The following is a 53,916-nucleotide window of genomic DNA, read 5'->3' as shown; positions in this document are numbered from 1 at the left end:
GCCGCCGCGCTGCTGCACGCCATCGCCACGAACCACCCGTTCGTCGACGGCAACAAGCGGACCGCGTGGCTCGCCGCCGCCACGTTCCTCGCCCTCAACGGGGTCGACCTCGCCGATGTCGACCAGGACCGTGCGTACGACCTGGTCGTCGCCGTCGCGAGCGGTGGGGCGGACAGGACCGCCGGGACCGCCGGGATCGGCGGGATCGCCGGGAACGGCGGGATCGCCGGGAACGGGGCCGCCGGGGACGCGGACGGCGGGACCGACGGGATCGCCGGGAACGGGACCGTCGGGGACGCGAACGGCGGGATCGGCGCGGACGGGGACGCCCTGCGCTCCCTGTGACGCTTGCCGCACCTGCGGGCGTCACGGCCTCGTTCGGCCGGGTTCGGCGCCGGGCCACCGATAGGGTGGCCCGGTTGTCGTACGACCGCCCCGCCGCGTAGAGCCCTGAACCGGAGACCGTGACTACTACCGCCTCCCACCACCTCTCACCCGCCTTCCCCGGCCGCGCCCCCTGGGGCACGGCCGGAAAGCTGCGTGCCTGGCAGCAGCGCGCGATGGACAAGTACATCCAGGAGCAGCCCCGCGACTTCCTCGCGGTGGCGACCCCCGGTGCCGGTAAGACCACCTTCGCGCTGACCCTCGCGTCCTGGCTGCTGCACCACCACGTCGTGCAGCAGATCACCGTCGTCGCGCCGACCGAGCACCTGAAGAAGCAGTGGGCGGCCGCGGCCGCACGGATAGGGATCAAGCTCGACCCGGAGTACAGCGCCGGGCCGCTGAGCAAGGAGTACGACGGCGTCGCCGTGACGTACGCCGGCGTCGGCGTGCGCCCGATGCTGCACCGCAACCGCAGCGAGCAGCGCAAGACCCTCGTCATCCTCGACGAGATCCACCACGCCGGTGACTCCAAGTCGTGGGGCGAGGCGTGTCTCGAGGCGTTCGAGCCGGCGACACGGCGGCTCGCGCTCACCGGTACGCCCTTCCGGTCGGACACGAATCCCATCCCCTTCGTCACGTACGAGGAAGGCAACGACGGGATCCGGCGCTCGGCCGCCGACTACACCTACGGCTACGGCAACGCGCTCGCCGACAACGTCGTCCGGCCGGTCATCTTCATGAGCTACAGCGGCAACATGCGCTGGCGCACCAAGGCCGGCGACGAGATCGCCGCGCGGCTCGGCGAGCCGATGACCAAGGACGCCATCTCGCAGGCCTGGCGCACGGCCCTGGACCCGCGCGGTGAGTGGATGCCGAACGTCCTGCGCGCCGCCGACCAGCGGCTGACCGAGGTGCGGAAGTCGATCCCGGACGCGGGCGGCCTCGTCATCGCGTCGGACCAGGACTCGGCGCGCGCGTACGCCAAGCTCATCCGCGAGATCACCGGCACGAAGGCGACCGTCGTGCTCTCCGACGACGCGGGCGCGTCGAAGCGGATCGACGAGTTCAGCGACGGCCACGACCGGTGGATGGTCGCCGTCCGGATGGTGTCCGAAGGCGTCGACGTGCCCCGGCTCGCGGTGGGGGTGTACGCGACGACGATCTCGACGCCCCTCTTCTTCGCGCAGGCCGTCGGCCGTTTCGTACGGTCCCGGCGGCGCGGTGAGACCGCGTCCGTCTTCCTGCCCACCATCCCCATGCTGCTCGGCTTCGCCAACGAGATGGAGGTCGAACGCGACCACGTGCTCGACCGGCCGAAGAAGGACGGGGAGGAGGACCCGTACGCCGAGTCCGAGAAGGAGATGGACGAGGCCAACAAGGAGCAGGACGAGGACACCGGCGAGCAGGACATGCTGCCCTTCGAGGCGCTGGAGTCCGACGCGGTCTTCGACCGGGTGATGTACAACGGCGCCGAGTTCGGCATGCAGGCCCACCCGGGGAGCGAGGAGGAGCAGGACTACCTCGGCATCCCTGGTCTCCTCGAGCCGGACCAGGTGCAGCTGCTGCTCCAGAAGCGGCAGGCACGGCAGATCGCGCACAGCCGGAAGAAGCCGGACACGGAGGCGGATCTGCTGGAGCTGCCGGCGGAGCGGCGACCGGTGGTTTCCCACAAGGAGCTGCTGGAGCTGCGGAAGCAGCTGAACACGATGGTCGGCGCGTACGTCCACCAGAGCGGCAAGCCGCACGGGGTCATCCACACCGAGCTGCGGCGGGTGTGCGGGGGGCCGCCGAGCGCGGAGGCGACGGCGGGTCAGATCCGGGAGCGGATCAAGAAGGTGCAGGAGTGGGCGACGCGGATGCGCTGAGGTCCGCGGTCCGCTGCTCAGGTCGCGCGGTCTGCTGAGACCCGGGAGACCCGGCGTGTGTGTGTCCGTTTTTCTCCGTGCCTGAAATGCCCGAAGCCCCGCGGCCTCGGAGCCGCTGTCGGGCGAACGCCCGGGTCATCCGCATCTGGGTCGCCCCGGGGGTGCCAACGCGGCCTCGGCGCCCGGATTCTGGACGAGGTCTTCCGCTGAGCGGAGCCGATCGCTACATTCCCCGCATTGACAACGCCCCGTGGCAGCGCCGCCGCGGAGCGCAGCCGGTGTGCCAGGGCCTCCGGCGGCCTCTTCGTGCGTGCCGTCGCTCCCATGGGGCCGGTGCCGCCGGCAAGCACGTGAGAGCGCCGCCGTTGCTGACTCCGAAGGAGAGGGCGTCGTGACCGCGGAAACCTCCCAGACGCTCGACCGAGGACTGCGCGTCCTCAAGCTGCTCGCCGACACCGACCACGGCCTGACCGTCACCGAGCTGTCCCACCGGCTCGGCGTCAACAGGACCGTCGTCTACCGGTTGCTCGCCACCCTTGAACAGCACGCCCTGGTACGCCGCGACCTCGGCGGCCGCGCCCGCGTGGGACTCGGCGTGCTGCGTCTGGGCCGTCAGGTGCACCCGCTGGTACGGGAGGCGGCGCTGCCCGCGCTGCGCTCGCTCGCCGAGGACATCGGAGCCACCGCCCATCTGACCCTGGTCGACGGGGCGGAGGCGCTCGCGGTCGCGGTCGTCGAGCCGACCTGGACGGACTACCACGTGGCGTACCGGGCCGGCTTCCGGCACCCCCTGGACCGCGGCGCCGCCGGCAAGGCCATCCTCGCCGCGCGCCAGGGCGGCCTCACCGAGCCCACGTACACGCTCACCCACGGCGAACTCGAAGCAGGCGCGAGCGGCGCCGCCGCACCGCTGATCGGTGTGACGGGCATAGAGGGCAGCGTGGGAGTCGTCATGCTCGCCGACTCCGTACCCGAACGGGTCGGCCCTCGTGTGGTGGACGCCGCCCGCGAGGTGGCGGACGCGCTGCGCTGAGCCGCGCGGCGGCGCGCGAGACGGGCGGCGGTGTGCAAGCCGGGCGGCGCTGGGCTGGGCCGGAAGCGCTTGGCGGGGCCGGGCGGCGCTGCGGCGAGGCGGGCCCATCGCCGGGTGCCCTCGGCGGCAAGGCGCGCCGGGCGGGCCGCTAGATTGACGTCGTGCTTCTCTCTCGCCTCTCGCGCCCCCGGGCTCTCCTCGTGTGTGCCCTCCCCGTCGTCGCACTGCTCGCGGTCGCCGGGCTCGCGCCGCTGCCGTTCGCCCTGGCACAGCCGGGGCAGACCACGAACGTGCTGGGGGTGGACCAGGGGAAGCCGGTGATCACGATCTCCGGGGCGCCCACGCGGAAGACGGACGGCGCGCTGCGGATGACGACGATCCTGGCGACCGGGCCGACCGTGGACGTCGGGCTGGGCGATGTGGTCGACGCCTGGTTCCGTACGGACCGTGCCGTGCTGCCGCACGACGCGGTCTATCCGTCCGGGCAGTCCGACGAGCAGATCGAGAAGCACAACGTCGCCGAGATGAAGAAGTCCCAGGACAGCGCCGTGGACGCGGCCCTCGACTACCTCGACGAGGACCCCGCGAAGGTGAAGGTCACCCTGCACCTCGCCGACGTCGGCGGCCCCAGCGCCGGCCTGCTCTTCTCGCTCGGCATCATCGACAAGCTCGAGGGAAACGGCTCGGGCGGCGATCTCACCGGCGGCCGGGACATCGCAGGTACGGGAACGATCACCGCAGACGGCAAGGTGGGCGCGGTCGGCGGGGTGTCCCTCAAGACGCAGGCAGCTGCCCGCGACGGGGCGACCGTCTTCCTCGTGCCCAAGGCCGAGTGCACGGACGCCCAGGCCGAACTCCCCGAAGAGATGCGGCTGATCCCGATTTCCACGCTGAAGGAGGCGGTGGACGCGCTCCGTCTCCTGGACCGCGACGAGAGCAAGGTCCCGACCTGCTGAGGTGGTCCTCGCCCACTTCAGGCCGCGGTAGCCGTACGCGCCGGATGCGCGGCCACCAGGCGCAGGCCCACTTCGACCAGTGTCCAGCCCAGTTGGGCACGCAGGGCCGGGCGCGGTAGGCGTCGCGGTACGTCCGGTCGGTACGCGGCGGTGGCCGCTTCCCGGTGCAGTTCCGCGGCGCGCAGTTCGTGCAGGCACAGATGTATGTCGGCGTGCATGACCTGGTCGGTCCCTTCAGTCGGTTTGCTGGGGGAACGCGTGCAGATGGATCCGGACCCTCTCCGAGCCCTCTCCGGGCTCCACCTCTCGGTAGCTCTCGATGAGCGCGTGGGTCTTGTCGTTCAGCTCTCGCAGCTGAGCGGGGGAGAGGCGAAGGGTGAAGTCGCTCATGTCCGCGCTCTTCGGCCACGCGTCGGGCCAGCCGCGCATGGTGCCCAGCCAGGTGGAGAGCTCCTGGGCGTGCATCGTGGCGACCTCGTGCATGAAGACGTTCACGGCCCCCCGCGTCTGCGGATCGGGGTCGCCGTACAGCGACTCGTCGAAGAGGAGGCTCTGCTGGGCGGCCTTCCACCAGCGCTCCCGGCCCTTGCCGCGCTCCGGGTCGTCCTCCACGAAGCCGTACGAGGCGAGCTGGCGCAGGTGGTAACTGGTGGCGCCGCTCGACTCGCCGAGCCGGTCGGCCAGCTGGGAGGCGGTGGCCGGGCCGTGGTGGCGCAGGGCGGTCAGCAGCCGCATCCGCAGGGGATGGGCGAGCCCGCGCAGGGAGCGCGGGTCGAGCGTGCGGGACGGGAACGCCGACGGGGACGAGGGCGCCGGCGGGGACTTCTCGTGCTCGGGCATGGCTCAAGCCTAGACTTGCAAAGAAGCCGTTGCAAGCACTTCTTTGCAAGAATCTCTTTGCATCGGACTCTTTGCATGTACTGCGTCGCGCCGCGCCGAAGCGGGGGTGGGGCGTCAGCCCCCGCGGATCCGGTTCGCGTCCTCCGCCGCCTGCTCCACCAGCGGGATGATCCGCAGCGGCACGGGGTTCTCCATCACGATCGCCGTCGACGCCCGCACGATCCCCTCGAACCCGACGACCCGGTCGATCACGCGCTGAAGGTCGGCGTTCGAGCGGGCGACGAGCCGGCAGAGCATGTCGCCGTGTCCGGTCGTCGTGTGCAGCTCCAGCACCTCGGGCACCGTCGCCAGATGGGCCCGTACGTCCGCGCCCTGGCCCTGCTTGATCTCCAGCGTGGCGAACGCCGTCACCGGGTACCCGAGCGCCGCCGGGTCGACGTCCGGCCCGAACCCCCGGATGACCCCGGCCGACTGCAGCCGGTCGAGCCGCGCCTGGACCGTGCCGCGTGCCACGCCGAGTCGGCGCGACGCCTCCAGTACGCCGATCCGCGGCTCGCGCGCGAGGAGCACGATGAGCCTGCCGTCCAGATGATCGATCGTCACGAGAGGGCCTCCCGGTGGTCATCCTGCACAGATCGCCCGCACAAATCGGGCAGTGACTGGGCAGGTTGCCCAGGCAATACACAAACTATTGCGCAGCTTGTGGATCGGAGGGAGTCTGCCGCCATGACTGAGACCCTGGATCACACCCCTCACACCGCCCGGCAGGCCGACCCCTTCCCGGTGAAGGGAATGGACGCGGTCGTCTTCGCCGTGGGCAACGCCAAGCAGGCCGCGCACTACTACTCCACGGCCTTCGGCATGAAGCTCGTCGCGTACTCCGGACCGGAGACCGGCAGCCGCGAGACCGCGTCGTACGTCCTCACGAACGGCGCCGCCCGCTTCGTGTTCACCTCCGTCATCAAGCCGGCCACGGACTGGGGCCGCTTCCTCGCCGACCATGTCGCCGAGCACGGCGACGGCGTCATCGACCTCGCGATCGAGGTGCCGGACGCGCGGGCGGCGTACGCGTACGCCGTCGAGCACGGCGCACGCGGCATCGAGGAGCCGTACGAGATCAAGGACGAGCACGGCACGGTCGTCCTCGCCGCCATCGCCACGTACGGCAGCACCCGCCACACCCTCGTCGACCGGTCCGGCTACGACGGTCCGTACCTGCCCGGCTTCGCGGCCGCCGACCCGATCGTCGAGCCCCCGGCGAAGCGCACCTTCCAGGCCATCGACCACTGCGTCGGCAACGTCGAGCTCGGCAAGATGAACGAGTGGGTGGCCTTCTACAACAAGGTCATGGGCTTCACGAACATGAAGGAGTTCGTGGGCGACGACATCGCCACCGAGTACTCGGCGCTGATGTCGAAGGTGGTCGCCGACGGCACGCTCAAGGTGAAGTTCCCGATCAACGAGCCCGCGATCGCGAAGAAGAAGTCGCAGATCGACGAGTACCTGGAGTTCTACGGCGGGGCGGGCGTGCAGCACATCGCGCTCGCGACGAACGACATCGTGGAGACGGTCCGCACGATGCGCGCGGCCGGTGTCCAGTTCCTCAGCACCCCCGACTCGTACTACGACACCCTAGGCGAGTGGGTGGGCGACACCCGTGTGCCGATCGAGACCCTGCGTGAGCTGAAGATCCTCGCCGACCGCGACGAGGACGGCTACCTTCTGCAGATCTTCACCAAGCCGGTCCAGGACCGTCCGACCGTCTTCTTCGAACTCATCGAGCGCCACGGCTCGATGGGCTTCGGCAAGGGCAACTTCAAGGCCCTGTTCGAGGCGATCGAGCGCGAGCAGGCCAAGCGCGGCAACCTGTAGCCCGCTCGGCACCGGGCGGGGACGGGCAGCGAGCCCGCCCCCGCCCGCTGCTCATTCGCCGGACGGGCCCTGATCCGACGGGCGCGGTACGGACGGGCTCGGCTCCGACCGGCCGGAATCCGACGGGCTCGAGTCCGAGCCCGAACCCGGCAGGCCTGACCCCGGGCGATCCGATTCCGACCCGCTCGACCTCGAGCGGTTCGATTCCGACGTGGCGGATTCCGACGGACCCGTCGTCGGCTGCTCGTCCTCGCCGGTCCTGCCTCCACTGCCCGAGCCCGAGCCCGAGCCCGAGCCCGATTCCGCGTTCGACTCCGAGCCCGATTCCGCGTCCGACTCCGGCTCCGCGTCCGACTCCGGTTCCACGCGCGTCAGTTCCAGGGGCTCGGCCTCGCCCCACACGTCCTCCGGCCCGCCCGCCGCGGGCTCACCCAGTTTCTCGAGCGCGGCCCGGGCACGCGGAACCAGGAGCGGGGAGAAGTACGGGTTGATCCGCAGCGCCTCGGCCAGGTGGCGGCGGGCCGGGCCGTCCAGGCCCCGTGCGCGCTCGATCTCTCCGCGGTGGTACGAGAACAGCGGGTTGCGCATGTTCGGTTCCGTCGCCCGCTTCGCGTACGTCAGCCCCTCACCGGCCCGCCCCGCCCGGTGCAGCGCCCACCCGAGCGCGTCCGCCACCTCCAGGCTCCGGTGGCCGCGCTCCCACTCCTTGGTCAGCCGGCGCACCGCGGAGTGTGCGTCCCCGTGGTCCGCCTCGTACCGGCCGAGGACCAGCTCGACGTTCACGCCTTGCCCCTGAGCCTTCGCCGCCCTGGTACGCACCACCTGGTACTGGGTACGCGCGTCCCCGTCCAGTCCCAGCGACTCGTACAGCTCGCCGGCCTCCAGCGCGTACTCCGGCAGCGGCCGCTTCTCCAGCGCGGCCGTGTAGTCCCGCATCGCCTCGTCCTTGCGCCCCAGCGCCGCCAGCGCCCGCGCCCGCCCCGCCAGCGTCGGATGGTGCCCGGCATCGATCCGCAGCGCCATGTCGTAGTGTCCGACGGCCTCCGCCGGCTCGCCCCGGCCCCAGGCCAGCTCGCCAAGCCGGAACCGGGCCGCAGCCCTCTCGGCCGAGGTCCTCGCGCGCGTCATCGCCTCGTAGGCCGTCGCCGCCGCGTCCTCGGGCCGCCCGTGGCCGGCGTACATCTGCGCCGCCCGGGCGAGGGTCGGTGCGGCGCCCGGATGCAGGGCCTGGAGCCTCGCGGCGGCCTTGCCGGCCGCCTTGTAGTCGCCGAGCCCGTTGTACGCGTCGATCAGCACCGGGTACGCGGTCCATCGCTTCGGCGTCCGGGCCCGCACCTTCTCGCCCCACCGCTTGGCCGTCGCGTAGTCCCGGCGTGCGTTCGCCAGCGCCGCCATCCCGAGCTGCGCGTCCGCATTGCCCTTCGCGGCAGGGAGCTCCGCGAGTGAACGTTTCAGCGCCGCCTCCGCCCTCGGGTAGTACGACCACTCGCCGACCAGCGTCCCGAGCTCCACGTACGCCGAGCCGAGCACCGCCCACGACGCCTCGTCGGCCGGGCGCGCCCGCAGCCACCTCTCGCGGTCCACCACCAGTGCCGACAGGTCGTTCAGCGACGCCGGCGCACCGGCACCCACCGCGAGCATCGCCCGGGCCGCGGGCCCCGAGGCCGGCGGCGGCCCGCCCGCGCCTGGGCCGAAGACCAGGAAGCCGGCGACCAGGCCGCCGGCGACCAGCGTGCCGACCACAGCATTCCTGACGTTCGGTGCGTATCGCGTCTTCATGGCGAACACTGTGCGGCACCGGACACCTGATACGAAGAGCACACCCGGTGCAGCGAACGGGAACGCAGACGGGTTCACACCGATGGCCCCCGGTGCCAGGCTGGGATCATGGACGATCTTCTCTCCCGGCTCGTTTCGGAGCTGCGTGCGGGCCTTCCGGACGAGGCCCTCATCATCGACCCGGACATCACGGCCTCGTACGCGAACGACATGGCGAGCTTCTGCGACGCGGGCACCCCCGCCGTCGTCGTGCTGCCCCGCACCGTCGAGCAGGTCCAGCACGTCATGCGCACCGCGACAGCGCTGCGCGTCCCGGTCGTCCCGCAGGGCGCCCGCACGGGGCTCTCCGGCGGCGCCAACGCCTCCGACGGATGCATCGTCCTCTCGCTCGTCACGATGGACCGCATCCTGGAGATCAGCCCCGTCGACCGGATCGCCGTCGTCGAGCCCGGCGTCATCAACGCCGCGCTCGGCCGTGCGGTCGGCGAGCACGGGCTGTACTACCCGCCGGACCCCTCCAGCTGGGAGATGTGCACCATCGGCGGCAACATCGGCACCGCGTCGGGCGGGCTGTGCTGCGTCAAGTACGGGGTCACCGCCGAGTACGTCCTGGGCCTCGACGTCGTCCTCGCCGACGGCCGGCTCCTCAGCACCGGCCGCCGTACCGCCAAGGGTGTAGCCGGATACGACCTGACGCGCCTCTTCGTCGGCTCCGAAGGCAGCCTGGGCATCGTTGTCAAGGCAGTGCTCGCGCTCAAGCCCCAGCCGCCCCAGCAGCTCGTCCTCGCCGCGGAATTCCCCTCGGCTGCCGCCGCCTGCGACGCCGTCTGCGCGATCATGGAGGGCGGCCACACCCCGTCGCTCCTCGAGCTCATGGACCGTACGACCATCCACGCCGTCAACAAGATGGCCCAGATGGGCCTCCCCGACACCACCGAGGCGCTGCTGCTCGCCGCCTTCGACACCCCCGACCCGGCGCCCGATCTTGCCGCCGTCGGTGAGCTGTGCGCCGCCGCAGGAGCGACCCAGGTCGTGCCCGCCGAGGACGCAGCCGAGTCCGAGATGCTGCTCCAGGCGCGCAGGCTGTCACTCACCGCGCTGGAGACCGTCAAGTCCGCGACGATGATCGACGACGTGTGCGTGCCGCGTTCCCGGCTCGCCGCGATGCTCGACGGCACGGCGGCCATCGCGGAGAAGTACGACCTCACCATCGGCGTCTGCGCCCACGCGGGCGACGGCAACACCCACCCCGTCGTCTGCTTCGACCACACCGACCCCGACGAGTCCCGGCGTGCCCGGGAGTCGTTCGACGAGATCATGGCCCTCGGGCTCCGGCTGGGCGGCACGATCACGGGTGAACACGGCGTGGGCGTACTGAAGAAGGAGTGGCTCGCCCGCGAACTCGGCCCGGTCGGCGTCGAGTTGCAGCGCGGCATCAAGCAGACCTTCGACCCGCTGGGCATCCTCAACCCGGGCAAGCTCTTCTGACCCGTACGTGCGACCGTCCCGCGGCCTGCCGGGACCACAGTCCTACGCCCCATGCCCGATGGCCCAGGACACGGCTCCGTGTCTAGCGTGGAAGTCGTGGAAGTCGTGGAAGTACCGACTTCCGGTGACGAAGGAGGAGCCGTGCCCGCACGCCTTGACCACACCATCGTCCACTGCCGTGACCGGTTCGCCGCAGCCCGCTTCCTCACCGAGCTGATCGACGCACCCGAGGCGAAACCCTTCGGCCCCTTCGCCAGCGTCCCGCTCGCCAACGGCGTCACCCTCGACTACCTCGACGAGCGGCCGGAGTCCGAGATCGTCTCGCAGCATCTGGCGTTCCTCGTCTCCGACGAGGAGTTCGACGAGATCCTCGGCCGGATCAAGGGGCGGGAGCTGTCCTACTGGGCCGACCCCATGCATGCCGAGCCGCAGCGGATCAACCACCTCTTCGGTGGCCGCGGGGTGTACGTGGACGACCCCGACGGCCATTCCATAGAGTTCATCACCCATACCTACGTGTGATCCCCGGGCCACGGCCCTACGCCTCACCGTCCTTCGCCTCGTCCGAAGGCCATGGATCGCGCAGATACAGATCGTCCGCCGGGGTCGGCGCCAGCAGCTCCGCCAGCGCGTCGTCGATACCGAGCTGCTCCGACTCGGCTCCCGGCGGCACCGCGCGCAGCGTCCGCTCCAGCCATGCGGAGATCTGCGCGGCGGGCGCCTCCAGCAGGGCGTCCCCGTCCGGCGAGCTCAGGGCGACGAGGACGACGCTCCGTCCCTCGACCTTGGTCGGCCAGATACGGACGTCCCCGTGCCCGCACGGCCGGAAGATCCCCTCGACGAGCAGCTCTCGGGCGAAGGTCCAGTTCACGGGGTGCTCGGAGCCGACGTGAAAGGTGATGTGCACGGCGTACGGATCGGCCGTGCGGTAGGCCAGCCTGGCCGGTACGGGGATGCTGCGCTCCGGCGACAGCACCAGCTTGAGCTCCAGCTCGCGTTCGACCACGGTGTGCATGAGAGTGCGACTTCCTTTCCTGGTACGAGGCCCGGGAGCGGGCCACGCAGGGAGAGAGCGCCTTCCCCGCCGACTATTACGCGACTTCCGACAACAACTTCTCAGTCACTCGGGGAACGGTTGCGGTGATGGGGCGCAGAGTTACCGGAAAGTGGGCCTTACGGCAGGACCGGCCCAGGACGGAGCGGCTGTCTGATAGATGTGGACCCTTGAATCGATGCCCTCCATGCCTTCCAGGAGATACGGGACCACGGTGATGAGCGCCCCCACCCCGGCAACCGGCGACGGCAGCCCCGCGGCCGGCTTCTATCCAGATCCGTCCATCCCCGGATATGTCCGGTACTGGAACGGCGCGGCGTGGGTGCCGGGTACGAGCAGGCCGGCCCCCCGGGACGGCGAGTCGCTGCCGGCGCCCCCGTCCGCAGCGGCCGCCGCGTCGGCGGCGCCGGCCGCGCCCCCGGCTCCGTCCGTCCCCCCGGTGGAGGAGACCGGCCCCGTCTTCCTCGACGAGGAGCCGGAGGCCTCGGACGCGGGCCGTCCCGAGCCTGCCTCGGCCTGGCACGCGGACACCTCCCATCAGTCGGGCTTCGGCGGCGACCGCGACAACCGTGTCTCCTGGGGCGCGCCCCAGGACCCGCGCACCGGTGACGCGCTCCCGGGCGGGCGTCAGGACCCGCGCATCGCGTCGGGCACCGCGCCGCGTTCGGGCGGCTCCTCCGGCGTCCGGTTCGACCGTGCGTCGGACCCGTCGGCCGAGGAGCCTCGCGCCGCGTCCGGCGGTACCGCGGCCCCGGTGGACCCCACCGGCGGAGCGCTGCCCGGAGTGCGGAGTGTGGGCGCCGACACCCCGCCCGCCGAGGGCACGATGACGATCCGTTCGTTCACGCCCGAGCAGCAGCCCCGGCAGCCTCAGCATCCCCAGCAGCCGTCGCAGTCCCAGCAGCAGCCTGCGCAGGCTCAGGCACAGCCCCAGGTGCCCGCGCAGCAGCAGGCTCCCGTCCAGCAGCAGGCACCGGTGAGCGCCGGGTCAGGCGGCGGCGCCGCGTCATGGGCGCAGCAGGTGCACCGGCTGGCACAGGCGCAGGCCCCCGAGCAGCGGCCGGTCGTGCCGTGGAAGCCGCCGGTCGACGATCCGTTCCTGCAGGCCGCACAGGCCCAGGCCGCGGCCAGGCCTGCCGCGCTCGGCAAGCGGTTGGTGGCCCGGCTGATCGACACGGTCGTGCTGGGCGCGCTCGTCGGCGCCGCGTCGTTCCCGTTCGTCTCCGCGGCGCTGGAGCACATCGACGGGAAGATCGAGGCGGCGAAGCTGTCCGGCGAGACGGTCACGGTGTGGCTGCTCGACGCGACGACCGCGTTCCACTTCGCCCTCTCGCTCGTCGTGCTGCTCGTGCTCGGCACGCTGTACGAGGCGCTGCCGACCGCCAAGTGGGGCCGCACGCTCGGCAAGAAGCTGCTGGGCCTCGAGGTGCGGGACATCGAGTCGCACGCGCCCCCGTCGTTCGTGGCGGCCCTGTGGCGCTGGCTCGTGCACGGGCTGTTGGGCGTGCTGCTCATCGGCGTCGTCAATGTGCTGTGGTGCGTGTTCGACCGCCCGTGGCGGCAGTGCTGGCACGACAAGGCGGCTCATACGTTCGTGGCCGGCTGACCTGGACGGACCGGTCGTAGCTGCTGACGCCTTGTCAGCCCTCTGGCCGCGCGAGTCCCCCGAACGGCACGTGAGCCGTTGCGGCGCCTGGCCGGGCGGGATGCACTGCCCCCATGAGCAACGACCAGCCGCCCGGCCAGCCGCCTGAGGACGACCCGTTCCGCAAGAAGGAGCCGCAGGAGCCCACACCGCCCCCCGGTGGACCTCCGTCGGGCGCGGGTTCCCCGTACGGTGCGCCCCCGCCTCCGGGAGGTGGCTCCCCGTACGGTGCGCCCCCGCCCCCGGGAGGCGGGTCCCCATACGGCGGGGCGGGCGGCGCGCCGCCGCCCCCGTACGACTCCGGTGCGTATGGAGGCGACCCCTATGGCGGCACCGACCCCCTCCACGGAATGCCGCCGCTCGCCGACGCGCCCAAGCGCTTCCTCGCGCGCTTCATCGACTGGCTGATCGTCACCATTCCGCTCGCGCTCATCGGCATCCCGTTCGGGATCTACGAGGGGGTGACGCGATCGGCGGACGACTTGGACGACTTCGTCACCAGCACGAACACCGGTGGGCAGTGGGTGTTCCAGCTCATCACGATCGTGGCCTTCGTCGGCTACGACACCTTGATGGTCAGGCGGACCGGCCGGACCCTCGGCAAGAAGCTGATGAAGATGCGCGTGGCGATGCTCAACGACGGGAGCACCCCCGACACGAGTTCGTCGCTCATGAGGGCCGTGGTGCTCTGGCTGCCGCAGCTGATCTGCTGCCCCTGCGTCTGGCCGCTGATCCTGGCGATCATGATCCTCGTGGACAAGCCCTACAAGCAGGGCCTGCACGACAAGGCAGCCAAGACGGTGGTGGTGTCAACGGCGCAGTGAGTGCTCGCCCACCCGTCGCTCGGCTCCCGTGCGCGCGTGGGCGACGGACACCCGGGCGGTGGTGTCCACGGCGACCGGGGTCGCGGCGGTGGCCGGGACCTCCTCGGGGACGGCGGCGGCATGGTTCGAAGGGACCCTGCGCGCCGCCTTCGCCTGTGCCCTGGCCGGCAGCGGCACGGTCACGGCGACCAGCAGACCCAGCGCAAGAGCGGCGATCCCGATCACGGCGACGCCGATGCCCGTGGTGGTGCGGGAGAGCAGAAGCATGGCGACGGTCGAGACGACGACAGTGGCCGAACCGTAGGCGAGCTGTGCGGCAGTAGGACGCGGCATGACGGTTTCCGTCTCTCGAGGCGTTCGTTGGCGTGTCGCAACGGGTCGCACTGTCCGGCGACTCTACGACGGTGGATGCCCGAGAGGAACCGGCAGTAAGCGTGACCTAACCCACGGTGCCGGTGCATGGGGGGCGCATGGAGTCATCCGTTCCGCGGACTGGACGGTTCGGTGCGCCTGTTGCCGGTGCGCGTGGGGCAATAGGGTTTTCCCTTGCGTGTGAGCGTCCCCATGTCCGCATTCCGGAACTGCGCTACTGCATAGTGCAGTTGGCCTGCTCAAGTCAAGGTCTGTCTTTTCTTCATTAACTCCGGTCGAATGTCGTCACTTGTGACGCGCAGCCGCGCGCGGATCCACCCCACATCCTTGGCTCCGCGGTACGCGGGCGCGGGGGAGGACACTTCAAGTGACCAGCAGACGACGGACGATCAGAACGTCCGCGGTGTTCGTGGTGCTCGCCGCCACCGGTGCGACGGCCTCGGCCTACACCGTGGCCCAGGCCGACAACCACGGCACGACGGCCGGCATCGAGCGCCATGATCCGGCACCCGGCGCGGACCACGACAAGGCCCATGACAAGGGGCACGTCGACCACGACCTCGAGGGTCCGTTCAGCAAGCAGCAGGAGCAGCAGCGCCAGGCGGCGCTGGAGCAGGTCATATCCGGGGACGCGACCGTGCAGAAGCGCGGCGCGTCCAACGTCGTGAAGCTCGACGACAAGAAGTACGTCGAGCTCGGCCGTGAGAAGACCGACAAGATCTTCACGATCCTCGTGGAGTTCGGCGACAAGGTCGACGACACCACGATGTTCGACCCGGACGGCGACGGCCCCGAGGCTCCCGTCAAGAAGTACGGCGGCACGCCCGGCCCGCTCCACAACGCGATCGCCGAGCCGGACCGCAAGGTCGACAACTCGACCGCCTGGCAGCAGGACTTCAACCAGGCGCACTTCACGGACCTGTACTTCGGCAAGGGCAAGAACAAGGACGGCAGCCCCAAGCACTCGCTGAAGACCTACTACGAGCGGACCTCGTCCGGCCGCTACTCGGTCGACGGCACGGTTTCCGACTGGGTCAAGGTCGAGTACAACGAGGCCCGCTACGGCTCCAACTACTGCGGCTCGTCCAACTGCGCCAACGTCTGGGACGCGGTGAAGGACGGCGTCAACGCCTGGACCGCCGACCAGAAGGCCAAGGGCAGGACCGACGCCCAGATCAAGGCGGACCTGGCCCAGTACGACCAGTGGGACCGCTACGACTTCGACGCCGACGGCAACTTCAACGAGGCCGACGGCTACATCGACCACTTCCAGATCGTCCACGCGGGCGAGGACGAGTCCGCCGGCGGCGGCGTCCAGGGCGGCGACGCCCTGTGGGCCCACCGCTGGTACGCGTACGGCACCGACGCGGGCAAGACCGGCCCGGCGGGCAACAAGGCCGGCGGCACCCAGATCGGCAGCACCGGCATCTGGGTCGGCGACTACACCATGCAGCCCGAGAACGGCGGCCTCGGCGTCTTCGCCCACGAGTACGGCCACGACCTGGGCCTGCCCGACCTGTACGACACCTCGGGCCAGGGCGAGAACTCGACCGGCTACTGGTCCCTGATGTCGTCCGGCTCCTGGCTGGGCAGCGGCAAGGAGTCCATCGGCGACCTGCCCGGCGACATGACCGCCTGGGACAAGCTGCAGCTCGGCTGGCTCAACTACACCAAGGCCAAGGCGGGGACGAAGTCCACCCACAAGCTGGGTGTGGCCGAGTACAACACCAAGAACCCGCAGGCCCTCGTCGTCGAACTGCCGAAGAAGGCCGTCACCACCACCGTCGTGAAGCCCGCCGAGGGCTCCAAGCAGTGGTGGAGCGACATGGGTGACGACCTCAAGAACACCCTCACCCGCACCGTCGACCTCACCGGCAAGTCCAAGGCGTCCCTGGAGCTTTCGGGCTGGTGGGACATCGAGGCCGACTACGACTACCTGTACGCCGAGGTGTCGACCGACGGCGGCGCGAGCTGGACGGCCGTCGACGGCACCGCCGACGGCGCGGCCATCACCCGCGACGCGAGTGGCTCCCCGGCACTGACCGGCGCGTCGGGCGCGTACAAGAAGCTCGTGTACGGCCTGGACGCGTACGCCGGCAAGAAGGTCGACGTCCGCTTCCGCTACCAGACGGACGGCGGCGCGGGCGGCAAGGGCTTCGCGGCCGACGCGATCACCGTCACCGCCGACGGCGCCCCGCTGTTCTCGGACAACGCCGAGGGCGACGACAACGGCTGGACCGCGAAGGGCTTCTCGCGCATCGCCGAGTCCTTCACCAAGGAGTACGAGCAGTACTACCTCGCCGAGAACCGGCAGTACGTCTCGTACGACGCGACGCTGAAGGTCGGTCCGTACAACTTCGGCTTCAAGGCGCCGAAGGACAACTGGGTCGAGCACTACCCGTACCAGAACGGCCTGCTCGTCTGGCTCTGGGACACCTCCCAGAAGGACAACAACACCAGCCAGCACCCGGGCCGGGGCCTGATCCTGCCGGTCGACGCCAACGCCAAGCCGCTGAAGTGGGCGGACGGCACGCTGCTCCGGAACCGGATCCAGGCCTACGACTCGACCTTCAGCCGCTTCACGACGGATGCCTTCACCCTGCACAAGGCGGACACTCCGCTGCGGATCGGTGCACACAAGGGCAACCCGGTCTTCGATGACCGCAGGGGCGTCTACTGGTACGAGGAGAACCCGACCGCCGGTGTCAAGGTTGCTGACACCAACACGCGTATAGCAATCGTCAACGAGCCGAAGAACGGCCAGACGATCACCGTGAACGTCGGCCCCTCGGCGAAGTAGCTCGCATCGCCGCAGGTCAAAGCACGATCGGCCGTCGCCCTCTAGCGGGCGGCGGCCGATCGTGTTTAGGTGCGTCTGACGAAGTTCTTATTGACAGCGAGCTCACGGGGGAGTGATGCGGCATGCCCGGCGGAGGTTTCTGCAAGTTGCCAGGAGGCAGCGTCGTGGTCGCGATAGGCCTGCCGAGTCCGGTCGGCGACGGCAGTACGGTCCGGGTGCTGGTGCATGCGGCGAACCGGGCAAGGGCGCTGACGCGGCTGCGGAATCTGGGGCTGCGGGCGGTGTATCTGCGGGGCAACGCGGAGCCGCCGACGCCGGATGAGATCACGGCGGTGCTGCACCACCCGGACGGCCTCCTCTGGCGCACCCATGAGCCTCCGACCCAGGAACTCTGGCACCCCATCCGCGCGCTCCTGCGCCCGGCGGGCGGAGCATAGGTCCGGGCCGGCGCCCGGCGCTCGACGGCCGACGCCCGGGGCCGACGCTCGAGGGCCCGGACCCGGCCGTGGGCCGCGGGCCGCGAGCGGGGGACGCCCACAGACCCCCCGGGCGTGAGCCCGGACCTTCCGGGCGGCCCCGGTGTCCGTCCTCGATCCGCCCCGGAGCTCGGCCTGAGGGGTGGGTGCCCCCAACGGGCTCGGAGTGGGCTCCGCCGGCGATCGAGACGCGGGGGTTCGGGGGCGGAGCCCCCGCGACAGGGGTCCGGGGGCTTGCCGCCGGTTCGGGAAGGGGCGGGCAGGGGGAAACGCGGCCTACACCACCGGCTTGCCGGACAGCTCCACGCCCGCCGCCCGCAGCTCCTCCAGCGCCCGGTCCGTCGTGTCCTCGGCGACGCCCGCCGTCAGGTCGAGCAGTACGTGGGTGCGGAAGCCCTCGCGGGCCGCGTCCAGCGCCGTGGCCCGCACGCAGTGGTCCGTGGCGATGCCGACGACGTCGACCTCGGTCACATCGCGGGCGTGCAGCCACTCGGCCAGCGTGGAGCCGTTCTCGTCGGTCCCCTCGAAGCCGCTGTACGCCGCCGCGTGCGCGCCCTTGTCGAAGACCGCATCGATCGCCCCGCTGGCGACCGCCGGCGCGAAGTTCGGGTGGAAGCCCACACCCTCCGTCCCGGCCACACAGTGGGCGGGCCAGGTGCTCACGTAGTCGGGGTGCTCCGAGAAGTGGTCGCCCGGATCGATGTGGTGGTCACGGGTGGCCACCACATGGCGGTAGCCGGGCTGGGCCTCACCGATGAGGTCGGTGATGGCGGCGGCGACATCCGCGCCCCCCGTCACCGCGAGGCTGCCCCCCTCGCAGAAGTCGTTCTGAACGTCCACGACGATCAATGCGCGGTGCATGGCGGTGTCCTTCGGTGGTGGGGGAGGGAGGGGGAGGGGTCGGCGGCGATGTTCTGAGGGTAGAGACTCCAACCGCCTTGCGGGAGGGGGCATTTGCCTGCTAGTGGCGCTGTCGTTGTCTCTCGGGCCATCCGCTGTTCATGCGCCTCACATGTATTCCGTCGGGATCACCGGCTCGCCGCGGGACAGCTGGACCGCCGACAGCGGCAGCCGCCGGCGCGCCGCGATGTGCCGCTCGCGCGCCGCGTCCAGCGGCTCGCGGGCGACGATCTCGCCGCCCTTGACGAGTTCCACCAGCAGCTGCCGGTCCTCGAGCTCCTCCGGCACCGGGCCGGTGCCCAGCACCTCGGCCTCGGCGACGCCCTGCTCGTCGACCCGGCGGGCGGCCCACTTGCGGCCCCCCACGGACAGTTTCCCGCCGGTCGACTTCTTCGCCACCGGGATCAGCGGGGCGTGCGGATCGGCCGAGGTCGCGCGGGCGACCAGCTTGTAGACCATGGAGCAGGTCGGCTGCCCGCTGCCCGTGACCAGCTGCGTGCCGACGCCGTACGCGTCCACGGGCGCCGCGGCGAGCGACGCGATCGCGTACTCGTCCAGGTCGGACGTGACGACGATCTTCGTATCGTGAGCTCCCAGCTCGTCCAGCTGCTGGCGTACCCGGTGAGCGACCAGCAGCAGGTCCCCGGAGTCGATCCGTACGGCCCCGAGCTCCGTCCCGGCGATCTCCACGGCGGTGCGGACGGCCTCGGCCACGTCGTACGTGTCGACGAGCAGGGTCGTCCCCCGTCCGAGTGAGTCCACCTGCGCACGGAAGGCGTCCCGCTCGGTGTCGTGCAGAAGGGTGAAGGCGTGCGCGCTGGTGCCGACGGTCGGGATGCCGTAGCGAAAGCCGGCGGCGAGGTCGGAGGTGGAGTGGAAGCCCCCGATGTACGCCGCGCGCGCGGACGCGACGGCGGCGAGCTCGTGCGTGCGCCGGGCGCCCATCTCGATGAGCCGGCGCCCGACCGCGGCGGACGACATACGGGAGGCGGCGGCCGCGATCGCCGAGTCGTGGTTGAGGATCGACAGGACCACGGTCTCCAGCAGGACGCACTCGGCGAAGGAGCCCTCGACCCGGAGGATCGGCGAGCCGGGGAAGTACGCCTCGCCCTCCGGGTAGCCCCAGATGTCGCCGCTGAAGCGGTAGCCGGACAGCCGGTCGAGCGTGGGCCCGTCGATGATGCGCTGGTCACGGAGGAAGCCGAGGATGCCCTCGTCGAAGCGGAAGTTCTCGACGGCGTCCAGGACGCGCCCGGTGCCCGCCACCACGCCGTAGCGGCGGCCGTCGGGCAATCGGCGGGTGAAGACCTCGAACACCGAACGGCGGTCGGCCGTTCCTGCCCTCAGCGCCGCCTGGAGCATCGTGAACTCGTACTGGTCGGTGAAGAGCGCGGTCGACGGCACGTCCACCGGCAGCCCCAGATCCGCAACGTTCACCACGGTCAACCTCGCACTCTCGTCGTTGCAGCCATGCAAAGGATGCTACCCCTAATTTCGTCAGAGTGACGAGATGTCCCCGATCCGGCCCGGGCCGTTTGTGCGACAGGGCCCCTCGGGTGGCAGCATGGGTGGAGTGACTGCGCCCGTAGAGATCGAACGTCCCCAGTCGGCCGAGGAGACCTTCGCCGTACCCGAACCCGATGTTCCCTGGGTGACGATCGTCCACAACGATCCGGTCAATCTGATGAGCTACGTCACGTACGTCTTCCAGGCCTACTTCGGCTACCCCAAGGACAAGGCCCACAAGCTGATGCTCGACGTCCACCACAAGGGCCGCGCTGTCGTCTCCAGCGGCAGCCGCGAGGAGATGGAGCGCGACGTGCAGGCGATGCACGGTTACGGACTGTGGGCGACGCTCTCCCAGGACCGCATGTGATGGCCGGACACTTCGAGGCGCTGCCCGGCGGCGGCGCCGCTGTCGCGCTCGACGAGGTCGAGATCTCCATCCTGCGCTCGCTGGCCGTGCAGCTCCTCGAGCTCATCGGCCCCGGCGACGAGCCCGCCAAGGGCGAGGACCCGCTCGCCTCGCTCTTCACGCAGGGCCCGAGCGAGCCGCCGTCCGACCCGGCGCTGGCGCGCCTCTTCCCGGACGCGTACGGCGGCCCCGAGGGAGGGGAGGACGACGAACTGCGGGAGTTCTCCGCCGAGTTCAGGCGCTACACGGAGAACGATCTGCGCGCCCGCAAGCGCGACGACGCCCTTGTCGTCGTCCGCAATCTCGACGCGCTCACCGCGACGGGAGAGGGCGGCGCCGTCCTCAAGCTGACCGCTGCCGACTCGATGCACTGGCTGGGCGCCCTCAACGACCTGCGGCTGACCATCGGCACCCGTCTGGAGGTCGCCGACGAGGACGAGGGCGGTGACCTGTACCGGCTGCCGGACTCCGATCCGCGCAAGCCCATGGTCATGGCCTACCTCTGGCTCGGGGCGCTCCAGGAGACGCTCGTCGAGACGCTGATGCCGTGACGCCCGGGGTGTCCGTGGCGCCGTGGCCCCGACGCCGCAGGGCCATCTCCGCGTAACCGCCCCGCACGCTCGCGTTCGCTCAACGGACGCTCAATTCCGCATAACGATCGCGTCACTCAAATACCCCATTTCGCTACCTCTTGGGGTATTTGTCCGCTTTTCCCTGTGCGGTGTGCCACATCCGCCCTCGTCGATCATTGTTGCGACCGTGATAAATCTTCACGACCGCCCGGGGACGCCACCCATGTCCCCGGGGGCGCTTCGACCGGCTGACCGCCGGTAGCACTCCATCCATATCCGGGGGGATCAGGACCTGGTCCGCAGCCGTACGCAGACGGCGCGGGCCAGCATGGAGAAAGGCGCTTCACCAATGACCTCAGTGCGGGTCGACAAGCAGGACGGCAATGAGGCCGCGGAAACGTCCAGCGAGGGTTACGAGCGAGGCCTCGGACCCCGCCAGGTCCAGATGATCGCCATCGGCGGTGCCATCGGCGTGGGCCTGTTCCTGGGAGCCGGTGCGAACATCGCGAAGGCCGGACCCAGCCTCATTCTCATGTACGCCCTCGCAGGCGTGGTGATCTTCTTCATCATGCGGGCGCTCGGCGAACTGCTTCTGTACCGCCCGGTCTCGGGCTCCTTCGCGGAGTACTCCCGCGAGTTCCTCGGCCCGTTCTTCGGGTACGTCACCGGCTGGACGTACTGGCTGATGTGGATCGTGACCGGCATGGCGGAACTCACCGCCGCGGCGATCTACATCAACTACTGGTTCCCCTCGGTCCCGCAGTGGGTCACGGCCCTGGTCTTCCTGGTCGTCCTCTACATCGCCAACCTGATCTCGGTGAAGCTCTTCGGCGAGATCGAGTTCTGGTTCTCGATGGTCAAGGTGACCGCGCTCATCGGCATGATCGTCATCGGTCTCGGCGTGCTGACCTTCGGCTTCAGTGCCGCCGGTGACACCGCCCAGGTCTCCAACCTGTGGGCCTTCGACGGCTTCTTCCCCAAGGGCATCGGCTCCAGCCTCATGACCCTGCAGGGCGTCATGTTCGCGTACCTCGCCGTCGAGCTGGTCGGCGTCACCGCCGGCGAGTCCGAGAACCCCGAGAAGACGCTCCCCAAGGCCATCAACTCGCTGCCCTGGCGGATCGCCCTCTTCTACGTCGGTGCCCTCACGGTCATCCTGTGCGTGGTCAAGTGGACCGAGTTCGCCCCCGGCGTCAGCCCCTTCGTCGCCGCCTTCGCCAAGATCGGCATCCCGGCCGGCGCGGCCATCGTCAACTTCGTCGTCCTCACCGCGGCCCTGTCGTCCTGCAACTCCGGGATGTACTCCACCGGCCGCATGCTGCGCGACCTGGCCTCCAACGGCGAGGCCCCGAAGGCGCTGGGCAAGCTGGCCGCCAGCAAGACCCCGGCGATCGGCATCACCGTCTCCGTCGCGCTCATGGGCATCGGCGTGCTGCTGAACTACGTGGTCCCGGAGAAGGCGTTCGGCTACGTCACCTCGGTGGCCACCGCGGCGGGTATCTGGACCTGGATGATGATCCTGATCAGCCACATCCGCTACCGCCGCGCGGTCGAGGCCGGCCGGCTGCCCGCCTCCTCGTTCCCGGCCCCCGGCGGCACGGTCTGCAGCTGGATCGCCCTGGCGTTCCTGGTCTTCGTGACCGGTCTGATCGCGTACGACAAGGACTCCCGCATCAGCCTCTACGTGGGCGCGGGTTGGGCCATTGCCCTGGCGATCGGCTGGTTCGTCCTGAAGGGCAACAAGCCGCGGGCCGCCGACGCGCCGGCCCGCGAGTACGCGGACGTCGCCAAGTAGCCGCCAAGTAAGCGGCGCGCTCGCTTCGTACGTCATCGGGTCATGCCGGGCCACCTCGCCCGGCATGACCCGATGCGTGTGTCCGGGCCCGGATGTCCGGCCCCTGGATGTCCGTCCGCCGGATGTCCGGCCCTGAATGTCCGGCTCCCGGCACGCCCCCTCCGGAGACGCCCTCCCGGAGACAGCGCCTATGTCAGCCGGACGTCGTCCGCGCGGGCGTGAAGCGTCACGCCCGCGTCGCTGACCGAGACAGCGGTCGGTGCCAGCCCGGCAGGCAGCTTCGGTACGGTCCGCTCCCGGCCGGCGAAGGCCCCGGCGATACGAGGGCCGGCCGGGTCGACCGCACGGCCCGCGAACTGCGCGGCGACGGGCACCACGGTGAGGGTGCGGCCGGCCAGCCGCAGTTCGGCGACGACGGTCAGCGGCAGGCCGAGGAACTCACGGTCGATGCGCAGGCGCCCGTTCCCTTCCGCGGAGAGCGAGACGCCCTCACCGAGACCGGCCCCGAAGGAGCCGAAGGGCGCGGTGAACCGTGCTTCGGCGGAAGCGGCCGTGTACGCACCGGCCCGTTCGGCGACGTCGCGCAGCTCCACCGACGCCTGCACGGGCAACCCTTCCCCGGTGACGGCATCGGCCCGTACCGCCACCCGGGGAAGCGTTCCCTCCGCGGCGCTCAACAGGAACGGGAAGGCGTCGATGCGCACCCGCGGCGTGCCGACCACGGCGCTCTGCCGCCCGGCGATCCGGTCGGCCAGCCGCTCCTCGGCGACGGCGGCGGCGATCCGGTCGGCGACCGGCAGCGCGGCGAGCAGGGCACTCAGCGCGAGCGACGTCCACAACAGCCGCCTGCGGCTTCGGGTCAGGACCCCGGTCACGACGCGCTCCCGGTGGTCGCCAGGGGTGCGCTGCCGGCCTCGGAAGCGGCCGGTACCGGGTCGTGGCCGTCGTCCTCTACGGCCATGTGCGGCAGCAGCCGGTCCAGCCAGTGGGGCAGCCACCAGTTGGCGCGGCCGAGCAGGACCATCGTGGACGGGACGAGAACGCCGCGGACGACCGTGGCGTCCAGCGCGACGGCCGTGGCCAGACCGATGCCGAACATCTTGACCACCGGGTCGTCGGACAGCAGATAGCCGAGGAAGACGCTGACCATGATCAGCGCGGCGGAGGTGATGATCCGGCCGGTCGCGGCGAGCCCGGCGATCACGGCCCGCCGGTTGTCCGCGTGGCGCAGATGGGCCGCGCGGACGGCGCTGAGCAGGAAGACCTCGTAGTCCATGGAGAGGCCGAAGAGCACGGCGAACATCAGCAGGGGGACGTATCCAGGGATCGGCACGGGACCTTCGAGCCCGATCAGGGGCGCGCCCCAGCCCCACTGGAAGACCGCGGTGAGCACACCGTAGGAAGCGGCGACCGACACCAGATTCATCAGGGCGGCCTTCACCGCGACGACCGGGGAGCGGAAGGCCGCCAGCAGAAGCAGCGCCGCGACGGCGAGGACGAAGCCGACGACCAGCGGCATCCGCCGGGCCAGGCGTTCGTTCAGATCGGCCTGGGCGGCCGTGGCGCCGCCCACGTGGGTCACCTGGCCGGTGCCCGCGGTGGCCTCGGGCAGGGTCTCGTCCCTCAGCCGGTGCACGAGTTCGGCGGTGGCCGGGTCGCCGGGCGCGGTGGTGGGAGTGACCTGCCAGCGCACGGCTGTGCCGTCCGCTGCCGTCTGCGCCGACCCGACGGCCGCGACGCCACGGGTCGCGCGCAGGGCGGTGGTGACGTCCGTGATCCGGGCGTCGCCCGGTCCGGATGCCGGGGTGGGCAGCGTGGACACGATCTGCAGGGGGCCGTTGGCGCCGGGGCCGAAGGCGTCGGCCAGCCGGTCGTACGCGGTGCGGCTCGCGGTTCCGGCGGCCTTGTCACCCGCGTCGAGCTGACCGAACGTCAACTGTGTTGCGGGGGCGGCGAGCACACCGGTCAGGGCGAGAGCGGCCAGCAGACAGCGCCACGGCCGCGAGGCGACGAACCCGGCGATACGGCCCCAGCCGCGAGGCCGGTCCTGGCTGCGGGGCCGCTCCCGGCCTGCTCCGGGGAGCGCCGCAGCGGACGCCTCACCGCCCGAGGCGTCCGCTGCGCGCGCCGTGGGCGTGAGCCGCTTCCCCAGCAGCGAGAGCGCGGCGGGCAGCAGGGTGAGCGTCGCGGCCATGGCGACCAGGACGGCGATGCCCGGCGCGAGCGCCAGCGCGTGCAGCAGGGGCAGACCGCCCAGCGCGAGCCCCGTGAGCGCGGCGATCACCGCGCTGCCCGCGAACACCACGGCCTTGCCGGAGCCGGCCATGGTGCGCGCGGCCGCGTCCTCGACCTCCAGCCCGGCCGCCCGCAGCTCACGGAACCGGGTCAGACAGAAGAGCGTGTAGTCGATGCCCACGCCGAGGCCGATCATCGCCGCGATCGTGGTGCCCGAGGACGGCATGTCCGTCAGATGGCCCGTCAGGCCGATCGCACACAGGGAGACGGCCAGGCCGATCGTCCCCGTGAGCAGGGGGACCCCGGCCGCGACCAGGCTGCCGAAGCCCAGGGCGAGGACGACGAAGGCGGCGGCGAGCCCGATGATCTCGCTGTGGCCGGTGGAGCCCTTGTCCGCGGCGGCGGCGAGATCGCCGCCGGGGGTCACCTCGATACCGGCCGTGGTCGCCGGGCCGGCGGCGTCGGTGATGCTCCGGGTGGTGCCGGGCGTGATGTCCCGGCCGGTGACGTCGAGTTCGACCGCGAGCTGAGCGGTGCGGCCGTCGGCACTGAGGGCGCCGCGGCCCGCCGGTCCGTAGGGCGTGGTGACGGCGACGACGTGATCCACGTCCTCGACGGCCCGCGCGGCCTCCTCGACCACCGCCCGTTGCGCGGCTGCGGTGAGGGGAGCGGCGCCCGGCGGTGCGTACAGGACGACGGGCTGCCGGCCGGATGCCGCGTCGGGGAAGGCCCGGGCCGCGTCCCGCGCTGCCTGGCTGTCGCTGCCCGGGATGGTCACGGCCTCGGTGGTGACCTTTCCGAACGCCCCTACGGCGCCGGCCAGGGCGATGAGCAGCAGCAGCCAGGCGGCCACGGTCCGTCTGGGTCTGCGGGCGCACCAGCGCCCTACGGACTGGAGCATCGGGAAGCCGTCCCTCTCGTGCGCGGCGGGCGCGCGCAGTCGTCCGCCAGGGGCATCCCGGCGGGAAGTCATTGCACTCGGCGTGCAATCCGCACGGTTGCATCGGGAGTGCAACAATGTCAACGCAGGGATGGAGGACCCGACGTGAAGCAGTCACACCCGCAGGCGCCGGAGAGTGCCCGGAGCGCCGCTCGTGAACAGCGCGACGGCGCCCGGGAACGGGCGCGCCGCGGTGCGCCGGACGGCCGCACCGAGCGCGGGCGGCAGACCCGCGAGAAGATCGCCGACGCGATGCTCTCGCTGCTGGACGAGGGGGAGACGCAGTTCCCGGCGGACCGGGTCGCCGAGCGCGCCGGGGTGTCGCGGCGCCTGGTGTTCCACCACTTCGCCGACATGGCCCAGCTCCAGGACACCGCCATCGCCCGGCGTCTGGACCAGCTCGCCGCACGGATCAAGCCGCTGCCGACGGACGGGCCGCGGCAGGCGCGGGTGGCGGCGCTCGCCGAGCAGCGCGCCCGGATCCTGGAGTGGATCACTCCGGCGCGGCTGACGATGATGCGCCTGGAGAACCCCTCCGAGCGCGTCGAGGAGGCCACTCGGCAGGTCATGGACTTCGCCCGCCGGAGGCTGACCGAGATCTTCGCCGTGGAGCTCGGCCGGCTGCCCGGGGAGCGCGGGGCCGACCTGCTCAACGGGCTGGACGCGGTGACCACCTGGGGTGCCTGGTACCACTGGCGCAGCAGCGGTCTCGACCCGGAGGCCGCCCGCCGCGCGATGGAGACCGCGGTGCACGCGCTGCTGGCCGTCACCGACCTGCCGGAGACCCGCCCCGACCTGCCGGAGACCCGCCCCGGCCGGCCGGAGACCCGCCCCGGCCCCGGGCCGCGGGCGTGATCTCACTCATCGGTCCCCGGATCTCAGATCGGGGTGCCGTCCGCCTATTCTCGTCACCATGCTGACCATCACCCAGGCCCTGTACGACCAGATCGTCGCCCACGCCCGTGAGGACCACCCCGACGAGGCGTGCGGCGTGGTCGCGGGACCCGTGGGCGAGGGGCGGCCCGAGCGCTTCATCCCGATGCTCAACGCCGCGCGCTCGCCCACGTTCTACGAGTTCGACTCGGCGGATCTGCTCAAGCTCTACCGCGAGATGGACGACCGCGACGAGGAGCCGGTGATCATCTACCACTCCCACACGGCGACCGAGGCGTACCCCTCGCGCACCGACATCTCGTACGCCAACGAGCCCGGCGCGCACTACGTCCTGGTGTCCACGGCGGACACGGACGACGCGGGCCCGTTCCAGTTCCGGTCGTTCCGGATCGTCGAGGGCGAGGTCACCGAGGAGGACGTCAAGGTCGTCGAGGCGTACTGAGGCGTACCGAGCCGCACGGAAAGGGGCGCGGCGTCCGTCTGGCGAACAGATCGCGTCCGCGATACGAGATCACATTCCGGGAGCCGGACCGGGAATCGTTACGATGACCGCATGGTTTCGAACGACGTGAGCGAGAAGACGCCGGGCACGCTGCTGCTCGTGGCGCGGCTGCACGTCGACCTGTGCCGCCTCGCCAGCGCCATGTGTACGGGCTGCGCGGACCGCCGTCCGGTCTGAGCCACGGCCCCAGCGCACCATCCCCTGCACCGACCCCCCGCGCGGGGGCTGAGCCGCGCGCCCCTTACGTCACTCACGCAAGGCACTTACGTCCTCCCGACAGGAGCCCACGCCATGGCCATCGAGGTCCGCATCCCGACCATCCTCCGCACCTACACCGACGGCGCCAAGACCGTCGAGGGCAGCGGGGACACCCTCGCCGACCTCTTCGCCGACCTCGAGAGCCGGCACGCGGGCATCCGGGCGCGCATCGTCGACGGCGACCAGCTGCGCCGCTTCGTGAACGTCTACCTCAACGACGAGGACGTCCGCTTCCTGGACGGCATCTCCACCAAGCTCAGTGACGGCGACAACGTCACGATCCTGCCGGCCGTGGCCGGCGGCATGGTCTGATCCCGGATGCGCTACGACTCCCCGCTCGCAGCGGTCGGCAACACGCCGCTGGTCCGCCTGCCCCGGCTGTCCCCCTCGGAGGACGTCCGCATCTGGGCCAAGCTGGAGGACCGCAACCCGACCGGCTCGGTCAAGGACCGCCCCGCGCTCCACATGATCGAGCAGGCGGAGAAGGACGGCCGGCTCACGCCCGGCTGCACCATCCTGGAGCCGACCAGCGGCAACACCGGTATCTCGCTCGCGATGGCGGCCAAGCTCAAGGGCTACCGCATCGTCTGCGTGATGCCCGAGAACACGAGCGAGGAGCGCCGCCAGCTCCTTGCGATGTGGGGCGCCGAGATCATCTCCAGCCCCGCGGCGGGCGGCTCCAACACGGCGGTGCGCGTCGCCAAGGAGATCGCCGAGCAGAACCCGTCCTGGGTGATGCTCTACCAGTACGGAAACCCGGACAACGCGGGCGCCCACTACGCCACGACCGGCCCGGAGATCCTCGCCGACCTGCCGTCCGTCACCCACTTCGTGGCGGGCCTCGGTACGACGGGCACGCTCATGGGCGTGGGCCGCTTCCTGCGTGAGCACAAGCCCGACGTGAAGATCGTCGCCGCCGAGCCGCGGTACGACGACCTGGTCTACGGCCTGCGCAACCTCGACGAGGGCTTCGTCCCCGAGCTGTACGACGCCTCCGTCCTCACCACCCGCTTCTCGGTCGGCTCCGCCGACGCGGTCACCCGCACCCGCGAGCTCCTCCAGCAGGAGGGCATCTTCGCGGGCGTCTCCACGGGCGCGGCGCTGCACGCGGCGATCGGCGTCGGCAAGAAGGCGCTGAAGGCGGGCGAGTCCGCGGACATCGTCTTCATCGTCGCCGACGGCGGCTGGAAGTACCTCTCGACCGGCGTCTACACGGCCCCCACCACCGAGGCGGCGATCGAAACCCTCCAGGGCCAGCTCTGGGCCTGACCGCCGTGCGCGATGTGCCCCCGGTACCGCGGGCGCGCCCCGGGTGTCCGTCCTCGGTACCGGACGGGCCGGGAGCGCCCCGGTACCGGTACTGCGGGGTGGCCGGAGCGTCCGTCCTCCAGTACCGGACGGGCTGAGAATGCGCCCGGCACCGGTGGCGCGGGACCGGTGGCGCGGGGAGAAAGAAGCTCGCCGCGGGCGCCCGGGCCTCGCGCCTCGCCCTCACCGCGACAGGTGCCGCACCTGGTCCCACAGGAGCGGGTCCACCACACCCACCCGCCGGCGGAAGTCCCGCACCCGGACCTCCCGCAGCTCGTCCGTCTCCAGGAAACTCGGGCGCCCGTGCGTTTCCCCCACCGCCCCCGGCGGCAGCGCGATCACACCGGGACGCTCGTCGTGGTACTTGCTGGTGATCTTGGCGACGCGGGCCGACCCACCGTGGACGTGGAGGACGAGGCAGGGGCGGTCCTTGGAGCCGGGCCCGTCCTCGTAGGGGACGTCCGCCCACCAGATCTCGCCCGGCTGCGGCCGCCGCGTCGGCCCGGCCGGGCGGCCGGGAGCCGGACGATCCGGAGCCGGGCGCCGACCGTGGGGCCGCCCCGGGCGCCGGCCGTCGGGCCGCCCCGGCCCCCGGCCCCGCTCCTCGCGCCCCCGCGGCCTGCCGGACGGCCGGCCCGAAGGCCGCCCCCGCCCCACCGCGGCCACCAGCGCGATCACCACCACCGCGCCGAGCGCGAGCCACCAGGACGTGTCCATACCCCGACCGTACCCGGCGCGCATCTTCTGTCACCCGCCCCCCACACGCCCCGTACGCGCTCCGCACACACCCGCCGCACCTCGCCCTATCCGGTGACAGGGCAGGTGAGTTCGCCCACAACGAGCTGCCGTGAAGGAGCGGGCGACCCTTTCGCGCCTTACGCTCGACGAACCGCACGAGGCTCTCCCGCGCTGCTCCCAGCCCTCCCCGTTTCCCGTCCACGGACGACCGTCCACGGAGGTCCCAGCTCAATGAAGCTCACCGTCGTCGGCTGCTCGGGGTCGTTCCCATCTGCGGAATCGGCCTGCTCGAGCTACCTCGTAGAGGCCGACGGCTTCCGGCTGCTCCTCGACATGGGCAACGGCGCCCTCGGCGAGCTGCAGCGCCACATCGGTCTCTACGACCTCGACGCCATCTTTCTCAGTCATCTGCACGCGGACCACTGCATCGACATGTGCGGGTACTTCGTGGCCCGCTACTACCGCCACGACGGCGGCCGCTGCGAGCCCCTCCCGGTCCACGCGCCGGAGGGCGCCGAGCAGCGCCTCACCACCGCCTACGCGGACACCCCCTCCGACAAGTCGATGAGCGAGGTGTTCGACTTCCACACGCTCAAGCCGGGCGCCTTCGAGATCGGCCCCTTCTCCATCCGTACGGAGAAGGTCGCCCACCCCGTGGACACCTTCGGCATCCGCATCGAGCACGGCGGGAAGTCGCTCACGTACTCCGGCGACACGGGCGTCTGCGACGCGCTCGTCGACCTCGCCGACGGCACCGACCTCTTCCTCTGCGAGGCCGCCTTCACCCACGGCAAGGAGGACATCCCCGACCTCCACCTCAACGGCCGCGAGGCCGGGGCGCACGCCGCCCGCGCCGGGGTGCGCCGTCTCCTCCTCACGCACATCCCGCCGTGGACGGACGCCGAGCGCAACCTGGCGGACGCCCGTGCGGTGTACGACGGCCCGGCGGAGCTGGCGGTCGCGGGAGCGGTCTACGAGATCTGACGGCTGCGACTCCTCTCCCCAGGCCACGGACGCCTCGCCCCGGTAAGATTGCATAAAGCCGGACACATCGTCCTGATCTGCGAGGAGATATGGCCGATGACGTCGCGGACACGCGCCCGCCCCCGCCCAGCGCGCACAGCCACGAGGAGGGGTCGGGGGAGCTGAAGCACAACGCGATCGGCTTCGTCGACGCGCTCGTCATCGGTATCAACTCCACCTCGCCCGCCTACTCCCTGGCCGCGGTCATCGGCCCGGTCGTGGCGCTGGTGAGCATCTACGCCCCCGGCGTGGTCCTCACGTCCTTCGTGCCGATGCTGCTGATCGCGTCGGCCTTCTTCTATCTCAACAAGGTCGACCAGGACTGCGGCACGACCTTCTCCTGGGTCACCCGGGCCATGGGGCCCTGGGCCGGCTGGCTCGGCGGCTGGGCGATCATGATGACCGGGGTGCTGGTGGTCGGCTCGCTCGCCGACGTCGCCGTCGGCTTCGGACTGCTCACCGTCGGCCTCGACAGCTGGGCGGCGAACGATCTCGTACGCCAGCCGCTCACCGTGGCCGTCATCCTCGTGATGACGGCCATCTGCGTCATCGGCACCGAGGCGTCCGCCCACGTCCAGAACGTCCTCATCCTGGCGCAGATCGCCTGTCTGCTGGCCTTCGCCGTCGTGGCGATCCACCGCGTCTACGCGGGTACGGGCACGCTGGACCCGATCAGACCCGAGATCACCTGGCTCGACCCGTTCGGGGCCGGCGGCGCGGCGCTGACCGGGGGCTTGCTCCTGGCCGTGTTCATGTACTGGGGCTGGGAGTCCGCGGTCAATCTGACCGAGGAGGTCAAGCACTCCGAGAGCGCCCCGGGCCGTGCCGGCGTCTGGTCGACGGTCGTGCTGCTGGTGACGTACCTGTCCGTCACCTTCGCGGTCGTCGCCTACGCGGGACCGACGTACCTGGCCGAGAACGCCGACGAGGAGGAGTTCGTCTTCGCCATGCTCGCCGGTCAGGTGATGGGCGGCTGGGACTGGGTCGTGCTGTTCGCGGTCTCGACGTCCGCGCTCGCCTCGACGCAGACGACGATCATCCCGGCGTCGCGCACGGCCCTGTCGATGGCCCGGCGGCACGCGCTGCCGTCGGTGTTCGCCCGCATCCACCCGCGGTTCCGCACACCGCATGTGAGTACGTGGGGCGTCGCCGTCGTCGCCACCGCCTGGTACCTCCTTGTCAGCCGGATCAGCGAGAACGCGCTCCTCGACTCCCTCACGGCGCTGTCGCTGCTCATCGCCTTCTACTACGCGCTCACCGGCGTCGCGTGCGCCGTCTACTACCGCCGCCATCTCACCGAGAGCGTCCGCAACTTCCTGCTGATCGGAGCGGGCCCGCTGATCGGCGCCGGGCTGCTCGCCTGGCTGCTCGTCGTGTCGGTGGGCGACATGTCCGATCCCGCGAACTCCGCAAGCGGCGTCTCGTGGTTCGGCGTCGGCCCGCCGCTCGTCATCGGCATCGTCGTCATCGCCGTGGGGCTGGTCATCATGGTCGCGCGCCGCCTGTCGACCGGTGAGTTCTGGCGTGAGCGTCCCGGTGTGTGCGACCCCGACGCCGTACACGGCAGAAAGCCGTCCTGAATCCCCAAGGAGGCCTGGGATGTCCGTGGTTCTCGGATACGACGAGTCCCCGGGCGCCGCACGGGCGCTGGACGTCGCCATCGAGGTGTCGGCGGCCTTCGGCGAGCCCCTCGTGCTGGTCTTCGGCGCCGCGGCCCCGGGAGCGGCGGGCGAGGAGTACCGGGCCCACCACGAGGCCGTCCGCGAGGCGGGCCGGTCCGCGCTGGCCCACGCCGTCGAGGCCGCCGACGAGGCGGGCGTACCGACGGCCGTCGAGGTCCTGGACGAGCGCCCGGCGCAGGCGCTGCTGGACGCGGCGGCCCGTCACGACGCGCGGGTGATCATCGTCGGCAGCTACGGCGAGAGCCCGATGCGTGGCGCCCTGCTGGGCTCGACCACACACAAACTGCTGCATCTGTCGACGGTGCCGGTGCTGTGCGTACCGGCGGCGGAATGACCGGAGCCCCCGGCCTCCACAGGGAGGACGGGGGCTCCGACGCGCTTGCCCGGCCGGGCTACTTGGCGTCGGCCTTCTCCATCTCGGCCAGCTCTTCGTCGGACTCACGGCCCGGCGTCGGCAGGTTGAACTTGGTGATCGCGAAGCGGAAGACCACGTAGTAGACCGCCGCGAACGCCAGACCGATCGGGATGATCAGCCACGGGTTCGTCGCCTGGTTGAGGCCCAGACCGAAGTCGATCAGACCCGCGGAGAACGTGAAGCCCGCGTGGACACCGAGGGCCCAGGTGATCGCCATGGAGACGGCGGTCAGGACGGCGTGGATCACGTACAGCAGCGGCGCGATGAACATGAACGAGAACTCGATCGGCTCGGTCACACCGGTGACGAACGAGGTCAGCGCGAGCGAGACCATCATGCCGGTGACGGCCTTGCGGCGCTCCGGACGTGCCGTGTGCGCGATGGCGAGCGCGGCGGCCGGGAGGCCGAACATCATGATCGGGAAGAAGCCCGTCATGAACAGACCGGCGCTCGGGTCACCCGCGAAGAAGCGGTGCAGGTCGCCGTGGACGACCTCGCCGGCCGCGTTCGTGAAGTCGCCGATCTGGAACCAGGCGACGGTGTTCACGAACTGGTGCATGCCGATCGGGATCAGCGCCCGGTTGATGAGGCCGAAGATTCCGGCGCCCGCGGCCCCCAGGCCGGTCATCCACTCGCCGAAGTGGGAGATGACGTCACCGATCGGCTCCCACACGAGGCCGAAGAAGACACCCATGATCACGCCGACGAACGCCATGATGATCGGGACGAGCCGGCGGCCGTTGAAGAAGCCGAGCCAGTCCACCAGCTTGGTGCGGTGGTACTTCTGCCACAGGACCGCGGAGAGCAGACCCATGACGATGCCGCCGAGGACCCCCGGGTTGTTGTACGTCGCGGCGACGTCGACACCCTTGTTCGCGGTGGTGTTGACCACGGCTTCGGTGACCGGGAACGCGGTGAGGACGTTCTTGTAGACCAGGAAGCCGACGAGGGCCGCGAGTGCGGTGGAACCGTCCGACTTCTTGGCGAAGCCGATCGCGACACCTATGCAGAAGAGCAGCGGCAGGTTGGCGAAGACGGCATCGCCGGCGGTGGCGAACACCGAGGCGACCTTGTCCCAGCCGAGGCCGTCGGCACCGAACACATCGGGCTGGCCGAGGCGCAGCAGGATGCCCGCCGCCGGCAGCACGGCGATGGGCAGCTGCAGGCTCCGGCCGACCTTCTGCAGGCCCTGGAACAGGCCGGAGCCCCATTTCTTGGCGGGCGTCGCCGTGGTGGCGGTGGCCGTGGACACAACTTCCTCCAGTGGGCAAGGCGCCGCCCTGGACCAGGGGAAAGAGGGGGACGGCGGCGTCTCAGGGGGGAACGCGGTGGTTGGTCCGGACCGCGTGGTCTACACCATTGAGAGGTGTAGACCTGTTGTAGCACGGTGAGGGTGAGATAAGGAACCTGCGTTTTCTGTGGCCTGGGTCATAAGTCGACAATGCCGACAAAGGCCCTCGGGTCACGGGATCCGAGGGCCTGTTGGTCCCCGTCTCCCCGCCCCTGGCCGGAGTGAGGAGACGGCGCGCCTACGGCTTGGTGGCGTCCTTCTCCAGTTCCTCCTGGACCTCCTCCGGTTCCCGCCCGGGGGTCGGGATGTCGAACGCCGTGATGGCGACACGGAAGAGCACGTAGTAGACGACCGCGAAGCAGGCGCCGATCGGAATGATCAGCCATGGCTTCGTGTCCAGGTGCCAGTAGACGACGTAGTCGATGAGCCCGGCCGAGAAGCTGAAGCCGGCGTGGACGCCGAGGGCCCAGGTGATCGCCATCGAGGCGCCCGTGAGCAGGGCGTGCATCCCGTACAGCAGGGGCGCCACGAACATGAAGGAGAACTCCAGCGGCTCGGTCACGCCGGTCACGAACGACGTCAGCGCCACCGAGAGCATCAGGCCCCCCACCCGCTTGCGGTGCTCGGGGCGGGCGCAGTGCGTGATGGCGAGCGCGGCGGCCGGCAGGCCGAACATCATGATCGGGAAGAAGCCGGACATGAACTGGCCGGCGGACGGGTCCCCGGCGAAGAACCGGGTCAGGTCGCCCTGGGCGACCGTGCCCTCCGGTGTCGTGTACTCGCCGGCCTGGAACCAGAAGAAGACATTCAGGAACTGGTGCATGCCGATGGGAATCAGTAGCCGGTTGGCGACGCCGAAGATGCCCGCGCCCCACGCGCCCAGGTCGATCAGCTGTTTGGCGAACCAGTTGAGCGCGTCGCCCACCGGCTCCCACAGCAGCCCGAACACCACGCCCAGGACGCAGCACACGAACGCCATGATGATCGGCACGAGGCGGCGGCCGTTGAAGAAGCCGAGCCAGTCGACGAGTTTGGTGCGGTGGTAGCGCTGCCAGATCGTGGCCGTCAGCAGGCCGATCAGAATGCCGCCGAGCACCCCCGGGTTCTGCGGAATGCCGTCCGGCGTCTTCTCGGTCACCGAGCCGGCGATCGGAAACGCCTTGAGGACGTTGAAGTAGACCAGGAAGCCGGCGACAGCGGCGAGCGCGGTCGAGCCGTCCGCCTTCTTCGCGAACCCGATGGCGACACCGATGCAGAAGAGCAGCGGAAGGCCGAGGGCGGGATCGAGGATGCCGAGGCCCGCCTTGAGCAGGACGTCCGACGTCCTGTCCCAGAACGCCCCGTGCAGATACGCCTCGAAGAGCCGGCCCAGGCCGATGAGCAGGCCCGCCGCCGGGAGGACGGCAACGGGCAGTTGCAGGCTCCGGCCGATCTTCTGGAGCCCGGGGAGGAGCCCGCTCCACCACGTCCGCTCCGGGGGTGCGGGCGCGGCCGCGCTCTCGGCACTCATCGGCGTCCTCCCGGGAACAAGCGACTCCTGGCGGCCGTTGCCCACTGGTGTAGACCAGTTGCGATAGGCTCCCCCGGGCCCGACCGCGGGCAGGGCGCCGGTGATCGTCATCATTCGATACGGGGCCGCAACTCGCCCGCGAAGTTGGGCCAACCGTGAGTTACCGTGACAAAACGGATGAGCGGCCGATGGTCCCCGGCCGCTGCATCTTCCGGGGGCACCCCACGGACCCCGGCCAGAAGACCTAGGGAGAAACACATGGCCAGCAAGGCTGAGAAGATCGTCGCCGGGCTCGGCGGTATCGACAACATCGAAGAGGTCGAGGGCTGCATCACCCGCCTCCGCACCGAGGTCGTGGACCCGAGCAAGGTCGACGAAGCCGCGCTGAAGGCCGCCGGCGCCCACGGCGTCGTGAAGATGGGCACCGCGATCCAGGTCGTCATCGGCACCGACGCCGACCCCATCGCCGCCGACATCGAAGACATGATGTGAGCTCCCTCCCCGCTCACCCGTGAGGGGCCCGTTCCACACCGGACCGGGCCCCCATGTCCGGCCGGATAGGCTCATTGCATGTCTCGAATCGACGACCGCACCCCCGAACAGCTCCGCCCGGTCACCATCGAACGCGGATGGAGCAAGCACGCCGAGGGCTCCGTCCTCGTCTCCTTCGGCGACACCCGCGTCTTCTGCACCGCCTCCGTGACCGAAGGCGTGCCGCGCTGGCGCAAGGGCAGCGGCGAAGGCTGGGTCACCGCCGAGTACTCGATGCTGCCGCGCTCGACCAACACCCGCGGCGACCGCGAGTCCGTACGCGGCAAGATCGGCGGCCGCACGCACGAGATCTCCCGCCTCATCGGACGTTCCCTGCGCGCCGTCATCGACTACAAGGCACTCGGCGAGAACACGATCGTCCTCGACTGCGACGTCCTCCAGGCCGACGGAGGCACCCGCACCGCCGCCATCACCGGCGCGTACGTCGCCCTCGCCGACGCCGTGGCCTGGGCCCAGGCCAAGAAGCTCGTCAAGGCCGGCCGCAAGCCGCTCACCGGCACCGTCGCCGCCGTCTCCGTCGGCATCGTCGACGGCACGCCGCTCCTCGACCTCTGTTACGAGGAGGACGTGCGCGCCGAGACCGACATGAACGTCGTCTGCACCGGCGACGGTCGCTTCGTCGAGGTCCAGGGCACCGCCGAGGCCGAGCCCTTCGACCGCAAGGAGCTCAACGCCCTGCTCGACCTGGCCACCGGCGGCTGTGCCGATCTCGCCGCGCTCCAGACCGAGGCACTCGCCCGCACGCTCGCACCGTGAAGAAGCGCGGAAAGTAAAGAAGCAACCAAGGACGCCACTGCCGGCGTCTCCGATGGCACGGGCGTGCGGGCCGAACCGTACGCCCGTCCGTGAACCCGGGGAGGAACCCTTCCATGCGCAGCCGTCGTATCGCACTTGCCGTCGTCACCGCCGTCGCGCTCACCGGGGCCGTCGGCTGCAGCGCCGTCGACAAGGCCCTGGACTGCGTCAAGACCGCCGACGCCATAGCCACCAGCGTCGACAAGCTTTCCCAGGCCGTCTCCACGGCAGCCGACGACCCCACACAGCTGACCGAGGCCCTCGACGAGATCGACCGGGAGCTCGGCAACCTCCAGGACACGACGGACAACGCGGATCTGTCCAAGGCCGTCGACGACCTCAACAAGAGTGTCGACAACGTCCGCACGGCCGTCGAGAACGGCGACGCCACCCCCGACATCACGCCGGTGACCGATGCCGCCGCCGAGATCGGCAAGGTCTGCACCTCGTAAGCCCGGTGGATCGCCCGTAGATACTGGGCGCATGACCCGCCTGATCCTCGCCACCCGCAACGCCGGGAAGATCACCGAACTCCACGCGATCCTCGCCGACGCAGGCCTCGACCACGAGCTCGTCGGCGCGGATGCGTACCCCGACATCCCCGACGTCAAGGAAACCGGCGTCACCTTCGCCGAGAACGCCTTGCTCAAGGCCCACGCCCTGGCCGGCGCCACCGGCCTCCCGGCCGTCGCCGACGACTCCGGCCTCTGTGTCGACGTCCTCGGCGGCGCCCCCGGCATCTTCTCCGCCCGCTGGTCCGGCACCCACGGCGACGACGCCGCCAACCTGCGCCTGCTCCTGGCCCAGCTCGCCGACATCTCCGACGACCACCGCGGCGCCCACTTCGCCTGCGCCGCGGCCCTCGCCCTCCCGGACGGCACGGAACGCGTCGTCGAGGGGCGGCTGCGGGGCGTCCTGCGCCACGACCCGGTCGGCACGAACGGCTTCGGCTACGACCCGATCCTCCAGCCGGAGGGGTACGACGTGACGTGCGCGCAGCTGACGCCGGGGGAGAAGAACGCGATCAGCCACCGGGGCAAGGCGTTCCGCGCGCTGGTCCCGGTGGTGCGTGAGCTGCTGGACTGACAGTGATGATGTGTGGTGGCTTCTCCGCCGGGTCTGCTCACGGACTGACCGACGCCGACTGGCTGTCCTTCAGGCGATTCGTCGGCCCGCGCGGAGGAGTCATCGCACGCGACCGGACGGACGCTCGTGACCTTGATAGGAGTCAGCCGCTCACCTGCGGATGACGCCTCCCGGGCGTGAAAATCGGTACGGGGCTGTCCGCCGACGCCGCTTGATGTTTGGGCTGTGAGCCCGCATAGGAGTCTGGTGAGGGAGCCGTCCGAGGGGGCCACACACTGTCGCCTTGAGCACGCCGATCAGCTTCTCCGTTCCCCTCAGGCTCCCCGGGCAGCCCCGCCCGCACCAGCTTGGCGGGGCTAAGGAAACGGCCTGTGAGTCTTCGATTCACAGGCCGTTTACGTGCGGCGGAAGGGATTCGAACCCTCAAGCCCTGTCAGGGGCCACAGATCCTAAGTCTGCTGTGTCGCCATTGCACCACCGCCGCCAGCCGCCTGCCATCGTACCGGGACGGGCGGCTGAGCAGGATCGGGTGGGTGCCGGCTGACTTTCCGACGGGAGCCTCCCCGGCACCAGGTGCTGGTGGTCGCATGGCAATTGGGACAGAGCAGTCGAAGGTTCTCGGCGCGGTCGTCGCTCCAGTCACCATTGATGTGGTCGATTTCGAGGGTCATGGGTCTTCCGTGCCACACGGGCCCGGTGCCGCATCCCGCGCACTGCTCCGGAACGCCGACCTCCTTGAGTGCCCGACGCAACGTCACCGTGCGGGTGCGGCGCTCGTCGTAGTGCTTCACCAGTACGTCCTCAGCTCGCCGAACCGGGGTTGGGCCAGGCTTGCCCCTCAGGTGCGCCTGGCCCAGAAAGTGGCTGGTGTCGATGCCGTCCTCGTCCGTCCACGTGCGTAGCAGCGCTCGCTGCCTCCCGTTGTCAGGTCGATCTAGGTATCGCAAGGTGGCTAGGATGGAGAGGGAATCCGCTACGGCCTGTCTCAGCTCTTCGGTGGTCGGTCGGGGGCGCCTGCCGTGTGGCCGGAAGTGCGAGACGTCGATGTCGAAGTGCGCGAAGCGGTCCATCAGATAGCGGCCGAGGCGCTCGTACGGGGCCGTGCCCAAGAAGGCGATGACCTCGTTGATGTCGTGGCATCGCCGTGCGGCTTCCATCAGCAGCTCGCGCGTGTACCGCTTGCTCTGGCTCACCGACCCTCGCCTCCGAGGCTTGACGGTCGGTGCGCCGCAGCCCTGCGCGCTTTGCTGCGACCGCGATAAGTGTCGGTCGTCGAGTGGCAGTTGGGGCAGAGAAGTCGCAGGTTTTCGACCCGATTGTTGCGCCAGTTGCCATCTATGTGGTCAACCTCGAGGGGCAACGGTTGCCCTTGCCACATGGGTTCGATCCCGCAGAGTGCGCAGTGTTCGCTGACCCCAAGATCACGCATCGCCCTCTTCAGTTGGTCGTTGGGTGTGCGCTTGGCGTGCGTGGAGGGGTCCTCCACCAGGATCTCCTCGGCCGACCGGCGACGGCGGTTGTCCCGCATGTTCTCTGTGCGCACCGCTGCGATGAAGTGTGATGTGTCGATGCCCAGAGCGCGGATCCTGCGGCTGATGTGGGTGTGCTGGCCGCCGACGACGTCGATGCCGAGGTGGCGGAGAACTTGGCACATGTTGGTCGAGACCGCGACGGCGGATTCGAGGATCTCCCTCGTCCACCGTGTGCCCTCCCGCTCGAAATGCGACGCGACTATGCCCATCTGCTTCATTCGCTGCCGGATATAGGCCCGCGACGGCCCCTTCGCGTCGACCACCAGCTTCGTCAGCGCCTCGGACAGTGTCCGCGACGACCGCGCCGCCTCGGCGAGGCGCTCGCGGGTGTATGGACTGATCGGCATCCCGTACCCCTCCGTCTCGGCCGCGTGTTCGTGGCCTCGCACGGAGTAACGAGCCGACTATCGGACAGTCACGTCCGGAATGTGGAACGGGCCGCTCCGGCTGTGCGGAGCGGCCCGTCCTGCGGCAGTGGGGTTCTCAGATGCCCAGGTCCTTGATGATCTTCGCGACGTGGCCGGTCGCCTTCACGTTGTACAGCGCACGCTCGACCTTGCCGTCCTCGTCGACGACGATCGTGGACCGGATCACGCCGGTGACCGTCTTGCCGTAGAGCTTCTTCTCGCCGAAGGCGCCGTACGCCTCCATGACGGCCTTCGACGGGTCGCCCACCAGCGTGACCTTGAGGTTCTCCTTGTCGCGGAACTTGGCGAGCTTCTCCGGCTTGTCCGGCGAGACGCCGATGACGTCGTAGCCGGCGCCCGCCAGGACGTCCAGGTTGTCGGTGAAGTCGCACGCCTGCTTGGTGCAGCCGGGCGTCATGGCCGCGGGGTAGAAGTAGACGATGACCTTGCGGCCCTTGTGGCCGGCGAGCGAGACCTCGTTGCCGTCCGCGTCGGGCAGGGTGAAGTCCGGGGCGGTGTCGCCGGGCTGGAGTCGCTCGCTCATTCTCGGTTCTCCTCAAGGGGTACGGACGTACGGCACCGAGCGTAATAGGGGTGCCGTGGGGTGCGGCGGGCATCGAGCTGACAGACTGTCGATGACGTAGCAGTTGACGAAGAAGTACGGATACGACCACGGAGGCGGCGCAGTGTCGGATTCCAGGACCCCTGCGCAGATCGAGGCGGACATCGTCCGCCGGCGTGAGCGGCTCGCCGAGACACTCGACGAGATCGGGGTGCGGGTGCACCCGAAGACGATCATCGGGGATGCGAGGGCCAGGGCTGCCGCGACCGTGGACCAGACCGCCGGGCGGGCGTTCGTCGCCGTGAACCGGGCGGTCACGGACATGAAGGGCCGTTTCGTGCACAGCGACGGCGCGCCCCGGCTGGAGCGCGTGGTGCCCGTGGCCTTGGTCGTCGTCGGCGTCGTGGGGGTGCTGGCGCTGTCCGCCAGAAAGCGGAAGGCGTGACCCCCGGCGAGGCGTGCGACGAGGACGGACAGGTAGGTTCGTGGTCGTGAGCGAGAACACCCACCACGACAAGCTGCCGATCAAGATGCTGCACGACCGGGTGCTGGTCCGGTCCGATGCCCCGGAGGGCGAGCGGCGCTCCGGCGGCGGCATTCTGATTCCGGCGACCGCGGCGGTCGGCCGCCGTCTCGCCTGGGCCGAGGTGGTCGCGGTCGGGCAGAACGTCCGCACCGTCGAGCCCGGGGACCGGGTGCTGTACGACCCGGAGGACCGGGCCGAGGTCGAGGTGCGCGGCGTCGCGTACATCCTGATGCGCGAGCGCGACCTGCACGCGGTGGCCGCCGACCGGTTCGAGGGCGGCGAGGACACGACGGGGCTGTATCTGTAGGCGAGACCTGCGGGGGAGCCCGGTACGGGATGCGAGAAGGGCCTGGTGACCGGTGTCACCAGGCCCTTTCGTATCCGTTTGCTACCTTTGGGGGAACCCGACGAGACGCGCCGTACCGGGCATCGCAAAGACGACGCACCCACGCACGAAGTCCGCGTCTCGGAGGTGCCTGTCATGGCCTGGGTTCTGCTTGTCGTCGCCGGTCTGCTCGAGGTCGGCTGGTCGATCGGGATGAAGTTCACCGACGGATTCACCCGGTTGTGGCCGAGTGTCTTCACCGGCGCCGGAATCGTCGCGAGCATGTTCCTGCTGTCCTACGCCGCGAAGTCCCTGCCGATCGGAACGGCGTACGGGGTGTGGGTCGGCATCGGCGCGGCCGGTGCGGCGGTGGTCGGCATGGTCGCGCTGAACGAGCCGGCGACCGCGGCGCGGATCTTCTTCGTGGTGCTGCTGCTGGTCGCGGTGGTGGGCCTGAAGGCGACGTCGGGCCACTAGGGCCTGCGCTTCCCACCAGGACCTGCGTTCCCACCGGGGCCTGCGTTTCCCCCGGCCCGCCCCTTCCCGATGCGGCGGGCCGAGGGAAGACCCACGGTCAGAGCCGCCGCGGGAACACGCTGAGACCGTCGTCGTCCGGGGCCGGGACCCGGGTGGGGCCGGGGTCCGGGGTGCCGGGGCGGGAGGCCGGGCCGGTCCTCGCGGGGCCGCCCGTCGGAACGGAGGCCGCCGGGCCGGAGCCCGACGGGCTCGGCGTCGGCCCGTCCGTCCGCCCCTCGCCGCCCACCGCACCCGTCCCGTCCTCGTCCTCCTCGACGGGCGACTCCGACGCGTCCGGCGAGAACGACGAGTCCCGCGCCGGAGGCCACTCCTCGTCGACCCCCTCCTCCAGCACCAGGTCGAACTCCTTCACCTCACCACCCTTCAGCGCCGCCGCCGTGAACTGCCCCCAGATCGCCGCAGGTCGCCCGCCACCGTTGATCCGGGCATCCCCGAGCGCCCCGTACAGCGGCTTCTGCTCCGCCGTGACCGGGTCCTGGCCCATCACGGCGACGACCGTGGCCAGTTCGGGTGTGTAGCCCGCGAACCAGGCCGCCTTGTCCTCCTCCGCCGTCCCCGTCTTTCCGGCCGCCGGCCGGCCCGCGGACTGCGCCGCGGTGCCCGTGCCCCCCTCGACCACGCTCTGCAGCATCGACGTCGTCGTGTCGGCCGCCTCCCGGCTGACCGCCTGCCTGGTCCGCGCGTCGGGCAGCTCGATCTCCTCGCTGCCCTTGGTGACGGTCTCGACGAGCGTGTACGTGCCGTGCCTGCCGTGGTTGGCGAGCGTCGCGTACGCCTCCGCCATGTCGAGGACGCTCGCGGTGGCGACACCGAGCGCGATGGACGGCGACGCGTTCAGATCGGGGGTGTTCGCGGGGATGCCGAGCGCGACGGCGGTCTCCTTCACCCTGCCCGGGCCGATGTCCTGCGCCATCTGCGCGTACACGGCGTTGACCGAGTGGTCGGTGGCGTTGCGGACCGTGATGGGGCCGTACGAGCGGTTGTTCTCGTTCTCCGGGGCGTAGCCGGTGGGCCCGCTCGCGCCGTACACCTCGCGCTGGTCGGTGCCGTCGTAGACGGTGTGGGGGGTGATGCGGCGGCCGTCCAGGGTCTGCGAGCCGTGCTCGACGGCGGCGGCGAAGACGAACGGCTTGAAGGTGGAGCCGACCTGGTAGTCGCGCCGGGTCGCGTTGTTGACGAACTGTTTGGTGTAGTCGATGCCGCCGTACATCGCGACGACCTTGCCGGTGGCCGGGTCGATAGCCGCGCCGCCGACCCGCACGTTGCGGTCCTGCGGCCGGCTCGCGCTGCGCCTGGACATGACGTGGTCGTCGACGGCCTTGACGAAGGCGTCCTGCTTCGGCTTCTCCAGCGTGGTGGTGATGCGATGGCCGCCGCGCGCCAGGGTGTTGTCGTCGATGATGCCGTTGCTGGTGAGGTAGTCCTCGACGGCCTGGACGATGTAGCCGCGCTGGCCGGACAGGCCGGTTGCGGGGCGTGCGGTCTGCGGCATCGGGAATGCCATCGTGGCGCGCTCGGCGGTGCTGAGCCATCCCCGCTCGACCATCCCGTCGAGCACGTAGTTCCAGCGGGCGCGCGCGGCGCGCATGTTCTCGGGGCGCGTGGTGACGTCGTACGCGCTGGGGGCGTTGAGCAGCGCGGCGAGATAGGCGCCCTCGGCGGTGCCGAGCTCGCCGACGTCCTTGGAGTAGTAGGCCAGCGCGGCGGCCTGGATGCCGTACGCGTTGCGCCCGAAGTAGCTGGTGTTGAGGTAGCCCTCGAGGATCTCGCTCTTGCTCGCCTCGCGATCGAGCTTGATCGCGATGAAGAACTCCTTCACCTTGCGGGTGACGGTCTGCTCCTGGACCAGGTAGTAGTTCTTGACGTACTGCTGGGTGATGGTGGAGCCGGACTGCTTGCCCTTGCCGATGAGGGTGTTCCAGCCGGCGCGGACCATCGCGAGGGGGTCGATGGCCCGTTCGGAGTAGTAGTCGCGGTCCTCGGCGGCGAGTACGGCGTGCTGGACGGTGTGCGGGACCTGCGCGAGATCGACGTTCTCGCGGTTGACCTCGCCGTCGCGGACGATCTGGGTGCCGTCCTTGTAGAAGTAGACGTTGGACTGGGCGGTGGCGGTGGCGTTGGCGGGCGGGATGTGGACGAGCAGGTAGCCGGCGACGAAGCCGGCCATGAGGATCAGCGCGCCGACCAGGAACGTACCGAGGAGCGTCCGCCACGTGGGTACGAGGCGCCGCAGGCCCCTGCGCCGGGGGTGGGGCCCGGGGCCTTCCTGGGCCGCCTCGCCGCTGCCGCCCTTGTGTCCCCGGTAGACCTCGTCGCCGTGATGGCCCTGATGGCCCGGGTGGCCCAGGTGGCCATGGGGGCCGTAGTAGCCCCTGCGGTCCCCGTTGCCCGCGTGGCCGTTGCCGTGGGGCGAGGGCCACCCGGTCGTCAGGTCCCGGCGTTCCCAGCCTCGCTGCGGTGGCTGCTGTGGCTGCTCGTCGCTCATGTCGGTGGTGACTCCTCGGCCCCGTTGTCACAGACGCTGTCATATCGGGCGATTGGCTTGGTGTGCCCATACTGCACTTCTCGCCCTTCTAACCCCCGGACCGCCGCTGGGAATACGGTCGCGTGGCCGATCCCGCTGGACTAAGGTCGTGCGCTTTGGCGCCGGCGGGCGCCGGCGATCCCGACGATCGCGGAAGGGAGGCTGTGGTGCGGCTCTATGCGGTCGTGCTGGCCGGCGGGTTCCGGCGCTATGCGACGTACCGGGTGGCAACGGCGGCAGGGATGTTCACCAACACCGTCTTCGGCTTCATCGTGGCGTACACCTATACCGCCCTCTGGGATGAACGTCCGCAGCTCGGGGGCTACGACCTCTCCCAGGCGCTGACGTATGTGTGGCTCGGCCAGGCCCTGCTGATGACGTGCGCCATGATGGGCGGCGGCTTCGAGGACGAGCTGATCGAGCGGATCCGGACGGGTGACATCGCCGTCGACCTCTACCGTCCGGTGGACCTCCAACTGTGGTGGCTAGCAGGCGACTTGGGGCGGGCGGCGTTTCATCTGCTCGGCCGCGGCGTCGTACCGATGCTGTTCGGTGCGCTCGCCTTCGAGCTCGCGCTGCCGGGTGACGCGCTGACGTGGCTGGCCTTCCTGCTCTCGGTAGCGCTCGGCGTCGTCGTCAGCTTCGCGGTCCGCTACGTCGTGGCGCTCTCCGCGTTCTGGCTGATCGACGGGGCGGGCGTCCTGCAGATCGCCTGGCTGGCCGGGCTCTTCTTCTCCGGGATGCTGCTTCCGCTCACCCTCTTCCCCGGCGCCCTCGGCGAACTGGCCCTCGTCCTGCCCTGGTCCGCGCTGCTCCAGGTCCCGGCGGACGTCTTCCTGGGCAAGCACACGGGGTGGGGGCTGTTCGAGGCCTACGCCTTCCAGGCGGGCTGGGCCGTGGCGCTCCTGGCCGCCGGGCGGCTGCTGCAGTCGGTCGCCGCAAGGAGGGTGGTGGTGCAGGGTGGTTGACGGGCTGCGCGCATACGGGCTCATCGCCATGATGTGGATGCGCTCGACGATGGCGTACCGCGCCTCCTTCGCCATGACGGCGCTCGGGAACTTCGCGGCGACCTCGTTCGACTTCGTCGTGATCATCCTGATGTTCGCGCACACGGAAGCGCTCGGCGGGTACAGCCTGCCCGAGATCGCGCTGCTGTACGGGGTGTCGGGCACCGCCTTCGGCCTGGCCGATCTGCTGATGGGATCGATGGACAAGCTGGGACGGCGGGTGCGCGACGGCACCCTGGACACCCTGCTGGTGCGACCGGTCCCGGTCCTCGCCCAGGTGGCGGCGGACCGCTTCGCGCTGCGCCGCCTCGGCCGGATCACACAGGGGCTGTTCGTCCTCGGCTACGCGCTGGTCGCGCTCGACATCGCGTGGACGCCGCTGCGGGTGGCGGTGGTCCCGATGATGGTGCTGAGCGGGGCGGCGATCTTCACTTCGCTGTTCGTGGCGGGCGGGGCGTTCCAGTTCGTCGCCCAGGACGCCGCCGAGGTGCAGAACTCCTTCACATACGGCGGGAACACGCTCCTCCAGTACCCGCCCACGATCTTCGCGAAGGACCTGGTGCGGGGCGTGACCTTCGTCGTACCGCTGGCCTTCGTCAACTGGCTGCCCTCGCTGTACGTCCTGGGGCGGCCCTATCCGCTGGATCTGCCGCCGTGGCTCGCCTTCGCGCCGCCGCTCGTCGCGGCGTTGTGCTGTGGGCTCGCCGGGCTGGCATGGCGGGTGGGCCTTCGTTCGTACCGGAGCACAGGGAGCTGACGCGCCATGGACATGATTGACGACGGCACCGAGGACGGCACCGAGGACGTCGCCGAGAACATCACCGAGGAATTCACCGAGGAATTCGCCGAGGACTTCATCGAGCTGGACGGTGTCGAGAAGGTCTTCGACGTACGCCGCAGAACGGGCCTCCTGCGCCGCGAGAAGACACAGGTGCGGGCGGTCGACGGCATCAGCTTCCGCGTGCCGCGCGGCGAGATGGTCGGCTACATCGGCCCGAACGGCGCGGGAAAGTCCACCACCATCAAGATGCTGACGGGCATTCTGACGCCGAGCGGCGGGCGGCTGCGCGTCGCCGGGATCGACCCGTCGCGCGAGCGGACCCGCCTGGCGCGGCGCATCGGCGTCGTCTTCGGTCAGCGCACCACACTGTGGTGGGACCTGCCGCTGATCGACTCGTACCGCCTGGTCCACCGCATGTACCGGATCCCCGACGCGCGCTACCGCGCGAACCTCGACCGGTGCGTGGAGCTGCTGGACCTCGGCGAGCTGCTGAACGTGCCCGTACGGCAGCTGTCGCTCGGGCAGCGGATGCGCGGCGACATCGCGGCGGCGCTGCTGCACGACCCGGAGGTGCTCTATCTCGACGAGCCGACGATCGGGCTCGACGTCGTGTCGAAGGCGAAGGTGCGGGAGTTCCTGCGGGACCTGAACGCCGAGCGGGCGACGACCGTGCTGCTCACGACGCACGACCTCACCGACATCGAGCAGCTGTGCAAGCGGGTCATGGTCATCGACCACGGCCGGCTGATGTACGACGGTGCCCTCGCCGGGCTCCACGAGGTGGGCGCGAGCGAGCGAACGCTGGTGGTGGACCTGGACCGGGAGCTGCCGCCGATCGAGGTGGCGGGGGCGCGTCCGGTTCGCGTGGAGGGTCCGCGGCAGTGGCTGTCCTTCCCGGCGTCCGAGTCGGCGGCGCCGATCGTGGCGGCGATCGCGGCGGAGTATCCGCTGGTGGACCTGTCGGTGCGGGAGCCGGACATCGAGGCGGTGATCGCGAAGATGTACGCGGGGGAGAGGTCGGCGCGGTGAGCCGCGCAGCGGGTCGACCGCCCGGTGTGGTCACCCCGTGACGAAGACCGTGAATTCCGGCACGGGGCGGCGCGAGACCCGGGCGGTGCACCACCCCTGTTGATTAGGCTTCTCGTATGACGAGCGATCTTCCGGAGATGCGTGCCTCCGATGACGAGCGGGAGCGGATTGCCGAGCGCCTGCGCGAAGCGGTGGCCGAGGGCAGGCTCGACATGGAGGAGTTCGAGGAACGGCTGGACGCGGCGTACAAGGCGCGTACGCACGGCGAGCTGGAGCCGCTCGTACGGGACCTTCCGGCGCCGGGCGGGCCGGTCGGGAGCCCGGCGCAGCTCGCCGCCACGGACACCGCGGGCGGCCTGTCGAACTGGTCGAGCCGCATCGGAAAGCCCGCGACCTCGAAGGGAGCGTTCGCCTTCTGGGGCGGATTCGGGCGCAAGGGCACCTGGACGATCGGCCGCAGGTTCACCGCTGTCGTGCTGCAGGCGGGCGGCGAGATCGATCTGCGCGACGCGAACTTCGAGGACCGGGAGATCGTGATCCGCTGCGTCACGATCATGGGCGGCATCCAGATCACGGTCCCGCCGGACCTGGACGTCGACGTCAAGGGCTTCGGCTTCATGGGCGGCTTCGGCGAGGCCGGCTCGGGCGACGCCCAGCCTTCGCCCGGCTCGCCCCGCGTCACGATCACCGGCTTCGCCCTGATGGGCGGCGTCGGCGTCGAGCGCAGGCTCCGCAAGGCCGACAAGCAGAGACTGAAGGAGGCCCGCCGGCGCGAGCTGGAGTGAGGGGGGAACTCGGCGTGCGTCCCGGGAGTACCTGAGGTAGGGAAGGGACGATACGTACAGGGACGGGTGGAGCGGATGGAACGCACAGACCTCTCAGAACCGGACGCGGCACCGGAGCCCGGAACGGGGACCGGTGACGGCCGGCGAGGCCGGGGTACCGGCGCCCGTGCCGGCGCAGGTCCCGCCGGGGCCGGCGGCCGCACCGCCCCCCTTCCCTCCTTCGCGTTCACGGCCGACGACGAGGAGAAACGCCGCGGCGTGCGCCGAATGAAGCTCACGGCCACCGGCCTGCTCCTCCTCGTGACGCTGATCTTCGTGCTCGCGACCTGGGCGAAGAACTCCGGCATCGACGGCTGGCCCGGCTACGTCGCCGCGGCCGCCGAGGCCGGCATGGTCGGTGCGCTGGCCGACTGGTTCGCGGTCACGGCGCTCTTCAAGCACCCTCTCGGCATTCCCATCCCGCACACCGCGATCATCCCCACCAAGAAGGACCAGCTCGGCACCTCGCTGGGCTCGTTCGTCGGGGAGAACTTCCTGTCCGGCGATGTCGTACGGGCCCGACTCCGCGCCCTCCATCTGGGCGGCCGGCTCGGCGCCTGGCTCGCCGAGCCCGCGCACGCCGACCGCGTCACCGCCGAGCTGTCCACCGCCCTGCGCGGCGCCCTCGCCGTCCTGCGCGACTCCGACGTCCAGGCGGTCGTCGGCGAGGCCATCACGCGCCGCGCCGAGGCCGCGGAGATCGCCCCCGGCATCGGCAAGACCCTCGACAAGGTCGTGGCCGACGGCGCCCACCACCGCGCCGTCGACCTGATCCTCACCCGCGCCCAGCACTGGCTGATAGAGCACGGCGACTCCGTCATGGACGCCGTCCAGGGCGGCGCACCCGGCTGGACCCCGCGCTTCGTGGACCGCAAGGTCGGCGAGCGCGTCTACAAGGAGCTGCTCCGCTTCGTCACCGAGATGCGCGATTCCCCCTCGCACCCCGCGCGCGGCGCGCTCGACCGCTTCCTCGCCGACTTCGCCGCCGACCTCCAGGCGGACACGGAGACCCGGGCCCGGGTGGAGCGCATGAAGTCGGACCTGCTGGCCCGTTCCGAGGTGCAGGACATCATCGCGTCCGCCTGGTCCTCCGTACGCGCCATGATCATCTCGGCGGCGGACGACGAGCGCAGCGAGCTGCGGCTGCGCGCCCGCGCCTCCCTCATGTCCTTCGGCGCGCGCCTGGCGACGGACGGCCGGATGCAGCAGAAGCTGGAGGGCTGGGTCGAGGAGGCCGCGGTGTACGTCGTGACGACGTACCGCGCGGAGATCACGTCCCTGATCAGCGACACGGTCGCCGGCTGGGACGCCGAGCACACGTCCCGCAAGATCGAGGCCCACATAGGCCGTGACCTGCAGTTCATCCGGATCAACGGCACCGTCGTCGGCGCACTGGCCGGCCTCGCCATCTACACGGTGGCCCACGCACTGGGCGCGTAACCGGACCCTGTCGTCCGGTTACGCGCCCAGCCACCGTGGGGAGTGCCCTTGTGTACGGACGGGATGCCGCGGCCGTTCACATGCGGTCCCGGTTTCTTCGGACGGGGCGCCGAGGGCGCCCGGGATGACGTGGGCGCGGTTCGGTGGGCCCCTCAGTGGTCTCCGCGCGTGACGGCCCACGACGCCAGCGCCATGCCACCCGCCACGGCGAACACCGCAGGCCACGCCCCCACCTTCTTGGCCAGCGGATGCGATCCGGCGAAGGCGGCGATGTACGCGGCGCTCAGCCCGGCCGCGGCCGTCCTGCCGGCCTCCTGCTGCCACTGCCGGGCGGCCACCGCACCCGCGGCGGCCAGCGCGACCCCGCCGAGCGGGCGCTTGCGGGTCCAGCGGGCGACTCCGTAGCCGCCGATGAGGCCGCTCGCCGCGACTGCGCCTGCCGGAATCCTGGCCATGGTGTGCTGCCCTTCGTCGAGTCTTCGGGTGAGTTTCGAGCCTAAACGAGCGGTTTCTGCAGGTGTCGGCCAGGGGGAGGGCCGGGCTTCGCCCTCCGGCTCAGCGGAAGAGCTGCCCGCGCACGGCCCCGTCGGGGAACTCCGCGGTGTGGATGTTGGAGTAGTAGGTGTCCGGATTGTCGTGGACCCGCTTCACGACGTCCGGATTCTGCCCTTCGAGACGTCCGGAGACGGCGAAGATCCCGTCGGGCACCGGCCGGTTGAAGAAGTCGAGGACGACGTCGCCGTTCTTGCCGAAGCGCCCCTTGTGGAGGTGCCCCTTCGACGGGCTCTGGATGTCGACCCAGGCGAAGGAGTAGTCGACGGCCGTGCCCTTCGGGTGCAGGAACGTCACCGCGTGCCCGTCCGGGTCGCCGACCTTGGACGTGTCGTTCTTCGGGACCTCCTGGTCGCCGTTGGAGAGCGCCCGCAGCTTGCCGCCCTTGATGATGTGCAACGGGTTGAGGCTCTGCTTGAGCGGCTTCAGCGGCTTGAGCTGGCCACGGACCGCCCCGCCGGGGAACTGGGCGCTGTGGAGGTTGACGTAGAAACCGGAGGGGTTCGCGACGATGCTCTTGGCGAGCTCCGCGTCGGTGATCGCGACCTGCCCGGCTGCCGAGTGCACCGTGTCCGGCATCGCGCTGCCGAAGAGCGGCACCTTCACGGCACCGTTCTTGCCCCTCGCGCCCTCGTGGATGTGGCCGAGGCTCGGTACGAAGCTGTTCCACCGGAGCGCGAACGTGACCCGGTCGCCCTTCACCTTCACCAGGGCGACCGCCTTGCCGTCGGGGTCGTTCACGGCGGGGCCGCCCTGGACCGGGACCTCGTCGGCCCCGGAGAGCTCGGCGGCGAAGGCGACCGCCCCGCCGGTGGCCTGCTTGGTGAACGTCGTGGTGGCGTTGCCCGCCGTCGTGTCGATACGGGTGCCGGTGCCGGTGCCGGTGCCGGTACTGGCACCGCGACCGCCGCCCGATCCGTGGTCGTGCGAGCCATGGGCCATCGCCGGGGCAACACCCGCAACACCGACCACAATTGCCGCGGCCGCCACCGCAATAATGCGCTTCTGCATTGTTCTCGTCCTCCCGTTGGGCCCGGCCCGAGTGGAGCCGGGTTCGCCGGGGAGTACGCACGTCGACTTGGGCTCGTTCAACGTAGAATTTCTCGAATTCGATTGAACCGTGGGTCAGTTGCAGGCGTACTACCTGGCGTACCCACATACATCACATCGGGGGGCTCACCATGCGCAGGACACGCACCAGGACACACACCGGCACGCGTACCGGGACCACGATCGTCGCGGCGTCCGCGGCCGCTCTCGCCGTGCTCGCGCTGAGCGCGTGCGGCGGCTCGCCCGAGCCGGAGGACGGGCCGTCGGGCTCGCCGTCGAAGCCGCGCACCGCGGCCGTCTCGGTCACGGTGTCGGACTCGCCCTTCGGCAGGATCCTGGTCGACGATTCGGGTCGTACGCTGTACGGATTCAGCAAGGACAAGCCCGGCGCCGGGAGCGCCTGCGACGCCGACTGCATCGCGGTCTGGCCGGCCCTCACCTCCGCCGAGGACGTCACGGCGGGCAGCGGCGCCGACGCGTCCCTGCTGAAGGAGATCAAGCTGGCGGAGGGCGCCGAGCAGGCCATGTACGGGGACTGGCCGCTCTACTACTACGTCGGCGACAGGGCGCCGGGCGACGTCAGCGGGCAGGGTCTCGACGGCGAGTGGTTCGTGATCGGGGCGGACGGAAAGCTGATCAAAAAGGCGCCCTGACGCAACCACCTGAAATTCACCGCCCCATTCATTCGGGATGATCGGGAATTCCGATGTGCTGATCGCGAATCATCGCGGCGCACACAAGCCTGCGGGGTAGGAATCCATCTCCGGCTCCAGCTCCGTCTCGGGCTCCCGGGCCCCCCGCGGCGCCGCATTCCCGGTGATCGCTCCGCCCAATTCCCCTGCGGTGGACGACTGCCGGGAAGGTCGCTGTTTTCCCGTACGTACCTGGTTGCGGTGGCGAGCCGCGGAACGCACCCTGGAGGAGGAGACGGGAGTTCGATATGCCCAATCTCGAGGAACAGATCGACATCACGGCGCCTGGTGACGTGGTCTGGGACCACCTGCATCAGGTCGAGGACTATCCACGCTTCGTCGGAGGAGTCCGAGATGCCCGGCGCGAGGGTGCGTCGGGCGTACATATGGATCTGGAGACCCGCGGTGCGGTCCAGGGACTCGACGCCGACACCAAGGACCTCAGACCCCACGAGACCATGACCTGGAAGACCACGGACACACCGCACCTGAGCGGCTCCGTGTCGCTCCTCCCGATCGACGCGACCCACACCCGGGTGCAGGTACGCATGGAGTACGACCCCTCCGAGGCGCATGACGCCTTCGGGGGTCCCAAGGGATTTGCCCAGTCGTCCGCCATCGAACGGACCGTCCGGGAGGATCTCCATCAGTTCAAGGACCTGGTGGAGAAGGCACATCCCGCCAGATGACCACCCACCCCATCCAGGCCCCGCGCGCCGGGGCTGACGGAACCGTACGGCGAAGGTGATCCGTCATGACGCAGCACTGGAACATCGATTTGTCGTTCGAGGAAGACGGGACCCGCACCGCCTGCACGGCCTCCCTCAGCGGCACCAATGCCCCCGGCGTCGAGGGCAAGGGGATAGCCAGGCGGAGCCCGGGCGACACCCCGGACGTCAAGATCGGCGAGGAACTCGCCGCCGCCCGCGCCTGCTCCGAACTGGCCCACGAGCTCGTGGGCCGCGCGGCAGCGGACGTGGAGAGCCACACCCACAGGCCGGCCGACATCGCCATGTGACATGTGACCGACTGAGACACCAGGGGCCGGGCGCCACGCCCGGCCCCTTCGTCATGCCCTCGGGTCCCCCACGACGTTGGGTCCCCCACGGCGGACGCCCTGACGGACGTCTTCACGATGTACGCGGTCAGGACCAGGTACTCCGTACCTCGAACCCGCCGCCGAGCCCTTCGGGCTCCTCCTCCGAGACCTCCACACCCTCCACCACTGCGGCCGGCGGCCCCTGCCGCGCCCACCGCACGAGGGTCTCGACGGCGTCCGGCTCCCCCTCGAACACCGCCATCACACTTCCGTCCTCCAGGTTTCGCACCCACCCGGAGACGCCGTACTCCTGGGCCACACGCCTGCACGTGTCCCGGTAGAACACGCCCTGGACCCGCCCAGTCACGACCACGCGCTTCCGCACCATGACTCCGGATCGTACGAGCCGCAGGACCGCGGACACGGCGCCGACGCGGCACGGCGCGCCTCGGCGCCGATGGGCGCACCCGCCTCAGGGCCAGAGTCGGTACGTCACGTCCTGCGCTGTGTGCGCCGGCTTGCTGTCGGTCGTGAAGACGATGCGCAACTGGGTGAACCTCATTTGCCCAGGATCTTTCTTCCACGGCTCCGGGCTCTGCAGCGTGACGTCCACGGGGTAGGAGTGGAACTTGCCTGCGGCGCAGTAGGGGATGCAGTCGTTCACGTAGTTGAGCCCACTGCCCTTGGCAGAGGTCCGCCCCCACTCCGACCACTTGAGCTCGGTGAGTCCGTTGTTGCCGTCCCCGCAGGCGATCAGGTAGTCGCCGGGACGCACCTGCGGATTCATGAAGCAGTCGATGACCACCACGCGGTCGCCCGGCTCTGACCTTGCGGAAACGGACGCGGATGCCGGTACGAGTGCTGCTGCGAGCGACGTGGCGGCAACCAGGACCGCTGTCATCAGCTTGTGTCTCTGCATGTCTGCTCCCCAGCGTCTTTCCGAGCCCACGTGGCCCTCCGTGTACACCTTGCCTCGCTGCGCCCTGCGATCTCCGCACCCGGAACGCGTGCCGGACGGGCGCCGCCGACCTCCTCCCACCGATTGCTCCTGTTTCGACGCTACGACCGCGGCCGGGGACTCACCACCTGCGCAGGTCACGGCTTCACAAAACAGCGCATACCTGAACGTAATCGTCGGCTCGTCGTCAGGCCGTGATCCGCACCGGACAACGCCAACTCCCCGCAGAGCACCTGGCCTTCGCGGCTGTCGACCGCGACGTCACGACCACTCACCGCCCGCGACAAGACGTATCGGGCGGGCGGCGCGTGCCGATCTGTGGCATTGCCCGA

Annotated in this window: 56 protein-coding genes, 1 tRNA gene, 2 pseudogenes and 1 riboswitch (1 of these 60 running past the window's edge); of the genes and pseudogenes, 37 read left to right on the top strand and 22 right to left on the bottom strand. The window is 70.4% G+C overall.

Going from position 1 to position 53,916, the window contains the following annotated elements:
* The 4 genes and pseudogenes from ACWCP0_RS30855 to ACWCP0_RS30840 all read left to right on the top strand — a co-directional run.
* A pseudogene (locus ACWCP0_RS30855) lies at positions 1-165 on the top strand (type II toxin-antitoxin system death-on-curing family toxin); its annotated part reaches 162 nt to the left of the window's first position; the annotation flags it as partial.
* A gap of 299 nt (positions 166-464) precedes the next feature.
* Positions 465-2,249 carry a DEAD/DEAH box helicase gene (locus tag ACWCP0_RS30850; protein ID WP_451082050.1) on the top strand — a complete coding sequence of 595 codons (1,785 nt, stop codon included), beginning with the start codon at positions 465-467 and terminating at the stop codon, positions 2,247-2,249.
* A gap of 391 nt (positions 2,250-2,640) precedes the next feature.
* Entirely contained in the window at positions 2,641-3,282 is a 642-nt protein-coding gene (locus tag ACWCP0_RS30845) for an IclR family transcriptional regulator (protein ID WP_451082049.1), read from the top strand.
* Between the two features lie 161 nt (positions 3,283-3,443).
* Positions 3,444-4,238: a S16 family serine protease gene (locus ACWCP0_RS30840; protein WP_451082048.1), complete on the top strand. Its 795-nt coding sequence runs from the start codon at positions 3,444-3,446 to the stop codon at positions 4,236-4,238.
* Positions 4,239-4,255: 17 nt separating this feature from the next.
* Here ACWCP0_RS30840 and ACWCP0_RS30835 read toward each other — a convergent pair whose 3' ends face one another.
* The 3 genes from ACWCP0_RS30835 to ACWCP0_RS30825 form a co-directional block, all read right to left on the bottom strand.
* Positions 4,256-4,456 (bottom strand): hypothetical protein, encoded by a 201-nt coding sequence (locus ACWCP0_RS30835; protein ID WP_351232956.1) that lies wholly within the window; start codon positions 4,454-4,456, stop codon positions 4,256-4,258.
* 16 nt (positions 4,457-4,472) lie between these two features.
* On the bottom strand, positions 4,473-5,078 hold the full coding sequence (locus ACWCP0_RS30830) for an ArsR/SmtB family transcription factor (RefSeq protein ID WP_451082047.1): 606 nt from the start codon (positions 5,076-5,078) through the stop codon (positions 4,473-4,475).
* A 114-nt stretch (positions 5,079-5,192) separates the two neighbouring features.
* Positions 5,193-5,681: an Lrp/AsnC family transcriptional regulator gene (locus tag ACWCP0_RS30825; RefSeq protein WP_451082046.1), complete on the bottom strand. Its 489-nt coding sequence runs from the start codon at positions 5,679-5,681 to the stop codon at positions 5,193-5,195.
* A 123-nt stretch (positions 5,682-5,804) separates the two neighbouring features.
* On the opposite strand from ACWCP0_RS30825, the gene hppD reads away from it, so the two are divergent.
* Positions 5,805-6,950 (top strand): 4-hydroxyphenylpyruvate dioxygenase, encoded by a 1,146-nt coding sequence (gene hppD, locus ACWCP0_RS30820; protein ID WP_451082045.1) that lies wholly within the window; start codon positions 5,805-5,807, stop codon positions 6,948-6,950.
* 51 nt (positions 6,951-7,001) lie between these two features.
* On the opposite strand, the gene ACWCP0_RS30815 is transcribed toward hppD, so the two are convergent.
* Positions 7,002-8,729: a tetratricopeptide repeat protein gene (locus tag ACWCP0_RS30815; RefSeq protein ID WP_451082044.1), complete on the bottom strand. Its 1,728-nt coding sequence runs from the start codon at positions 8,727-8,729 to the stop codon at positions 7,002-7,004.
* A 108-nt stretch (positions 8,730-8,837) separates the two neighbouring features.
* Here ACWCP0_RS30815 and ACWCP0_RS30810 point away from each other — a divergent pair, with 108 nt between their 5' ends.
* Both ACWCP0_RS30810 and ACWCP0_RS30805 read left to right on the top strand, forming a co-directional pair.
* The gene (locus tag ACWCP0_RS30810; protein ID WP_451082043.1) at positions 8,838-10,217 is read left to right on the top strand and encodes an FAD-binding oxidoreductase; all 1,380 of its coding nucleotides are present in this window, start codon (positions 8,838-8,840) and stop codon (positions 10,215-10,217) included.
* Between the two features lie 141 nt (positions 10,218-10,358).
* Positions 10,359-10,739, top strand: a complete 381-nt coding sequence (locus tag ACWCP0_RS30805; protein ID WP_451082042.1) for a VOC family protein — start codon at positions 10,359-10,361, stop codon at positions 10,737-10,739.
* Between the two features lie 16 nt (positions 10,740-10,755).
* On the opposite strand, the gene ACWCP0_RS30800 is transcribed toward ACWCP0_RS30805, so the two are convergent.
* Positions 10,756-11,232, bottom strand: coding sequence for an SsgA family sporulation/cell division regulator (locus ACWCP0_RS30800; protein ID WP_451082041.1), 477 nt, complete (start codon positions 11,230-11,232; stop codon positions 10,756-10,758).
* Positions 11,233-11,488: 256 nt separating this feature from the next.
* Here ACWCP0_RS30800 and ACWCP0_RS30795 point away from each other — a divergent pair, with 256 nt between their 5' ends.
* On the top strand, positions 11,489-12,877 hold the full coding sequence (locus ACWCP0_RS30795) for an RDD family protein (RefSeq protein WP_451082060.1): 1,389 nt from the start codon (positions 11,489-11,491) through the stop codon (positions 12,875-12,877).
* A 113-nt stretch (positions 12,878-12,990) separates the two neighbouring features.
* Positions 12,991-13,740: an RDD family protein gene (locus ACWCP0_RS30790; protein ID WP_451082040.1), complete on the top strand. Its 750-nt coding sequence runs from the start codon at positions 12,991-12,993 to the stop codon at positions 13,738-13,740.
* Here ACWCP0_RS30790 and ACWCP0_RS30785 read toward each other — a convergent pair.
* Positions 13,726-14,073, bottom strand: a complete 348-nt coding sequence (locus ACWCP0_RS30785) for a hypothetical protein (RefSeq protein ID WP_451082039.1) — start codon at positions 14,071-14,073, stop codon at positions 13,726-13,728. The genes ACWCP0_RS30790 and ACWCP0_RS30785 overlap by 15 nt on opposite strands.
* Before the next feature lie 406 nt (positions 14,074-14,479).
* Here ACWCP0_RS30785 and ACWCP0_RS30780 point away from each other — a divergent pair, with 406 nt between their 5' ends.
* Together ACWCP0_RS30780 and ACWCP0_RS30775 are read left to right on the top strand one after the other, a co-directional pair.
* Positions 14,480-16,912: an immune inhibitor A domain-containing protein gene (locus ACWCP0_RS30780; protein WP_451082038.1), complete on the top strand. Its 2,433-nt coding sequence runs from the start codon at positions 14,480-14,482 to the stop codon at positions 16,910-16,912.
* Positions 16,913-17,034: 122 nt separating this feature from the next.
* Complete coding sequence (locus ACWCP0_RS30775; RefSeq protein ID WP_451082037.1) at positions 17,035-17,349, top strand: hypothetical protein; 315 nt, start codon at positions 17,035-17,037, stop codon at positions 17,347-17,349.
* A 315-nt stretch (positions 17,350-17,664) separates the two neighbouring features.
* Here ACWCP0_RS30775 and ACWCP0_RS30770 read toward each other — a convergent pair whose 3' ends face one another.
* Positions 17,665-18,249 (bottom strand): isochorismatase family protein, encoded by a 585-nt coding sequence (locus tag ACWCP0_RS30770; protein ID WP_451082036.1) that lies wholly within the window; start codon positions 18,247-18,249, stop codon positions 17,665-17,667.
* 147 nt (positions 18,250-18,396) lie between these two features.
* Positions 18,397-19,725, bottom strand: a complete 1,329-nt coding sequence (locus tag ACWCP0_RS30765) for a nicotinate phosphoribosyltransferase (protein ID WP_451082035.1) — start codon at positions 19,723-19,725, stop codon at positions 18,397-18,399.
* A 127-nt stretch (positions 19,726-19,852) separates the two neighbouring features.
* Between ACWCP0_RS30765 and clpS the strand changes: the two genes are divergently transcribed.
* From clpS to ACWCP0_RS30750, 3 genes are all read left to right on the top strand, one after another.
* Positions 19,853-20,164 carry an ATP-dependent Clp protease adapter ClpS gene (clpS, locus tag ACWCP0_RS30760; RefSeq protein ID WP_451082034.1) on the top strand — a complete coding sequence of 104 codons (312 nt, stop codon included), beginning with the start codon at positions 19,853-19,855 and terminating at the stop codon, positions 20,162-20,164.
* A complete protein-coding gene (locus tag ACWCP0_RS30755; protein ID WP_451082033.1) occupies positions 20,164-20,754 on the top strand; it encodes a DUF2017 domain-containing protein in 591 nt (196 codons plus the stop codon). The genes clpS and ACWCP0_RS30755 overlap by 1 nt, the downstream gene beginning before the upstream one ends.
* A 370-nt stretch (positions 20,755-21,124) precedes the next feature.
* Positions 21,125-22,570, top strand: a complete 1,446-nt coding sequence (locus tag ACWCP0_RS30750) for an amino acid permease (RefSeq protein WP_451082032.1) — start codon at positions 21,125-21,127, stop codon at positions 22,568-22,570.
* A 188-nt stretch (positions 22,571-22,758) separates the two neighbouring features.
* Here ACWCP0_RS30750 and ACWCP0_RS30745 read toward each other — a convergent pair whose 3' ends face one another.
* A complete protein-coding gene (locus tag ACWCP0_RS30745; protein ID WP_451082031.1) occupies positions 22,759-23,445 on the bottom strand; it encodes an LmeA family phospholipid-binding protein in 687 nt (228 codons plus the stop codon).
* Complete coding sequence (locus ACWCP0_RS30740) at positions 23,442-25,778, bottom strand: MMPL family transporter (RefSeq protein ID WP_451082030.1); 2,337 nt, start codon at positions 25,776-25,778, stop codon at positions 23,442-23,444. The genes ACWCP0_RS30745 and ACWCP0_RS30740 overlap by 4 nt, the downstream gene beginning before the upstream one ends.
* A 72-nt stretch (positions 25,779-25,850) precedes the next feature.
* Between ACWCP0_RS30740 and ACWCP0_RS30735 the strand changes: the two genes are divergently transcribed.
* The 5 genes from ACWCP0_RS30735 (at position 25,851) to ACWCP0_RS30715 (ending at position 28,668) form a co-directional block, all read left to right on the top strand.
* A complete protein-coding gene (locus ACWCP0_RS30735; protein ID WP_451082029.1) occupies positions 25,851-26,600 on the top strand; it encodes a TetR/AcrR family transcriptional regulator in 750 nt (249 codons plus the stop codon).
* Positions 26,601-26,658: 58 nt separating this feature from the next.
* Positions 26,659-27,081, top strand: a complete 423-nt coding sequence (locus ACWCP0_RS30730; RefSeq protein WP_451082028.1) for a Mov34/MPN/PAD-1 family protein — start codon at positions 26,659-26,661, stop codon at positions 27,079-27,081.
* Between the two features lie 111 nt (positions 27,082-27,192).
* The gene (locus ACWCP0_RS30725; protein ID WP_451082027.1) at positions 27,193-27,318 is read left to right on the top strand and encodes a putative leader peptide; all 126 of its coding nucleotides are present in this window, start codon (positions 27,193-27,195) and stop codon (positions 27,316-27,318) included.
* 114 nt (positions 27,319-27,432) lie between these two features.
* Positions 27,433-27,711, top strand: a complete 279-nt coding sequence (locus ACWCP0_RS30720) for a MoaD/ThiS family protein (RefSeq protein WP_451082026.1) — start codon at positions 27,433-27,435, stop codon at positions 27,709-27,711.
* 6 nt (positions 27,712-27,717) lie between these two features.
* Positions 27,718-28,668: a PLP-dependent cysteine synthase family protein gene (locus tag ACWCP0_RS30715; RefSeq protein ID WP_451082025.1), complete on the top strand. Its 951-nt coding sequence runs from the start codon at positions 27,718-27,720 to the stop codon at positions 28,666-28,668.
* A 222-nt stretch (positions 28,669-28,890) separates the two neighbouring features.
* Here the strand turns inward: ACWCP0_RS30715 and ACWCP0_RS30710 are convergent, their stop codons facing one another.
* A complete protein-coding gene (locus ACWCP0_RS30710) occupies positions 28,891-29,424 on the bottom strand; it encodes a type II toxin-antitoxin system PemK/MazF family toxin (protein WP_451082024.1) in 534 nt (177 codons plus the stop codon).
* 252 nt (positions 29,425-29,676) lie between these two features.
* On the opposite strand from ACWCP0_RS30710, the gene ACWCP0_RS30705 reads away from it, so the two are divergent.
* From ACWCP0_RS30705 to ACWCP0_RS30695, 3 genes are all read left to right on the top strand, one after another.
* Positions 29,677-30,429: an MBL fold metallo-hydrolase gene (locus ACWCP0_RS30705; protein ID WP_451082023.1), complete on the top strand. Its 753-nt coding sequence runs from the start codon at positions 29,677-29,679 to the stop codon at positions 30,427-30,429.
* Positions 30,430-30,518: 89 nt separating this feature from the next.
* Positions 30,519-32,048, top strand: a complete 1,530-nt coding sequence (locus ACWCP0_RS30700; protein WP_451082022.1) for an APC family permease — start codon at positions 30,519-30,521, stop codon at positions 32,046-32,048.
* 19 nt (positions 32,049-32,067) lie between these two features.
* Positions 32,068-32,484 carry a universal stress protein gene (locus tag ACWCP0_RS30695; protein ID WP_451082021.1) on the top strand — a complete coding sequence of 139 codons (417 nt, stop codon included), beginning with the start codon at positions 32,068-32,070 and terminating at the stop codon, positions 32,482-32,484.
* A 58-nt stretch (positions 32,485-32,542) separates the two neighbouring features.
* Here the strand turns inward: ACWCP0_RS30695 and ACWCP0_RS30690 are convergent, their stop codons facing one another.
* Together ACWCP0_RS30690 and ACWCP0_RS30685 are read right to left on the bottom strand one after the other, a co-directional pair.
* Positions 32,543-33,817: a PTS transporter subunit EIIC gene (locus ACWCP0_RS30690; protein ID WP_451082020.1), complete on the bottom strand. Its 1,275-nt coding sequence runs from the start codon at positions 33,815-33,817 to the stop codon at positions 32,543-32,545.
* Positions 33,818-34,094: 277 nt separating this feature from the next.
* On the bottom strand, positions 34,095-35,366 hold the full coding sequence (locus tag ACWCP0_RS30685; protein ID WP_451082019.1) for a PTS transporter subunit EIIC: 1,272 nt from the start codon (positions 35,364-35,366) through the stop codon (positions 34,095-34,097).
* 258 nt (positions 35,367-35,624) lie between these two features.
* Here ACWCP0_RS30685 and ACWCP0_RS30680 point away from each other — a divergent pair, with 258 nt between their 5' ends.
* The 4 genes from ACWCP0_RS30680 (at position 35,625) to rdgB (ending at position 37,799) form a co-directional block, all read left to right on the top strand.
* On the top strand, positions 35,625-35,858 hold the full coding sequence (locus ACWCP0_RS30680) for a glucose PTS transporter subunit EIIB (RefSeq protein WP_093660495.1): 234 nt from the start codon (positions 35,625-35,627) through the stop codon (positions 35,856-35,858).
* 78 nt (positions 35,859-35,936) lie between these two features.
* Entirely contained in the window at positions 35,937-36,674 is a 738-nt protein-coding gene (gene rph, locus ACWCP0_RS30675; RefSeq protein WP_451082018.1) for a ribonuclease PH, read from the top strand.
* A 113-nt stretch (positions 36,675-36,787) separates the two neighbouring features.
* A complete protein-coding gene (locus tag ACWCP0_RS30670; protein ID WP_451082017.1) occupies positions 36,788-37,165 on the top strand; it encodes a hypothetical protein in 378 nt (125 codons plus the stop codon).
* Positions 37,166-37,196: 31 nt separating this feature from the next.
* Positions 37,197-37,799 (top strand): RdgB/HAM1 family non-canonical purine NTP pyrophosphatase, encoded by a 603-nt coding sequence (rdgB, locus tag ACWCP0_RS30665; protein ID WP_451082016.1) that lies wholly within the window; start codon positions 37,197-37,199, stop codon positions 37,797-37,799.
* Between the two features lie 400 nt (positions 37,800-38,199).
* On the opposite strand, the gene ACWCP0_RS30660 is transcribed toward rdgB, so the two are convergent.
* From ACWCP0_RS30660 to bcp, 4 genes are all read right to left on the bottom strand, one after another.
* Positions 38,200-38,283 (bottom strand) — tRNA-Leu (locus tag ACWCP0_RS30660).
* Positions 38,249-38,992, bottom strand: coding sequence for an HNH endonuclease (locus tag ACWCP0_RS30655; RefSeq protein WP_451082015.1), 744 nt, complete (start codon positions 38,990-38,992; stop codon positions 38,249-38,251). The genes ACWCP0_RS30660 and ACWCP0_RS30655 overlap by 35 nt, the downstream gene beginning before the upstream one ends.
* Positions 38,989-39,678 (bottom strand): HNH endonuclease signature motif containing protein, encoded by a 690-nt coding sequence (locus ACWCP0_RS30650; protein WP_451082014.1) that lies wholly within the window; start codon positions 39,676-39,678, stop codon positions 38,989-38,991. The genes ACWCP0_RS30655 and ACWCP0_RS30650 overlap by 4 nt, the downstream gene beginning before the upstream one ends.
* A gap of 136 nt (positions 39,679-39,814) precedes the next feature.
* Positions 39,815-40,282, bottom strand: coding sequence for a thioredoxin-dependent thiol peroxidase (gene bcp, locus ACWCP0_RS30645; RefSeq protein ID WP_451082013.1), 468 nt, complete (start codon positions 40,280-40,282; stop codon positions 39,815-39,817).
* Positions 40,283-40,424: 142 nt separating this feature from the next.
* On the opposite strand from bcp, the gene ACWCP0_RS30640 reads away from it, so the two are divergent.
* From ACWCP0_RS30640 to ACWCP0_RS30630, 3 genes are all read left to right on the top strand, one after another.
* Positions 40,425-40,745 carry a DUF3618 domain-containing protein gene (locus tag ACWCP0_RS30640; RefSeq protein WP_451082012.1) on the top strand — a complete coding sequence of 107 codons (321 nt, stop codon included), beginning with the start codon at positions 40,425-40,427 and terminating at the stop codon, positions 40,743-40,745.
* A 46-nt stretch (positions 40,746-40,791) separates the two neighbouring features.
* Positions 40,792-41,133, top strand: coding sequence for a GroES family chaperonin (locus ACWCP0_RS30635; protein WP_451082011.1), 342 nt, complete (start codon positions 40,792-40,794; stop codon positions 41,131-41,133).
* Positions 41,134-41,209: 76 nt separating this feature from the next.
* Positions 41,210-41,273, top strand: a riboswitch (guanidine-III (ykkC-III) riboswitch).
* Positions 41,274-41,307: 34 nt separating this feature from the next.
* Positions 41,308-41,628, top strand: coding sequence for a DMT family transporter (locus tag ACWCP0_RS30630; RefSeq protein ID WP_451082010.1), 321 nt, complete (start codon positions 41,308-41,310; stop codon positions 41,626-41,628).
* 97 nt (positions 41,629-41,725) lie between these two features.
* Here the strand turns inward: ACWCP0_RS30630 and ACWCP0_RS30625 are convergent, their stop codons facing one another.
* The gene (locus ACWCP0_RS30625) at positions 41,726-44,173 is read right to left on the bottom strand and encodes a transglycosylase domain-containing protein (protein ID WP_451082009.1); all 2,448 of its coding nucleotides are present in this window, start codon (positions 44,171-44,173) and stop codon (positions 41,726-41,728) included.
* 206 nt (positions 44,174-44,379) lie between these two features.
* Between ACWCP0_RS30625 and ACWCP0_RS30620 the strand changes: the two genes are divergently transcribed.
* The 5 genes and pseudogenes from ACWCP0_RS30620 to ACWCP0_RS30600 all read left to right on the top strand — a co-directional run bounded on the left by ACWCP0_RS30620 (position 44,380) and on the right by ACWCP0_RS30600 (position 49,293).
* Positions 44,380-45,180 (top strand): ABC transporter permease, encoded by an 801-nt coding sequence (locus ACWCP0_RS30620; protein ID WP_451082008.1) that lies wholly within the window; start codon positions 44,380-44,382, stop codon positions 45,178-45,180.
* Positions 45,170-45,976: pseudogene (locus tag ACWCP0_RS30615) on the top strand (ABC transporter permease); the annotation flags it as partial. The gene ACWCP0_RS30620 and the pseudogene ACWCP0_RS30615, both read left to right, overlap by 11 nt.
* Positions 45,977-45,988: 12 nt before the next feature.
* Entirely contained in the window at positions 45,989-47,029 is a 1,041-nt protein-coding gene (locus ACWCP0_RS30610) for an ABC transporter ATP-binding protein (protein WP_451082059.1), read from the top strand.
* 116 nt (positions 47,030-47,145) lie between these two features.
* Positions 47,146-47,814 carry a DUF1707 SHOCT-like domain-containing protein gene (locus tag ACWCP0_RS30605; protein WP_451082007.1) on the top strand — a complete coding sequence of 223 codons (669 nt, stop codon included), beginning with the start codon at positions 47,146-47,148 and terminating at the stop codon, positions 47,812-47,814.
* Between the two features lie 75 nt (positions 47,815-47,889).
* Positions 47,890-49,293: a DUF445 domain-containing protein gene (locus tag ACWCP0_RS30600; protein WP_451082006.1), complete on the top strand. Its 1,404-nt coding sequence runs from the start codon at positions 47,890-47,892 to the stop codon at positions 49,291-49,293.
* 152 nt (positions 49,294-49,445) lie between these two features.
* Here the strand turns inward: ACWCP0_RS30600 and ACWCP0_RS30595 are convergent, their stop codons facing one another.
* The gene (locus tag ACWCP0_RS30595) at positions 49,446-49,748 is read right to left on the bottom strand and encodes a hypothetical protein (protein ID WP_451082005.1); all 303 of its coding nucleotides are present in this window, start codon (positions 49,746-49,748) and stop codon (positions 49,446-49,448) included.
* 100 nt (positions 49,749-49,848) lie between these two features.
* Positions 49,849-50,856 carry a CHRD domain-containing protein gene (locus ACWCP0_RS30590; RefSeq protein ID WP_451082004.1) on the bottom strand — a complete coding sequence of 336 codons (1,008 nt, stop codon included), beginning with the start codon at positions 50,854-50,856 and terminating at the stop codon, positions 49,849-49,851.
* A 170-nt stretch (positions 50,857-51,026) separates the two neighbouring features.
* On the opposite strand from ACWCP0_RS30590, the gene ACWCP0_RS30585 reads away from it, so the two are divergent.
* From ACWCP0_RS30585 to ACWCP0_RS30575, 3 genes are all read left to right on the top strand, one after another.
* Entirely contained in the window at positions 51,027-51,548 is a 522-nt protein-coding gene (locus tag ACWCP0_RS30585) for a COG4315 family predicted lipoprotein (RefSeq protein ID WP_451082003.1), read from the top strand.
* Between the two features lie 287 nt (positions 51,549-51,835).
* Positions 51,836-52,276, top strand: coding sequence for an SRPBCC family protein (locus ACWCP0_RS30580; RefSeq protein ID WP_351232873.1), 441 nt, complete (start codon positions 51,836-51,838; stop codon positions 52,274-52,276).
* A 65-nt stretch (positions 52,277-52,341) separates the two neighbouring features.
* Positions 52,342-52,605 carry a DUF1876 domain-containing protein gene (locus ACWCP0_RS30575; RefSeq protein WP_451082002.1) on the top strand — a complete coding sequence of 88 codons (264 nt, stop codon included), beginning with the start codon at positions 52,342-52,344 and terminating at the stop codon, positions 52,603-52,605.
* Positions 52,606-52,732: 127 nt separating this feature from the next.
* Here the strand turns inward: ACWCP0_RS30575 and ACWCP0_RS30570 are convergent, their stop codons facing one another.
* Positions 52,733-53,014 (bottom strand): acylphosphatase, encoded by a 282-nt coding sequence (locus ACWCP0_RS30570; RefSeq protein WP_451082001.1) that lies wholly within the window; start codon positions 53,012-53,014, stop codon positions 52,733-52,735.
* An 84-nt stretch (positions 53,015-53,098) separates the two neighbouring features.
* Positions 53,099-53,545 carry a hypothetical protein gene (locus ACWCP0_RS30565; protein WP_451082000.1) on the bottom strand — a complete coding sequence of 149 codons (447 nt, stop codon included), beginning with the start codon at positions 53,543-53,545 and terminating at the stop codon, positions 53,099-53,101.
* Between the last annotated feature and the right edge of the window lie 371 nt (positions 53,546-53,916).

The sequence above is a fragment of the Streptomyces sp. NPDC001970 genome, assembly GCF_053594115.1.
Note: the sequence above shows the minus strand (reverse complement) of the source record. Positions and strands in the feature narration are given on the sequence as shown.

What these genes read in the sequence shown, in the direction of transcription:
- ACWCP0_RS30575 (WP_451082002.1), top strand. Translation starts at nt 52,342, where the DNA reads ATGACGCAGCACTGGAACATCGATTTGTCGTTCGAGGAAGACGGGACC.
- ACWCP0_RS30685 (WP_451082019.1), bottom strand. Translation starts at nt 35,366, where the DNA reads ATGAGTGCCGAGAGCGCGGCCGCGCCCGCACCCCCGGAGCGGACGTGG.
- ACWCP0_RS30830 (WP_451082047.1), bottom strand. Translation starts at nt 5,078, where the DNA reads ATGCCCGAGCACGAGAAGTCCCCGCCGGCGCCCTCGTCCCCGTCGGCG.
- ACWCP0_RS30705 (WP_451082023.1), top strand. Translation starts at nt 29,677, where the DNA reads ATGAAGCTCACCGTCGTCGGCTGCTCGGGGTCGTTCCCATCTGCGGAA.
- ACWCP0_RS30630 (WP_451082010.1), top strand. Translation starts at nt 41,308, where the DNA reads ATGGCCTGGGTTCTGCTTGTCGTCGCCGGTCTGCTCGAGGTCGGCTGG.
- bcp (WP_451082013.1), bottom strand. Translation starts at nt 40,282, where the DNA reads ATGAGCGAGCGACTCCAGCCCGGCGACACCGCCCCGGACTTCACCCTG.
- ACWCP0_RS30710 (WP_451082024.1), bottom strand. Translation starts at nt 29,424, where the DNA reads ATGGACACGTCCTGGTGGCTCGCGCTCGGCGCGGTGGTGGTGATCGCG.
- ACWCP0_RS30625 (WP_451082009.1), bottom strand. Translation starts at nt 44,173, where the DNA reads ATGAGCGACGAGCAGCCACAGCAGCCACCGCAGCGAGGCTGGGAACGC.
- ACWCP0_RS30570 (WP_451082001.1), bottom strand. Translation starts at nt 53,014, where the DNA reads ATGGTGCGGAAGCGCGTGGTCGTGACTGGGCGGGTCCAGGGCGTGTTC.
- rdgB (WP_451082016.1), top strand. Translation starts at nt 37,197, where the DNA reads ATGACCCGCCTGATCCTCGCCACCCGCAACGCCGGGAAGATCACCGAA.
- ACWCP0_RS30650 (WP_451082014.1), bottom strand. Translation starts at nt 39,678, where the DNA reads ATGCCGATCAGTCCATACACCCGCGAGCGCCTCGCCGAGGCGGCGCGG.
- ACWCP0_RS30755 (WP_451082033.1), top strand. Translation starts at nt 20,164, where the DNA reads ATGGCCGGACACTTCGAGGCGCTGCCCGGCGGCGGCGCCGCTGTCGCG.
- ACWCP0_RS30595 (WP_451082005.1), bottom strand. Translation starts at nt 49,748, where the DNA reads ATGGCCAGGATTCCGGCAGGCGCAGTCGCGGCGAGCGGCCTCATCGGC.
- ACWCP0_RS30730 (WP_451082028.1), top strand. Translation starts at nt 26,659, where the DNA reads ATGCTGACCATCACCCAGGCCCTGTACGACCAGATCGTCGCCCACGCC.
- ACWCP0_RS30585 (WP_451082003.1), top strand. Translation starts at nt 51,027, where the DNA reads ATGCGCAGGACACGCACCAGGACACACACCGGCACGCGTACCGGGACC.
- ACWCP0_RS30680 (WP_093660495.1), top strand. Translation starts at nt 35,625, where the DNA reads ATGGCCAGCAAGGCTGAGAAGATCGTCGCCGGGCTCGGCGGTATCGAC.
- ACWCP0_RS30720 (WP_451082026.1), top strand. Translation starts at nt 27,433, where the DNA reads ATGGCCATCGAGGTCCGCATCCCGACCATCCTCCGCACCTACACCGAC.
- ACWCP0_RS30740 (WP_451082030.1), bottom strand. Translation starts at nt 25,778, where the DNA reads ATGACTTCCCGCCGGGATGCCCCTGGCGGACGACTGCGCGCGCCCGCC.
- clpS (WP_451082034.1), top strand. Translation starts at nt 19,853, where the DNA reads ATGGGTGGAGTGACTGCGCCCGTAGAGATCGAACGTCCCCAGTCGGCC.
- ACWCP0_RS30835 (WP_351232956.1), bottom strand. Translation starts at nt 4,456, where the DNA reads ATGCACGCCGACATACATCTGTGCCTGCACGAACTGCGCGCCGCGGAA.
- ACWCP0_RS30590 (WP_451082004.1), bottom strand. Translation starts at nt 50,856, where the DNA reads ATGCAGAAGCGCATTATTGCGGTGGCGGCCGCGGCAATTGTGGTCGGT.
- ACWCP0_RS30785 (WP_451082039.1), bottom strand. Translation starts at nt 14,073, where the DNA reads ATGCCGCGTCCTACTGCCGCACAGCTCGCCTACGGTTCGGCCACTGTC.
- ACWCP0_RS30795 (WP_451082060.1), top strand. Translation starts at nt 11,489, where the DNA reads ATGAGCGCCCCCACCCCGGCAACCGGCGACGGCAGCCCCGCGGCCGGC.
- ACWCP0_RS30815 (WP_451082044.1), bottom strand. Translation starts at nt 8,729, where the DNA reads ATGAAGACGCGATACGCACCGAACGTCAGGAATGCTGTGGTCGGCACG.
- ACWCP0_RS30800 (WP_451082041.1), bottom strand. Translation starts at nt 11,232, where the DNA reads ATGCACACCGTGGTCGAACGCGAGCTGGAGCTCAAGCTGGTGCTGTCG.
- ACWCP0_RS30725 (WP_451082027.1), top strand. Translation starts at nt 27,193, where the DNA reads ATGGTTTCGAACGACGTGAGCGAGAAGACGCCGGGCACGCTGCTGCTC.
- ACWCP0_RS30670 (WP_451082017.1), top strand. Translation starts at nt 36,788, where the DNA reads ATGCGCAGCCGTCGTATCGCACTTGCCGTCGTCACCGCCGTCGCGCTC.
- rph (WP_451082018.1), top strand. Translation starts at nt 35,937, where the DNA reads ATGTCTCGAATCGACGACCGCACCCCCGAACAGCTCCGCCCGGTCACC.
- ACWCP0_RS30580 (WP_351232873.1), top strand. Translation starts at nt 51,836, where the DNA reads ATGCCCAATCTCGAGGAACAGATCGACATCACGGCGCCTGGTGACGTG.
- ACWCP0_RS30715 (WP_451082025.1), top strand. Translation starts at nt 27,718, where the DNA reads ATGCGCTACGACTCCCCGCTCGCAGCGGTCGGCAACACGCCGCTGGTC.
- ACWCP0_RS30750 (WP_451082032.1), top strand. Translation starts at nt 21,125, where the DNA reads ATGACCTCAGTGCGGGTCGACAAGCAGGACGGCAATGAGGCCGCGGAA.
- ACWCP0_RS30770 (WP_451082036.1), bottom strand. Translation starts at nt 18,249, where the DNA reads ATGCACCGCGCATTGATCGTCGTGGACGTTCAGAACGACTTCTGCGAG.
- ACWCP0_RS30610 (WP_451082059.1), top strand. Translation starts at nt 45,989, where the DNA reads ATGATTGACGACGGCACCGAGGACGGCACCGAGGACGTCGCCGAGAAC.
- ACWCP0_RS30810 (WP_451082043.1), top strand. Translation starts at nt 8,838, where the DNA reads ATGGACGATCTTCTCTCCCGGCTCGTTTCGGAGCTGCGTGCGGGCCTT.
- ACWCP0_RS30600 (WP_451082006.1), top strand. Translation starts at nt 47,890, where the DNA reads ATGGAACGCACAGACCTCTCAGAACCGGACGCGGCACCGGAGCCCGGA.
- ACWCP0_RS30565 (WP_451082000.1), bottom strand. Translation starts at nt 53,545, where the DNA reads ATGCAGAGACACAAGCTGATGACAGCGGTCCTGGTTGCCGCCACGTCG.
- ACWCP0_RS30775 (WP_451082037.1), top strand. Translation starts at nt 17,035, where the DNA reads ATGCCCGGCGGAGGTTTCTGCAAGTTGCCAGGAGGCAGCGTCGTGGTC.
- ACWCP0_RS30700 (WP_451082022.1), top strand. Translation starts at nt 30,519, where the DNA reads ATGGCCGATGACGTCGCGGACACGCGCCCGCCCCCGCCCAGCGCGCAC.
- ACWCP0_RS30605 (WP_451082007.1), top strand. Translation starts at nt 47,146, where the DNA reads ATGACGAGCGATCTTCCGGAGATGCGTGCCTCCGATGACGAGCGGGAG.
- ACWCP0_RS30790 (WP_451082040.1), top strand. Translation starts at nt 12,991, where the DNA reads ATGAGCAACGACCAGCCGCCCGGCCAGCCGCCTGAGGACGACCCGTTC.
- hppD (WP_451082045.1), top strand. Translation starts at nt 5,805, where the DNA reads ATGACTGAGACCCTGGATCACACCCCTCACACCGCCCGGCAGGCCGAC.
- ACWCP0_RS30695 (WP_451082021.1), top strand. Translation starts at nt 32,068, where the DNA reads ATGTCCGTGGTTCTCGGATACGACGAGTCCCCGGGCGCCGCACGGGCG.